The sequence below is a fragment of the Pseudoduganella sp. jia 9 genome (genome assembly GCF_055502615.1).
In genome coordinates, this window is sequence record NZ_JBUPWE010000020.1 from 56,686 (window position 1) to 113,177 (window position 56,492).

At 65.8% G+C, this 56,492-nt stretch carries 50 protein-coding genes (2 of these 50 only partly in view); 12 read left to right on the forward strand and 38 right to left on the reverse strand.

Features of this window, described 5'->3' with window-relative positions; genetic code table 11:
• The 3 genes from eno to ACY34H_RS24535 all read right to left on the reverse strand — a co-directional run.
• Positions 1 to 353: the 5' end (the start) of a phosphopyruvate hydratase gene (gene eno, locus ACY34H_RS24525; RefSeq protein WP_464980083.1), read on the reverse strand. Its footprint begins 931 nt before the window's first position; 353 of the gene's 1,284 nt are visible here — the first part of the coding sequence; its start codon is at positions 351 to 353; its stop codon lies off the left edge, out of view.
• A 237-nt stretch (positions 354 to 590) separates the two neighbouring features.
• The gene (gene kdsA, locus ACY34H_RS24530; protein WP_464980084.1) at positions 591 to 1,445 is read right to left on the reverse strand and encodes a 3-deoxy-8-phosphooctulonate synthase; all 855 of its coding nucleotides are present in this window, start codon (positions 1,443 to 1,445) and stop codon (positions 591 to 593) included.
• Positions 1,442 to 3,103, reverse strand: a complete 1,662-nt coding sequence (locus ACY34H_RS24535; protein ID WP_464980085.1) for a CTP synthase — start codon at positions 3,101 to 3,103, stop codon at positions 1,442 to 1,444. The genes kdsA and ACY34H_RS24535 overlap by 4 nt, the downstream gene beginning before the upstream one ends.
• Before the next feature lie 180 nt (positions 3,104 to 3,283).
• On the opposite strand from ACY34H_RS24535, the gene ACY34H_RS24540 reads away from it, so the two are divergent.
• Entirely contained in the window at positions 3,284 to 3,754 is a 471-nt protein-coding gene (locus ACY34H_RS24540) for a PRC-barrel domain-containing protein (protein ID WP_464980086.1), read from the forward strand.
• A gap of 119 nt (positions 3,755 to 3,873) precedes the next feature.
• On the opposite strand, the gene ACY34H_RS24545 is transcribed toward ACY34H_RS24540, so the two are convergent.
• The 4 genes from ACY34H_RS24545 to ACY34H_RS24560 all read right to left on the reverse strand — a co-directional run bounded on the left by ACY34H_RS24545 (position 3,874) and on the right by ACY34H_RS24560 (position 9,385).
• Positions 3,874 to 4,386: a GNAT family N-acetyltransferase gene (locus ACY34H_RS24545; RefSeq protein ID WP_464980087.1), complete on the reverse strand. Its 513-nt coding sequence runs from the start codon at positions 4,384 to 4,386 to the stop codon at positions 3,874 to 3,876.
• Between the two features lie 43 nt (positions 4,387 to 4,429).
• Positions 4,430 to 5,584, reverse strand: a complete 1,155-nt coding sequence (locus ACY34H_RS24550; RefSeq protein WP_464980088.1) for a hypothetical protein — start codon at positions 5,582 to 5,584, stop codon at positions 4,430 to 4,432.
• Positions 5,585 to 5,671: 87 nt separating this feature from the next.
• Positions 5,672 to 6,115, reverse strand: a complete 444-nt coding sequence (locus ACY34H_RS24555) for a hypothetical protein (RefSeq protein WP_464980089.1) — start codon at positions 6,113 to 6,115, stop codon at positions 5,672 to 5,674.
• Positions 6,116 to 6,178: 63 nt separating this feature from the next.
• Positions 6,179 to 9,385 (reverse strand): error-prone DNA polymerase, encoded by a 3,207-nt coding sequence (locus ACY34H_RS24560; RefSeq protein ID WP_464980090.1) that lies wholly within the window; start codon positions 9,383 to 9,385, stop codon positions 6,179 to 6,181.
• Positions 9,386 to 9,593: 208 nt separating this feature from the next.
• Here ACY34H_RS24560 and ACY34H_RS24565 point away from each other — a divergent pair, with 208 nt between their 5' ends.
• Positions 9,594 to 11,999, forward strand: coding sequence for a TonB-dependent receptor plug domain-containing protein (locus ACY34H_RS24565; protein WP_464980091.1), 2,406 nt, complete (start codon positions 9,594 to 9,596; stop codon positions 11,997 to 11,999).
• Between the two features lie 37 nt (positions 12,000 to 12,036).
• Here the strand turns inward: ACY34H_RS24565 and ACY34H_RS24570 are convergent, their stop codons facing one another.
• Complete coding sequence (locus ACY34H_RS24570; protein WP_464980092.1) at positions 12,037 to 12,825, reverse strand: class I SAM-dependent methyltransferase; 789 nt, start codon at positions 12,823 to 12,825, stop codon at positions 12,037 to 12,039.
• A gap of 105 nt (positions 12,826 to 12,930) precedes the next feature.
• Here ACY34H_RS24570 and ACY34H_RS24575 point away from each other — a divergent pair, with 105 nt between their 5' ends.
• Positions 12,931 to 13,755, forward strand: coding sequence for a helix-turn-helix transcriptional regulator (locus tag ACY34H_RS24575; protein ID WP_464980093.1), 825 nt, complete (start codon positions 12,931 to 12,933; stop codon positions 13,753 to 13,755).
• Between the two features lie 25 nt (positions 13,756 to 13,780).
• Here ACY34H_RS24575 and secF read toward each other — a convergent pair whose 3' ends face one another.
• The 10 genes from secF to ACY34H_RS24625 form a co-directional block, all read right to left on the reverse strand.
• Positions 13,781 to 14,803 (reverse strand): protein translocase subunit SecF, encoded by a 1,023-nt coding sequence (secF, locus tag ACY34H_RS24580; RefSeq protein WP_464980094.1) that lies wholly within the window; start codon positions 14,801 to 14,803, stop codon positions 13,781 to 13,783.
• A 26-nt stretch (positions 14,804 to 14,829) separates the two neighbouring features.
• Positions 14,830 to 16,689 (reverse strand): protein translocase subunit SecD, encoded by a 1,860-nt coding sequence (secD, locus tag ACY34H_RS24585; protein WP_464980095.1) that lies wholly within the window; start codon positions 16,687 to 16,689, stop codon positions 14,830 to 14,832.
• Positions 16,690 to 16,881: 192 nt separating this feature from the next.
• Positions 16,882 to 18,030, reverse strand: coding sequence for a M56 family metallopeptidase (locus ACY34H_RS24590; RefSeq protein ID WP_464980096.1), 1,149 nt, complete (start codon positions 18,028 to 18,030; stop codon positions 16,882 to 16,884).
• A complete protein-coding gene (locus ACY34H_RS24595; RefSeq protein WP_464980097.1) occupies positions 18,027 to 18,416 on the reverse strand; it encodes a BlaI/MecI/CopY family transcriptional regulator in 390 nt (129 codons plus the stop codon). The genes ACY34H_RS24590 and ACY34H_RS24595 overlap by 4 nt, the downstream gene beginning before the upstream one ends.
• A gap of 78 nt (positions 18,417 to 18,494) precedes the next feature.
• Positions 18,495 to 19,643: a pantetheine-phosphate adenylyltransferase gene (gene coaD, locus ACY34H_RS24600; RefSeq protein WP_464980098.1), complete on the reverse strand. Its 1,149-nt coding sequence runs from the start codon at positions 19,641 to 19,643 to the stop codon at positions 18,495 to 18,497.
• A 27-nt stretch (positions 19,644 to 19,670) separates the two neighbouring features.
• Entirely contained in the window at positions 19,671 to 21,032 is a 1,362-nt protein-coding gene (locus tag ACY34H_RS24605) for an ATP-binding protein (RefSeq protein WP_464980099.1), read from the reverse strand.
• Positions 21,033 to 21,052: 20 nt separating this feature from the next.
• Positions 21,053 to 21,712 carry a response regulator gene (locus tag ACY34H_RS24610; RefSeq protein ID WP_131144411.1) on the reverse strand — a complete coding sequence of 220 codons (660 nt, stop codon included), beginning with the start codon at positions 21,710 to 21,712 and terminating at the stop codon, positions 21,053 to 21,055.
• A gap of 58 nt (positions 21,713 to 21,770) precedes the next feature.
• On the reverse strand, positions 21,771 to 23,270 hold the full coding sequence (locus tag ACY34H_RS24615) for a Do family serine endopeptidase (RefSeq protein WP_464980100.1): 1,500 nt from the start codon (positions 23,268 to 23,270) through the stop codon (positions 21,771 to 21,773).
• A gap of 213 nt (positions 23,271 to 23,483) precedes the next feature.
• Positions 23,484 to 23,948 (reverse strand): Hsp20 family protein, encoded by a 465-nt coding sequence (locus tag ACY34H_RS24620; protein WP_464980101.1) that lies wholly within the window; start codon positions 23,946 to 23,948, stop codon positions 23,484 to 23,486.
• Between the two features lie 138 nt (positions 23,949 to 24,086).
• Positions 24,087 to 24,542, reverse strand: coding sequence for an Hsp20 family protein (locus tag ACY34H_RS24625; protein WP_464980102.1), 456 nt, complete (start codon positions 24,540 to 24,542; stop codon positions 24,087 to 24,089).
• Positions 24,543 to 24,780: 238 nt separating this feature from the next.
• Here ACY34H_RS24625 and ACY34H_RS24630 point away from each other — a divergent pair, with 238 nt between their 5' ends.
• Positions 24,781 to 26,688: a M61 family metallopeptidase gene (locus tag ACY34H_RS24630; protein WP_464980103.1), complete on the forward strand. Its 1,908-nt coding sequence runs from the start codon at positions 24,781 to 24,783 to the stop codon at positions 26,686 to 26,688.
• A 102-nt stretch (positions 26,689 to 26,790) separates the two neighbouring features.
• Positions 26,791 to 27,417, forward strand: coding sequence for a glutathione S-transferase family protein (locus ACY34H_RS24635; protein ID WP_464980104.1), 627 nt, complete (start codon positions 26,791 to 26,793; stop codon positions 27,415 to 27,417).
• 24 nt (positions 27,418 to 27,441) lie between these two features.
• Here the strand turns inward: ACY34H_RS24635 and ACY34H_RS24640 are convergent, their stop codons facing one another.
• Positions 27,442 to 28,203, reverse strand: coding sequence for an alpha/beta hydrolase family protein (locus ACY34H_RS24640; RefSeq protein ID WP_464980105.1), 762 nt, complete (start codon positions 28,201 to 28,203; stop codon positions 27,442 to 27,444).
• Between the two features lie 239 nt (positions 28,204 to 28,442).
• Here ACY34H_RS24640 and ACY34H_RS24645 point away from each other — a divergent pair, with 239 nt between their 5' ends.
• Positions 28,443 to 29,024, forward strand: coding sequence for a glycine zipper 2TM domain-containing protein (locus ACY34H_RS24645; RefSeq protein ID WP_464980106.1), 582 nt, complete (start codon positions 28,443 to 28,445; stop codon positions 29,022 to 29,024).
• A gap of 70 nt (positions 29,025 to 29,094) precedes the next feature.
• On the opposite strand, the gene ACY34H_RS24650 is transcribed toward ACY34H_RS24645, so the two are convergent.
• The 3 genes from ACY34H_RS24650 to ACY34H_RS24660 all read right to left on the reverse strand — a co-directional run bounded on the left by ACY34H_RS24650 (position 29,095) and on the right by ACY34H_RS24660 (position 32,425).
• Positions 29,095 to 30,570, reverse strand: a complete 1,476-nt coding sequence (locus ACY34H_RS24650; protein WP_464980107.1) for a Y-family DNA polymerase — start codon at positions 30,568 to 30,570, stop codon at positions 29,095 to 29,097.
• Entirely contained in the window at positions 30,500 to 31,207 is a 708-nt protein-coding gene (gene imuA / locus ACY34H_RS24655; protein WP_464980108.1) for a translesion DNA synthesis-associated protein ImuA, read from the reverse strand. The genes ACY34H_RS24650 and imuA overlap by 71 nt, the downstream gene beginning before the upstream one ends.
• Before the next feature lie 156 nt (positions 31,208 to 31,363).
• Positions 31,364 to 32,425 carry an extracellular catalytic domain type 1 short-chain-length polyhydroxyalkanoate depolymerase gene (locus ACY34H_RS24660; RefSeq protein WP_464980109.1) on the reverse strand — a complete coding sequence of 354 codons (1,062 nt, stop codon included), beginning with the start codon at positions 32,423 to 32,425 and terminating at the stop codon, positions 31,364 to 31,366.
• Positions 32,426 to 32,595: 170 nt separating this feature from the next.
• Here ACY34H_RS24660 and ACY34H_RS24665 point away from each other — a divergent pair, with 170 nt between their 5' ends.
• Entirely contained in the window at positions 32,596 to 33,294 is a 699-nt protein-coding gene (locus ACY34H_RS24665; protein ID WP_464980110.1) for a PRC-barrel domain-containing protein, read from the forward strand.
• 183 nt (positions 33,295 to 33,477) lie between these two features.
• Here the strand turns inward: ACY34H_RS24665 and hrpA are convergent, their stop codons facing one another.
• Positions 33,478 to 37,629, reverse strand: coding sequence for an ATP-dependent RNA helicase HrpA (gene hrpA, locus ACY34H_RS24670; protein ID WP_464980111.1), 4,152 nt, complete (start codon positions 37,627 to 37,629; stop codon positions 33,478 to 33,480).
• Positions 37,630 to 37,694: 65 nt separating this feature from the next.
• On the opposite strand from hrpA, the gene argA reads away from it, so the two are divergent.
• Positions 37,695 to 39,005 carry an amino-acid N-acetyltransferase gene (argA, locus tag ACY34H_RS24675; RefSeq protein ID WP_464980112.1) on the forward strand — a complete coding sequence of 437 codons (1,311 nt, stop codon included), beginning with the start codon at positions 37,695 to 37,697 and terminating at the stop codon, positions 39,003 to 39,005.
• Between the two features lie 59 nt (positions 39,006 to 39,064).
• A complete protein-coding gene (locus ACY34H_RS24680; RefSeq protein ID WP_137314219.1) occupies positions 39,065 to 39,337 on the forward strand; it encodes an oxidative damage protection protein in 273 nt (90 codons plus the stop codon).
• Between the two features lie 105 nt (positions 39,338 to 39,442).
• Here the strand turns inward: ACY34H_RS24680 and rpiA are convergent, their stop codons facing one another.
• Complete coding sequence (gene rpiA, locus ACY34H_RS24685) at positions 39,443 to 40,120, reverse strand: ribose-5-phosphate isomerase RpiA (RefSeq protein ID WP_464980113.1); 678 nt, start codon at positions 40,118 to 40,120, stop codon at positions 39,443 to 39,445.
• Between the two features lie 104 nt (positions 40,121 to 40,224).
• Here rpiA and ACY34H_RS24690 point away from each other — a divergent pair, with 104 nt between their 5' ends.
• The 3 genes from ACY34H_RS24690 to ACY34H_RS24700 are packed head-to-tail and all read left to right on the forward strand — an operon-like array spanning position 40,225 to position 42,258.
• Entirely contained in the window at positions 40,225 to 40,635 is a 411-nt protein-coding gene (locus ACY34H_RS24690; RefSeq protein ID WP_464980114.1) for a response regulator, read from the forward strand.
• Position 40,636: 1 nt separating this feature from the next.
• Positions 40,637 to 41,299: a chemotaxis protein CheC gene (locus ACY34H_RS24695; protein ID WP_464980115.1), complete on the forward strand. Its 663-nt coding sequence runs from the start codon at positions 40,637 to 40,639 to the stop codon at positions 41,297 to 41,299.
• Between the two features lie 2 nt (positions 41,300 to 41,301).
• Positions 41,302 to 42,258: a diguanylate cyclase domain-containing protein gene (locus ACY34H_RS24700; RefSeq protein ID WP_464980116.1), complete on the forward strand. Its 957-nt coding sequence runs from the start codon at positions 41,302 to 41,304 to the stop codon at positions 42,256 to 42,258.
• 51 nt (positions 42,259 to 42,309) lie between these two features.
• Here ACY34H_RS24700 and ACY34H_RS24705 read toward each other — a convergent pair whose 3' ends face one another.
• From ACY34H_RS24705 to edd, 14 genes are all read right to left on the reverse strand, one after another.
• A complete protein-coding gene (locus ACY34H_RS24705; RefSeq protein WP_464980117.1) occupies positions 42,310 to 43,383 on the reverse strand; it encodes a protein-glutamate methylesterase/protein-glutamine glutaminase in 1,074 nt (357 codons plus the stop codon).
• A 77-nt stretch (positions 43,384 to 43,460) separates the two neighbouring features.
• On the reverse strand, positions 43,461 to 44,279 hold the full coding sequence (locus ACY34H_RS24710; RefSeq protein ID WP_464980118.1) for a CheR family methyltransferase: 819 nt from the start codon (positions 44,277 to 44,279) through the stop codon (positions 43,461 to 43,463).
• Positions 44,276 to 44,788, reverse strand: a complete 513-nt coding sequence (locus tag ACY34H_RS24715; RefSeq protein ID WP_464980119.1) for a chemotaxis protein CheW — start codon at positions 44,786 to 44,788, stop codon at positions 44,276 to 44,278. Before ACY34H_RS24715 ends, ACY34H_RS24710 begins: the two co-directional genes overlap by 4 nt.
• 11 nt (positions 44,789 to 44,799) lie before the next feature.
• Positions 44,800 to 46,707, reverse strand: coding sequence for a methyl-accepting chemotaxis protein (locus ACY34H_RS24720; RefSeq protein ID WP_464980120.1), 1,908 nt, complete (start codon positions 46,705 to 46,707; stop codon positions 44,800 to 44,802).
• Between the two features lie 120 nt (positions 46,708 to 46,827).
• On the reverse strand, positions 46,828 to 48,456 hold the full coding sequence (locus ACY34H_RS24725; protein ID WP_464980121.1) for a methyl-accepting chemotaxis protein: 1,629 nt from the start codon (positions 48,454 to 48,456) through the stop codon (positions 46,828 to 46,830).
• Between the two features lie 34 nt (positions 48,457 to 48,490).
• Positions 48,491 to 50,647 carry a chemotaxis protein CheA gene (locus ACY34H_RS24730; RefSeq protein WP_464980122.1) on the reverse strand — a complete coding sequence of 719 codons (2,157 nt, stop codon included), beginning with the start codon at positions 50,645 to 50,647 and terminating at the stop codon, positions 48,491 to 48,493.
• The gene (locus ACY34H_RS24735; RefSeq protein ID WP_464980123.1) at positions 50,644 to 50,973 is read right to left on the reverse strand and encodes an STAS domain-containing protein; all 330 of its coding nucleotides are present in this window, start codon (positions 50,971 to 50,973) and stop codon (positions 50,644 to 50,646) included. The genes ACY34H_RS24730 and ACY34H_RS24735 overlap by 4 nt, the downstream gene beginning before the upstream one ends.
• Before the next feature lie 52 nt (positions 50,974 to 51,025).
• Positions 51,026 to 51,394 (reverse strand): response regulator, encoded by a 369-nt coding sequence (locus ACY34H_RS24740; RefSeq protein ID WP_137314230.1) that lies wholly within the window; start codon positions 51,392 to 51,394, stop codon positions 51,026 to 51,028.
• A 9-nt stretch (positions 51,395 to 51,403) separates the two neighbouring features.
• Positions 51,404 to 52,528, reverse strand: coding sequence for a methyl-accepting chemotaxis protein (locus ACY34H_RS24745; protein WP_464980156.1), 1,125 nt, complete (start codon positions 52,526 to 52,528; stop codon positions 51,404 to 51,406).
• A 356-nt stretch (positions 52,529 to 52,884) separates the two neighbouring features.
• Complete coding sequence (locus ACY34H_RS24750; RefSeq protein ID WP_464980124.1) at positions 52,885 to 53,142, reverse strand: PEP-CTERM sorting domain-containing protein; 258 nt, start codon at positions 53,140 to 53,142, stop codon at positions 52,885 to 52,887.
• 30 nt (positions 53,143 to 53,172) lie between these two features.
• On the reverse strand, positions 53,173 to 53,412 hold the full coding sequence (locus ACY34H_RS24755; protein ID WP_464980125.1) for a hypothetical protein: 240 nt from the start codon (positions 53,410 to 53,412) through the stop codon (positions 53,173 to 53,175).
• 221 nt (positions 53,413 to 53,633) lie between these two features.
• A complete protein-coding gene (locus ACY34H_RS24760) occupies positions 53,634 to 54,089 on the reverse strand; it encodes a hypothetical protein (RefSeq protein ID WP_464980126.1) in 456 nt (151 codons plus the stop codon).
• A gap of 132 nt (positions 54,090 to 54,221) precedes the next feature.
• Positions 54,222 to 54,842 (reverse strand): bifunctional 4-hydroxy-2-oxoglutarate aldolase/2-dehydro-3-deoxy-phosphogluconate aldolase, encoded by a 621-nt coding sequence (eda, locus tag ACY34H_RS24765; RefSeq protein ID WP_464980127.1) that lies wholly within the window; start codon positions 54,840 to 54,842, stop codon positions 54,222 to 54,224.
• Between the two features lie 3 nt (positions 54,843 to 54,845).
• Positions 54,846 to 56,492, reverse strand: the 3' portion of a protein-coding gene (gene edd / locus ACY34H_RS24770) for a phosphogluconate dehydratase (RefSeq protein WP_464980128.1). The gene runs 276 nt beyond the window's last position; the window shows 1,647 of its 1,923 coding nt (coding positions 277-1,923); its start codon lies beyond the right edge, outside the window; it ends in the stop codon at positions 54,846 to 54,848.

The following is a 56,492-nucleotide window of genomic DNA, read 5'->3' on the forward strand; positions in this document are numbered from 1 at the left end:
ACGGCCATCGACACGGCCAGCATCGCATTGGCGCCCAGGCGCGATTTGTTCTCGGTGCCGTCCAGGTCGATCAGCGTGCGGTCCAGGAAGGCCTGTTCATTGGCGTCCAGGCCCATGATCGCTTCGGAGATCTCGGTGTTGATGTTCTCGCATGCCTGCAGCACGCCCTTGCCGAAGTAGCGCTTCGGATCGCCGTCACGCAGTTCGATGGCTTCGCGCGAACCGGTCGACGCGCCCGACGGCACGGCGGCACGGCCCATCACGCCCGATTCCAGCAGCACGTCGCACTCGACGGTTGGATTGCCGCGCGAGTCGATGATCTCGCGGCCGATGATATCTACGATTGCACTCATGTGTAGTCTCCAAAGTTGGGGGTAACAGGCAGGCGCGACGCTGGACTTCGCTGCAGGCATCGCTGCAGACATGGCTGCATGACGCTGTTTCACGCTGTTGCATTGTCCGGCGCGCAAAATTGCAGCAAGGGTAACAGAGGATGGCCATGTAGGGAAGCGCGGCGGCTTACTACAAAACGCAAAACGGGCCGCGCAGCCTGTAGCTGCGCGGCCCGTTTCAAAGGCAACGGACAACGATTATTCGAAGCTGTTCTCGAGGAAGCCGGACTTCTTGGTGATGCGATCGAGTTCGATCAGCGTGGACAGCAGTTCCTTCATGCGGCCCAGCGGCACGGCGTTCGGGCCGTCCGACAGCGCGGTGGCCGGCGTCGGGTGGGTTTCCATGAACAGGCCGGCCACGCCCACGGCCACCGCCGCGCGCGACAGCACGGGCACCATGTCGCGCATGCCGCCCGACGAGGTGCCATTACCGCCCGGCAGCTGCACCGAGTGCGTCGCATCGAACACCACCGGCGCGCCGGTTTCGCGCATGATCGCCAGCGAGCGCATGTCGGACACCAGGTTGTTGTAGCCGAACGAAGCGCCGCGCTCGCAGGCCATGAAGTTGTCTTCGTTCAGGCCCTTCGCCCTGGCGGCGGCACGGGCCTTGTCGATCACGTTCTTCATGTCGTGCGGCGCCAGGAACTGGCCCTTCTTGATGTTCACCGGCAGGCCCGACTGCGCGCACGCGTTGATGAAATCGGTCTGGCGGCACAGGAAGGCCGGCGTCTGCAGCACGTCCACCACCGACGACACGATCTCGATTTCCTCGATCGAGTGCACGTCGGTCAGCACCGGCACGCCCAGTTCGCGCTTCACGTCGCCCAGGATCTCCAGGCCCTTCTCCATGCCGGGACCGCGGTACGAGGTGCCCGAGGAACGGTTGGCCTTGTCGAACGACGATTTATAGATGTACGGAATGCCCAGTTCGGCCGTCATTTCCTTCATGGCGCCGGCCACGTCGAACGCCATCTGGCGCGATTCGATCACGCAGGTGCCGGCGATCAGGAAGAACGGCTGGTCGAGGCCGATGTCGAAATTGCAGAGTTTCATGCCGCATCTCCTTTCGGTTCGCCTGCCGCCTTGTGGGCCAGTGCTGCCTTGATGTACGACGTGAACAGCGGATGGCCGTCGCGCGGCGTCGACTTGAATTCAGGGTGGTACTGCACGCCCATGTACCACGGGTGCGCATTGTCGCCCGTGCGCGGCAGTTCCATGATCTCGCACAGGTCTTCGGTCGGCGTGCGTGCCGCCACCACCAGGCCCGCTTCTTCGACGCGCGACAGGTAATGGTTGTTCGCTTCATAGCGGTGGCGGTGGCGCTCGGTGACCACGCCGCCGTAGATGTCGTGCGCCAGCGTGCCCGGCTTGACGGCGCAGGCTTGCGCACCCAGGCGCATCGTGCCGCCCAGGTCGGAATTCACGTCGCGCTTTTCCACCTTGCCATCCTGGTTCTGCCATTCGTCGATCAGCGCGACCACCGGCTGGTCGGTCTGCGGTTCGAACTCGGTGGAGTTGGCGTTCGCCAGACCCGCCTTGTGGCGCGCGTATTCGATCAGTGCCACCTGCATGCCCAGGCAGATGCCCAGGTACGGCACCTTGTTTTCGCGGGCAAACTGCGCCGCGCGGATCTTGCCTTCCACGCCGCGCTTGCCGAAGCCGCCCGGCACCAGGATCGCATCGTATTTCGCCAGCGCTCCGGTACCGTTCGCTTCGATCTCTTCCGAATCGATGTACTCGATATTGACTTTGCTCTCGGTGTGGATGCCGGCGTGGCGCAGCGCCTCGGTCAGCGACTTGTACGACTCGGTCAGTTCGACATACTTGCCGACCATGCCGATCGACACTTCCGCCTTCGGGTGTTCCAGCGCGTGGATCAGCTTCGTCCACACGGACAGGTCGGCCGGAGCCGGGTCGATATCCAGCGCTTCGCAGATGATCGCGTCGAGGCCCTGGTCGTGCAGCATCTGCGGCACTTTATAGATGGTGTCGACGTCCCACACGGAGATCACGGCCCGTTCCTCGATGTTCGAGAACAGCGAGATCTTCGCGCGCTCGTCTTCCGGGATCTTGCGGTCGGCGCGGCACAGCAGCGCGTTCGGCGAAATGCCGATCTCGCGCAGTTTCTGTACCGAGTGCTGGGTAGGCTTGGTCTTCAGTTCGCCGGCGGAGGCGATGAACGGCACCAGCGTCAGGTGCACGAAGGCGCAGTTCTTGCGGCCGGCGCGCAGGCTCAGCTGGCGCGCCGCTTCCAGGAACGGCAGCGATTCGATATCGCCGACGGTGCCGCCGATTTCGCACAGCGCAATGTCGTAGCCTTCCGCGCCGCGGCGGATGTAATCCTGGATTTCGTTCGTGATATGCGGGATCACCTGGACCGTCTTGCCCAGGTATTCGCCGCGGCGTTCCTTGCGGATCACGGATTCGTAGATCTGGCCGGTGGTGAAGTTGTTCACCTTGCGCATGCGGGTGCTGATGAAACGCTCGTAGTGGCCGAGGTCCAGGTCGGTTTCGGCGCCATCGTCGGTAACGAAGACTTCGCCGTGCTGCATGGGGCTCATCGTGCCCGGGTCCACGTTGATGTACGGGTCCAGCTTGAGCATGGTGACTTTGAGGCCGCGCGATTCGAGAATAGCGGCGAGGGAGGCGGCGGCAATCCCCTTACCAAGGGACGACACGACGCCACCAGTGACGAAGACAAATTTGGTCATTGCGAGATCGGGCGCCGGAAAGGCGCCATGCGGGAAATTGAAATTATAGCTTAATTCGGCGGCTTCATCATCGGCAGGCGCCCTTGTTCCCCCTCTGCCGAGACGCGGCAATTGTGCGGGAACGAACAGACTATGGGGCTGCCCCGGCGGAAAATATCTTTATTTCAACAGGAGGCGACCATGAGTTTCGAACGCGATGGATACGGCAACTACGTGGACCAGGGACACCAGGGCCCAGGGCCGCGCCTGATGGGCGCCGACACGCTGATCGGCGATCACGTGCACAACATGCAGGACGAGCACCTCGGCACCGTGAAGGAAATCATGCTCGACATGCAGAGCGGCCAGGTAGCCTATGTGGTGATGGCATCCGGCGGCGTGCTGACGATCGGCGAAAAGCTGTTTGCGGTTCCGTGGGAAGCGCTGGCGCTGGATACGGCGAATCACCAGCTGCGCCTGAACATCGACAAGGATCGCATCGAGAACGCGCCCGGCTTCGACAAGGACCGCTGGCCCGACATGGCCAACAGTGCGTGGGCCGATGAAATCCACAGCTATTATGGCACCAGCGGCGGTACCGCCAGCCGCTCGAACAGCTCCATCAGTTCCACCGGTTCGCCGCTCGGGCACGATTCGGGCCGCGTACTGTGATGGCATGACGGGCCGGCAGCTCTGGTCCGTCACGCCCTTGCCGGTTGCGTCCTGCGCGGGCCGCCGGCTTCGGCCATAACCCGGCCGCAACGCGAGCTCCTTCGGGAGCTCGCGTCTCTTCATGCGCCCGATTTACCTGCTGCCACAAGCGCCGTCTTCCTGCACATCGTTTCTTCCCAGCGCATCGGCACGTCGACGATGCCGTCATGCTCGATCGGCTCGCCTGCCGGCTCGAAGCCCAGCCGCAGGTACAGGCCGGTGGCACGCCCCGCCGAGTTGACCGTGAAGCGCCCCGGGTTTCCCCTTGCCATGGCATCGTCGCGGGCCAGTTCCCACAGGCGCCGGCCGAGTCCCTTGCGATGCTGCGCTTCCTTGATGAACAGGTGGAACAGGTGGGTATTGTCGCGCACGGCGACGACACCGACCAGCTCGCCGCCCTGCAGCGCGACGTGGTAGCGGAAATTGTCCTGCCCGAGATAGCGCCGCTGGGCATCGATGCCGATATTGGCGATGAATTTTTCCGCTCCCAGGCCTTGCGGATGCACGGTCAGGTAGGGCAGCAGGCCGAGGATGAGCGAACCGATGGCGGGCGCATCGTCGACGGTGGCGAGGCGTATTGTCAGGTTGTCCATCGGCCAATTTTGCCAGCAAAGGCCGATGGAGGAAATGAGTGGCTCAGTTCACCCACACCAGGCGGCGCAGGAAGCGCATTGCCTCCCGGCCGTTGCCTTCCATGGCTTCACCGTATCGGGCGATGAAGTCGAACAGGCCCGATGCCGGCCGGGTCGCGTCGATCTTGCGGCAGTACAGACCGGTGTCACGGCGATCGAAGAACTCCAGTGGGTATTTGGGAGGATGCTGGAAGAACCATTGCAGGCTGAATCCTTTTCCAGCCGGGCACAGGCCGCTCATCGAACCGAGCGGCCCACTCATCTTCTCCGTCGGCGGCAGCAGGGTTTTTCCCTGGAACAGCGGCATCAGATGGCCCATCAGCTCGCCCCAGATACGGAAATCCGCATCGTCGAGCGGCACGGGAAACACCGTGCTGGCCTGGCGGGGATTGCCCAGCCACTCCATATCGTCATCGGTTTCCGCCAGGGCCGACAGGCGCATCTTCTCCGACGTTTTCAGGCCGGCGACGATCATTCCCTGAGCCCGCCGCATGTTCTCGGGATGCGCCAGCCGGATGGCATGGTTCGGCTTATTGGTGTTGCGATCGAGTTGATACGACAAAAGGATTTCGACCAGGGCCTCGGCGTAGTAGTGATAACTGAGTCCCCACAGGATATCGGTCTGGTCGAGGCGGATCGTGGCATTCAGCTTGTATTCGTTGGCGTAGTAATCCTCGTCTTCGGATGGCATGCCTACCGTCAGCTCGCCATCGCTCTTTGCGGGGAGCGCAAAGAAATAACGCTCGGAGATGCCGATCGTACCGTCGCCATTCAGGTCGCGCGCCCACGTGCCGGGAGCGATCAGCAAGCCATCGCTTGCCGAACTTATGCGGATCTTTTCCAGCATGCCGCGGCTCTTGCGCAGTTGCGCTCGCATATAGGCCAGTTGCTGCCGGATCGCCAGGGCCACCACCGCATCCGATGGCCTTTCCCGCTGCATCCGGCGCAGGCCCTGCTCGATGAACGTGCGGGTCTGCTGCACCAGCGCCACATCATTGCAGATGACATAGGCCTGTTGCTCCTGCACGGTGGCGGGAGCGCGGCTCGCCGCCGTGGCGCAGGTGTTTTCAAAGGCCGCCGTATTGGTGAGATCGGGATGGGCGGCCATGGCCGGGCCAAGACACATCGAGCACAGCAGCGTCGCTAAAATCTTGCGCATAGGAATCTCCGTAACGTTAGGTCTACGGAGGGTAGCGACAGCGTCCCCGGTGATTATTGCGTATGCGCAAGAAAAACGACTTGAGTGTCAGTCAGCCACGGTCCAGTCGACCACGCCCTGCCCCGCATCCCTTACTTCGCGCAGGCCATCGACGAGCCGTGCCAGCGAGGCATCGGTGACGAGCGCGCGCCCCGTCACGGGCTGGTAGCCGCCGTCGGCGGACGGGTACGCGAACGTGCAGTAGAAATTGAAATGCGGCGTGACGTAGTCATCGAAGCCGAGGATGACGCGCGTCTCGTCGAGCCCGCCGAACGGCAGCCCGCCGGCGGCAGGTGCGGTATGCGCGCCGATTTTGGCCAGCACGTCGTGCAGGTTATCCAGTTCCCCGTCGCGCATGGTCACCGCCGCCGGCAGCGATTCGCCGTTGCTGTCCACCATCGTGAATTGCACCGGCCACGCATCGGCCGACGACAGCTGGACCTCGATCCGCAATGATGTGATGATGCGCTCGTCCTGTACTGGCTGGTTCATGGGCATTTCCTCCTTGTGATGATGGTGATGGGTGTAGTTCCGCCATGCTACCTCAAGCCCTGCTCAACAGAAGTCCCGGCTGGACGTCGGCAGGCTGCCCAGCATCGGCGACAGGTCGACCAGCCGCTTGGCAACGAGGTGGCGCACGATGCCTTCCTGCTGCCAGACACCGTACACGCCCAGCAGCGAGGCGCCCAGCACCTCGCGCCGGAAGCGGTCGACGAGGTCGGGCCAGACGATCACGTTGACGTTGCCCGTTTCATCCTCGATCGTGATGAACAGCACGCCCTTGGCGGTACCGGGACGCTGGCGCACGGTGACGATGCCGGCGCCGCGCGCCAGCTGGCCGTCGGCGAAGGTGTTCAGCACGTCGGCCGGCAGAAAGCGCTTCTGCAGCAGTTGCGGACGCAGCAGCGCCAGCGGATGCCGGCCCAGGGTCAGCCCGTGCGAGCGGTAGTCGCCGACAATGTCATCGCCCTCGCTGGGCGCGCGCAAGGCCGGGCTTTCCTCGACGGGCTGGGTCGGCCGAAGCAGGTCCTTGTCCGGCACCGCGCCCACCGCTTCCCACAATGCCTGGCGGCGGTTGCCGGCCAGGCTGGCAAGCGCATTGGCGCCGGCCAGTACCTGCAGGTCGTGGCGATCCAGCTGCGCGCGGCGCGCCAGGTCGGCCACGCCGGCGAACGGCCGCAGCGCGCGCGTCTGCTCGATCCGTTCCGCCGCGTCGCGCCGCATGCCGCGCAGCAGCGACATGCCCAACCGCACGGCCGGCTGGCCGGCGTGCGTTCTCGCCCCCTGCACGGCCGGCTGCCCGCCCTGCTCTTTTTCCTCCAGTGCCGAATCCCAGCCGCTGACGACGATGTCGACCGGCCGCACTTCCACGCCATGCCGCTTTGCATCCTGCACCAGCTGCGACGGCCCATAGAACCCCATCGGCTGGCTGTTCAGCAGCGCACACAGGAAGGCGGCCGGTTCGTGGCACTTGATCCACGAGCTCACATAGGTCAGCAGCGCAAAACTGGCCGCGTGCGATTCGGGAAAGCCGTATTCGCCGAAGCCCTGGATCTGCTCGCAGATGCGGTGCGCAAACTCGATGTCATAACCCTTCGCCGTCATGCCTTCGATGATGCGGCCGCGGTATTTGTCCATGCCGCCCTTGCGCTTCCACGCCGCCATCGCGCGGCGCAACTGGTCCGCCTCGCCCTGCGAGAAGCCGGCGGCGATCATCGCCACCTGCATCACCTGCTCCTGGAAGATCGGCACGCCCAGCGTGCGTTCCAGCGCCGGCTTCAGGCCTTCCGGATAATCGATCAGCGTGGGGTCCAGGCGGCGCTGCAGGTAGGGATGCACCATGCCGCCCTGGATCGGGCCGGGCCGCACCAGCGCCACCTCGATCACCAGGTCGTAGAAGCGGCGCGGGCGCAGCCGCGGCAGCATCGTCATCTGCGCACGCGACTCGATCTGGAACACGCCCACCGTATCGGCCTCGCACATCATGTCGTAGGTGGCGGCATCGTCGCGCGGTACGTCCTGCATGCGGAATTCCTCGCCGCGCCGCACGCCGATCAGGTTCAGCGCGCGCCGCAGCGCCGACAGCATGCCCAGCGCCAGCACGTCCACCTTCAGCAGGCCCAGTTCTTCCAGGTCGTCCTTGTCCCACTGGATCACACTGCGGTCCTTCATCGTGGCATTCTCGATCGGCACCAGGCGCGACAGCTTGTCCTGGGCGATGACGAAGCCGCCCACGTGCTGCGACAGGTGGCGCGGGAAGCCCAGCATCTTCTGCGCCAGGCTGGCCCACTGGTTGGCCAGCGGCGCCTCGGGGTCGAGCCCGCATTCGGCGAAGCGGTTCAGCAGTTCATGCTTGCTGTCGAACCAGTGATGCGACTTGGCCACCTTCTCGACGATGGCCAGGTCCACGCCGAGCGCCTTGCCGGCGTCGCGCAGCGCGCTTTTCGGCCGGTAGCAGATCACGGTGGCAGCCAGCGCGGCACGGTGGCGGCCGTACTTCGCGTAGATGTACTGGATCACTTCCTCGCGGCGCTGGTGCTCGAAGTCGACGTCGATGTCCGGCGGTTCGTCGCGTTCGCGCGAGATGAAGCGCCCCATCAGCAGCGTGCTCTCGGCCGGATTGACCTCGGTGATGCCGAGGCAGTAGCACACGGCGGAGTTGGCGGCCGAGCCGCGGCCCTGGCAGAGGATTTCCTGCGCGCGGGCGAAACGCACGATGTCGTACACGGTGAGGAAAAAATACTCGTACTTCAGTTCGGCGACCAGCTCCAGTTCTTCCTCGACCTGCTTCTGCACCTTGGCCGGAATGCCGTCGGGGTAGCGCACCAGCGCGCCGGCATAGGTTTCCTGCCGCAGGTAGGAAGCGGGCGTGTGCCCCGCCGGTATCAGCTCGTTCGGGTATTCGTAGCGCAGCTCGTCCAGCGAGAAAGTGCATTGCCCGGCGATGCGCACCGTTTCCTCCAGCGCTTCGCGCGGGTAGACGTTGGCCAGCCGCAGGCGTGAACGCAGGTGCTGTTCGGCATTCTGCGCCAGCGCATAGCCGCATTCCGCCACCGGCTTGCCGAGGCGGATCGCCGACAGCGTATCGTGCAGCGGCTTGCGCGAGCGTACGTGCATGCAGACCTGGCCGGCCGCCACGACCGGCAGCCGGTGCTGCGCCGCCACTTCCTCGATGCTTTGCCGGTGGCCTTCGTCGAATGCGCGCTGCAGCAGCGTGAGTCCGAGCCAGGCACGCGTGCCGAACGTGGCGGCCATCCAGGCCGCCTGCGCATGCAGCCGGTCCACCTCCGCCGGTTCCCACACCGGATACGACGGCAGCAGGACCAGCAGGCAATCGGGCAAGCCGCGCAGGTGCGCGCGCTCGGGCGGCGGCGCCGCGAAGTCATCGGGCTGCAGCAGGTACTCGCCCTTGGCGGCGCGCGTGCGGCCCAGCGTGATCGTCTCGGACAGGTTGCCGTAGCCGTTGCGGTTCTGCGCGATGGCCAGCAGGGTCAAGGCTTCCGTGCCGTCGCGGTTCGTCAGGCGGAACCAGCTGCCGATGCGCAGGCTGTCATGCCAGCCTGCCTGTTTTGCTTCGCCATGGGCACGCACCACGCCGGCCAGCGAGCATTCGTCCGTGATCGCCAGCGCCGTGTAATCAAGCTGGATCGCCCGGGCCACCAGCTCCTCGGCATGCGAGGCGCCCTGCAGGAACGAGAAATTCGTCATGCAGAACAGCTCCGCGTAGGGCGGCAGTCCGATCGGTGGCGTGGCGGCGGGCATGGTGATGTTAATACTGTATAAACATACAGTATTATACTCTCCGGCCTGCGTCTCCCCGCCGCACGGCAGTCATTGCCCATACCAGAAATTCGCCGAAACGCGACACTAAAGCAGTGTGATTTGCAAAATTGTCACACTTGGGAAAGTGCTCATAGTTGATTTGTTAACGGGCCGATAGAATCGCCGCTTTACCTGTTCGGAGAAGCCCTTGTCCACGCTACGCCTAGCCGTCCTGTCCGCCCTGTACGGATCTTCCGCCCTTGTCTTCTCCCCCATCGCACTGGCGCAGGACACCCAGGGGCAAACGGCGGCACCCCAGCAGCCTATGCAGTCCGTGAGCATCGTCGGTTCGCGCCGCGCCACCAGTTCCGCCACCGATACCGTGGTACCGATCGACGTGATTCCCCTCACCGCCGCCGCCGAGAAAGGCGGCCAGTTCGACCTGTCGCAGACGCTGACCAACATATCGCCATCGTTCAACTCCACCCGCCAGTCGGGTGCGGACGGCGCCGACCTGGTCGATTCGGCCGCGCTGCGCGGCCTGGGGTCGGACCAGACGCTGGTGCTGGTAAACGGCAAGCGCCGCCACACCTCGTCGCTGGTGAACCTGTTCGGCGCGCGCAACCGCGGCAACACGGGCACCGACCTGAATGCGATCCCGATGCTGGCGATCCGCGACGTGCAGGTGCTGCGCGACGGCGCCGCCGCCCAGTACGGCTCCGATGCGATCGCCGGCGTGATGGACATCGGCCTGAAGAAAAGCCTCGGCTGCGAAGCCGTCACCGGCTACGGCCAGTACTCGGCCGGCGACGGCGAGAACTGGCTGGCCTCGGCCTACTGCGGCATCGCGCTGGGCGGCGGCGTGGTCGGCATCACCGGCGAATACCTGGACCGCGGCCGCTCCGACCGCTCCGAGCCGAACAACCCGCGCATCATCGGCGACTCCAAGACCGAGAACCAGACGCTGTACGTGAACGGCGAGATCCCCACCGGCGTGGCCAATGGCACGGGCAGGTTCTACTTCACCGGCGGCGTGCAGAAGCGCGACGCCTCGTCCGCCGCCTTCGGTCGCGGCGGCGTCGGCAGCGACGATATCCCCAGCCGCAATTCGGCGGCGATGTACCCGGACGGCTTCGTGCCCTTCATCAACGGCGACATGGATGACCGCACCGCGATCCTCGGCCACCGCGCCCGGCTGGGCGAATGGAATGCCGACATCTCGCAGACCTACGGCTACAACCGCCTGATGTACGACATCAGCAACACGCTCAATGCGTCGATCGCCAATGCCGACCTGCTGGGTGGCGGCCAGGGCATGAGCCCCGACCACTTCGACGCCGGCGGCTTTTCGTTCGAACAATGGACCACCAACGCCGACTTCGCGCGCTACTTCGACGGCGTGATGGGCAAGGGTTTGAACGTGGCATTCGGCGGCGAGTACCGCGTCGAGAAATACAAGATCTTCGCCGGCGAACAGGGTTCCTACGTGGACGCCGACGGCGTGGGCACGGGCGGCAATGCCGGCAGCCAGGGCTTCCCCGGCTTCCAGCCTGGCGACGTGACGAACGCGCGCCGCCACAGCACCGCGCTGTACCTCGACATGGAAGCCGATCTCACCGACGCGGCCAAGGTGCAAGGCGCGGTGCGCTGGGAAAAATACAGCGACTTCGGCTCCACCGTGACCGGCAAGCTGGCCGGCAGCTACCGCGTCGCGCCGGCCGCCCTGCTGCGCGCTTCGGCCAGCACGGGCTTCCGCGCCCCGTCGCTGCAGCAGGCGTTCTTCTCCTCGACCTTCACCGACTTCATCGGCGGCGTGCCGACCGACGTGGTGCTGGCACCGAACGGCGGCGCCGTCGCCCGGCTGGCCGGCATCCCGAACCTGAAGGAAGAAAAGTCGACCAGCTTCACGCTGGGCACGACGTGGACGCCGACCGATACGATCTCCGTCACGGCCGACCTGTACCACATCAAGATCCGCGACCGCATCGTGCTGTCCGGCCGCTTCGACGCCGACAACTATCCGGAACTGGCCGCGCGCCTGTCGACGCTGGGCGTGGGCCAGGCGCAGTTCTTCGTCAATTCGGTGGACACGAAAACGCAGGGCCTGGACCTGACCGCATCGCACCGCGGCACGCTGTTCGGCAACCGCCTGACCACCTTCCTGGCGGCCAATTTCTCGAAGACGACGGTGGAGGACATCCACGCGCCGGCTTCGCTGGCCGGCTATGAAGACGTGCTGCTGTCCGAACGCGAACGGCTGTTCATCGAACAGGGCGGCCCGCGCCGCAAGGCCACGCTGGGCTTCAGCTACGTGACCGGCCCGCTCGACACGGACTTCAAGATCATCCACTTCGGCCCGCAGACGCTGGGCACCTTCAGCGGCACCGCCGCCGGCGTGCCGAACCTGCATTACAAGGCCAAGACGTCGGCAGATCTTTCGCTGAGCTACAGCGTGAACCAGAACATCAAGTTCACCGCCGGCGCCAACAACATCTTCAGCGCCAAGCCGACGCCGCAAAATGCCGACGAAACCGACAACGGCTTCAAGTACGACAGCGTGCAGTTCGGCCTGAACGGCACATCGTACTTCGCCCGGCTGCACGTAAAGTTCTGACCACCAAAACTGGGGACGTACCCCTGTTTTTCTTTTGTCATCCGGCGCTGTGGTCAAGGGCTCGTGAATTGGCAGTCATCAGGATCGTATCGACTGTGAAACTGCCATCGTCTTCGATGGCGAAGTAGTCGCGCACTTCGGATGGCGCCCGCTGCTGCAGGGAGCGGATGGCCGCCACATGCGCCGGCGGGGTCTTCATCCGTTCCACCCAGGAGGCAAAGTCCAGGCGCAGGCGGAACCTGGCCGCCTCGCCAACGGAAAATCCCGCGGCGGCCAGCGCGGCGCGCCATTCGTCCGGCGATGCATTGCGAACGTGCGACGGGTCGCGCAGCAGTTCGAGGCTTTGCAGCCAGGTATCCAGCAACGGCGCGCCGGGCGTGGCGACGTCCATGAAGATGGCCAGTCCGCCGGGCTTCAATACCCGGTGCATCTGCGCGAGGCCGGCGGGAACGTCGCGCCAGTGATGGGCGCTGTACCGGGTCACCGCCACGTCGAAGGAAGCCGAAGGGCATGGCAGCGACTCCGCCGCACTGCATTTGGTCACCACGTTATCGAACCCGCGGCGCCCGGCTTCCTCGTCCACCACGCGCAGCATCGCTTCGGAGAGATCGCAGGCAACCACCTTGCCCACCAGCGGCGCCAGGCGAAAGGCGGCATGCCCGCCGCCACAGCCCATGTCCAGCGCGATCGCCTCCGGACGCTTGCCGACGAGGCCGACCATCCGTTCCAGGTCCTCGCCTTGCGCATGGACCGCGCTGGCGAGATAGGCGTGCGCCTGTGGACCGAACTGGCTGTTCACGTTTTCATTGTGGCTATGGATGCTCATGGATGCACTCATGGGTGAATGGTTGGGAAGGCCATTGTGCGCACGCCACTTAACTGGTACAAGATGGCTATTTATCCTGGTATAAATGCTGCCACCCGGAGCGCCATGAACCTGCCCGCCACGCATCCTGCAACGACTGCTGCCACGAATCCCGCCATTACCCATCAGCCCGATGCCCGCCGCCTGCTCGGCGCGTTCATTCGTGCCCACCGCGAGCGCCTGCCGCCACCGGCCAGGGGATCAGGCCGGCGCCGCACGCCCGGCTTGCGGCGCGAGGAACTGGCCGAAGCCGCCGGCGTCAGCATTACCTGGATCACATGGCTGGAACAGGGCCGCGATGTCGCCGCGTCCACCGCCGCGCTGGCCCGCCTGGCCGATGCATTGCGGCTTACCTCGGCCGAGCGCGCGTCGATGTTCGACCTGGCGCAAAAGCGCGACCCGGCCCCGGCCAGGCCGCACGCCGACCTGCCTGCCGACCTTCTCACCCTGCCCTCGCTGTTCACCGGCCCCGCCTACCTGCTCGACCGGACATGGACCGCGAGAGCCTGGAATCCTGCCGCGGCCCGGCTGTTCGGCGGCTGGCTGGATGACGAAGCCCAGGACCATAACCTGATGCGTTTCGTCTTCCTGTCGCCGGGTGCCAGGGCATTGATCGCCGACTGGCCGGAACGGTCGCGGCGCCTGGCGGCCGAGTTCCGCGCCGATTTCAGCCGCAGCCCGCACGATGCGGCCATGCTGGAACTGATCGATGAACTGTCGATGAAAAGCGAACGCTTTGCGCACTGCTGGAAGGAGCAGGCCGTGCTGCATCGGGAGGGCGGAGAGCGCACGTTCAACCACCCTTCCGATGGCATGCTGCGATTCCTGCAGACGACGCTGCTGGTCGCGTCGCAGCAGGAGTGCAAGCTGGTCTGCCTGGCGCCGCGATAGAGGGCTGGCATCTGCGGGCAAGGCATCAGACGACAGCGCCGTCCGTCTCTTCCTTGCCCCTGACCGGCTTGACCAGGTCGTCGCGCCTGACACCCAGCTTCATGGCGACGGCGGCGGCGACGAATACCGACGAGTAGATTCCGAACAGGATGCCGATCGTCAGCGCGACCGCGAAGTAATGCAGCGTGGGGCCGCCGAAGAACAGCATCGACAGCACCATCATCTCCGTGCAGCCGTGGGTGATGATCGTGCGCGACATCGTGCTGGTGATCGCGTTGTCGATCACCTCCTGCACGCTCATCCGGCGCTGCCTGCGGAAGTTCTCGCGGATCCGGTCGAAGATGACGACCGACTCGTTGACCGAATACCCCAACACCGCCAGGATCGCCGCCAGTACCGTCAGCGAGAACTCCCACTGGAAGAAGGCGAAGAAGCCCATGATGATGACGACGTCGTGCAGGTTGGCGATGATCGCCGCCACCGCGTACTTCCATTCGAAGCGCACGGCCAGGTAGATCATTACGCCCACGACCACCATGATCAGCGCGTTGGCGCCGTTCTGCGCCAGTTCCTCGCCGACCTGCGGGCCGACGAATTCCACGCGCTGCAGCGTGACGATTTCCTTTCCGGCCGCGTCCACGCAGGCGGTGCGCGAACGGTGCTCGCCCTGCGGCGTCACTTCATCGAAGTGGCGCACGGTGCCCTGCCCGGCACGGCACAGTCCCTCGAAGGCCCGTGCCGATGTCATGTCCGGGCTGGAGCCCGGCGTGATCGGCAGGCGGATCATGACGTTGCTGGCGGTGCCGAAGGTGGATACCTCCGGATGATCGAAGCCGGCCGCGGTCAGCGACTGGCGCATCTTCTCCAGGTTGGCCGCGTGCGGATATTGAACCTCCAGCACGGTGCCGCCCTTGAACTCGATCGAAAGATGCAGGCCCCTGGTGGCCAGGAAGAACACGGCCGCCACGAACGTCAGCGCCGACACGACGTTGAAGATCGTCGCGTAACGCATGAACGGGATGTCCCGGCGAATGCGGAAAAATTCCATGAAATCCTCTGATTGAACGATGGTTGTTACTTCGCCTGGCCCGGTACCCACACGGTACCGATCGACAGCGACTGCAGTTTCTTCTTGCGGCCATACCACAGGTTGACCACGCCGCGCGACACGAAGACGGCGGAGAACATCGAGGTCAGGATGCCCAGGCCGTGGACGATCGCGAAGCCGCGGATCGCACCGGAGCCGAACACCAGCAGCGCCAGCGCCACGATCAGCGTGGTCACATTGGAATCGAGAATGGTGGCCCAGGCGCGCTCGAAGCCCGCCGCGATCGCGGCCTGCGGCGAAGCGCCGGCCCGCAGCTCTTCGCGCACCCGCTCGTTGATCAGCACGTTCGCGTCGATCGCCATGCCCAGCGCCAGCGCGATGGCAGCGATCCCCGGCAGCGTCAACGTAACCTGCATCATCGACAGGATCGCCACCAGCAGCAGCACGTTGATGGCCAGCGCCAGCACGGAGAAGAAACCGAACAGCAGGTAGTAGGCGAGCATGAATACGGCGATCGCGGCAAAGCCATACAGCGTGGCATTGAAACCTTTCGCGACGTTCTCGGCTCCCAGTTGCGGGCCGACCAGGCGTTCCTCGATAACCTGCATCGGCGCATACAGCGCGCCCGCGCGCAGCAGCAGCGCCAGTTCGGTGGCGTTCTCGATGCTGCCCATGCCGGTGATCTGGAAAATGCTGCCCAGCTCCTGCTCGATGGTCGCCACCGTCAGCACTTCCGGCTTCCTGTTCTCGAACAGCACGATCGCCATCAGCTTGCCCACGTTGTCGCGCGTGGCCTGGCGCATCTTGCGGCCGCCATCGCCGTTCAGGTCGAGCGATACGGCAGGCTGCTGGTTGGCATCGAACGTGGCGGTGGCCGAAGAGATGTAGTCACCGGTGACGATAACTTCCTTGGACAGCACGACGGGGGCATTCCTGCCCAGCGTGAACAGCTCGGCATTGAAGGGAATCGGCGCATCGCGCTCGGTGCCGCGGGGAACCGTGGGGTCGACCAGGCGTACTTCCAGCGTGGCCGTGCGGCCGATCAGCGACTTGGCACGGGCCACGTCCTGCATGCCCGGCAACTGGACGATGATGCGGTCCGCGCCCTGCTGCTGGATGACCGGCTCCCTGACGCCCAGCTGGTTGACGCGCTTGGCCAGCGTGGCGATGTTCTGCTTGACGCCATTATCCATCGCCGCCTTCAGGGCGGCCGGCGTCATGGTTGCGGTCAGCGTCAGGCCGGTGGCGTTGGCGCCGTCGGCGAACTGCAGCTCCTTCATGCCAGACAGCACGGCGCGGGCTGCCTGCCGCGCGCCGTCCTCGCGGAACGTCACGATGACGGAACTGCCCACGCGCCCGATACCGGCATGGCGCACGTCGTTATCGCGCAGTTGCATGCGGAACGCCGCCTCGAAGCCCTGGAGGCGCTTGTCCAGCGCGGCCTTCGTGTCGACCTGCATCAGGAAGTGGACGCCGCCCCGCAGGTCGAGTCCCAGGTACATCGGGTTCGCGCCGACTGCCTGCATCCACCCCGGGGTGTTGGCCAGCAGGTTATTGGTGACGATATAGGCCGGGTCGTCCGGATCGGCGTTCAGGCCCCGCTCCAGCACGAGTTTCGCCTTGAACTGCGTGTCGATGTCGGCGAAGCGGGCGTGCACCGAAGGATTCGTGCCGGCATCGAGCGCGATGCCTGTCGTGGGCAGGCCCGCCTCGCCCAGCAGTTGTTCGGCACGGGTGGCGATATCCTTGCCAACCTTTACCGTGGACTTGCCGCTGGTGATTTGCAGCGCGGGCGATTCGCCGAGGTAATTGGGTGCCGTGTACAGCACCCCCAGCAACACGGCGACGACAATGATGAGATATTTCCAGACAGGATAACGGTTCATGATCTTCAGGTTGTTGGACGAGGGGTCCCGGTGAGACGTCGGTATGCCCGTCATCAGTCGGTGACGGGGCTTCCGGCATGGCGCGCCAGCGCCACGGTCATGCGAATATCTCCTCCTTAATTAGTACTAATTACTTAGTACATAGGGCGAAAAAAAATGCGGCGCAGGCGACGGCCTTGCCGCACGGTGACATTACTCGGGTGCCGGACGCGGTGGCGGCGGCAACGCTGGAACGGCCCGCCACAGCACCGGTGGTTCGGGCGGAACAGGTACGACATGCGTGACGGTGAGCGGCAGCACTACCTGGTGTACCGGCGGCGGGGGCGACGGTACCGGTACGGCCTGGCTTCTTGCCGGCGCGGGTTGATGCTGGCTGACCGGCAGGCCGACGCCCGTGTCCAGCCGGGGGGCGCAGAATGCCAGCCATACCGCGGCGCACAGCGTGGCGACCAGGGCGCCCGCGGTGCGCATGCCCAGCGGCCTGCCGCCTGGCGACGCGAGGAGATGGGTGACGCGCGCCAGCAGTACCCCGCCGTCCGCCGCCAGCAGGAGCGCCGGCGCTGCACGCCCGGCCCGCGGCTGGCGCAAGCGTTGCAGCGCGGTCAGCCCTTCGGCCAGCGCGATCGGATCCCCACCGGCCGCCACGGCGAGATCGTCGCAGGCAGTCTCGCGTTCCTGGCGGATGCGGCAGCTGAGCCACCACATGGCCGGGTGGAAGAACAGCAGCGATTCGACCGCGCACTGGAGGCCGTTCCACAGCCAGTCCTTGCGGCGGATATGCGCCAGTTCGTGGGCCAGCAGCGCGGCCACCTGATCCGGCGGCAGGTGCGTCAGCACGGCCAGCGGCAGCCAGATGACCGGGCGCAGCAGCCGCGCCGTGAAGGGCGAGGTGCCGCAGCCGGGGCCGACCCGTACCTGCACGGGTGCCGTGATGCCCATGCGAAGGCGGAGCGCGTCGAAGCGTGCAGTCCATGCCGCCGGCAGTGGCGGGAAGCGCCGGCGCTCCAGCTTCAGCAGGGCGCGCCAGTCGCGCACACGCAGCGAGGCCATCGCGCTCACGCCGATCAGCCACAGGACGGGCGCGGCCGCCACCGGCAGCTGGCCAGGCGAGGCGCCTGCATCTGCCTGCAGGGGCGCATGCGGGGTCGCCATGAACCGGATGGCCATGACCAGCGGTGCCAGTGCCATCGCCAGCAGCCACGCCATGCCCGCCGCATGGCGTTCCGCGGCGGTACGATGCCGCAACGCATGCAGCGTGGCACCGGCACACAGCGCCAGCAGCGCCACCTGCCACAGCGCATGCAGCAAGGCATGGGAGGCGGCCGGCAGCAGCGCGCTCATGCGCCGTGCCCGCGCCGGGCTTTCGCTTCGGCGATCAGCTTTTCGATTGCCGAGAGTTCCTCGTCGCTGGTGTGCTCGTCGTCGAGGGCACGCTGCACCAGCGTCAGCGGCGAGCCGGCGAAGGCATTGCGCACGAAGTTCTTCAGCATGGCCGACTGTACTGCCGGCTCGCTGTAGACCGGAACGAAACGGTGGCTGCGCTCGCTCTCGTCGCGGTGCACCAGTTTTTTCTCGTACATGATGGTGAGCATCTTCAACACGGTCGTGTACGCCGTGTCCTTCGTGCGCAGCAATTCCTCGTGCACCTCGCGCACGGTAGCGGGCATCTTGCGCGCCCACAGGATGCGCAGGATCGCCAGTTCGCCTTCGGTCGGGTTCGGATCCATCTTGTGCCTGCCTTAGTACTAATTGATTAGTACTATACGCGTAAAACTGCGCGGCCGGCAGCTTTTTTTCGCGAAACGTCACCCCAGCTGTGCCAGCTCCCGCGTCATGTTGACAATCGCCGGCTCGTTGTACTGCTCGGCGAACCACGGGTCGGCATACAGCGTCCCGGCATGGGCCTTGCCGCGCAGGTGTTCGAGCACGCGGGTGCGCTGCTCGCCATAGCGCTCGTCGGGCACGTGGCCGTATTCGGCGCGGATGCCGCGTGCGTAGTGGGCATACACCTCCTCGTCCTGTCCCAGGATCGCCAGGTCCACGCCCAGCAGGGTTTCCTTCAGCGGATGGGCCACGTGACTGCCCTGCAGGTGGTCGGTGGCGCGGATCAGCGTGGCCACTTCCCCGGCGCGGCCGGCATCCGGTTCCAGGCCGCTGCCGAGCCACAGCTGCGCGCTGGCTTCCTCGTTCGACACGGAGGAAGGCTGGTGTCCATAATGCGCGTCGTGGAACCAGAATGCGGCGCGCACCAGGTCGGCGTCGCGCGGGGCGGCGTCCGTGTTGGCGGCCCATGCGCGGATCTCGGCCAGGCCGTGCACCAGGTGGTCGAGGTTGTGGTAGTGGCGCGTGGCGCCGCCGTAGGCATCGGCACCGGTCAGCCTGGCGAACCATGCTTGCGCTGTCTCGCCCTGGAACAGCGCCTGCCATTCCTTGTACAGCCAGCTCGTGATCCACGCGCGATACGCGGGGCCCGGCACGAATTTCTTCGTCGTCCAGTTCCAGCCCACCGGGCCCTCCAGCGCCTTCACGAAGCTGGAGCTGACCGAGCCCAGGTCGCGCGGCGGCATCACGAACAGCGTCTTGGCGCCGCCGATCACTTCCACATTGGTTTGCTGGATCAGGTTTTCGTAGTCGAAATCGGCGGTGGTGCGGATGCCGCGGATCAGGTAGTCGACACCGTGCTTGCGCGCCACGCGCGCCGTGTAGTCGCTCTTCACGATCAGCACCTGCACGTTGTCCCACTGCCGTTCGGCGCAGCTCTCCAGCACGATCGCGCGCCGCTCCTCGGCCGAGAAGCGCGGCTGCTTGGTGGAGTTCTGCGACAGGAAGACAATCACCTCGTCGGCGATCGAACGGGCTTCGCCGATCACCCACATGTGGCCGTTGGTGATCGGGTCCAGCGTGCCCGAGAAACCGATTCTTTTCATGCGCCCGCCCTGTTGGCTGTCTGTCATGACGGGCATTCTAGCCCAGGGCGTTGCTCAGGCGGCGGTCTTTGCCAGGGGCACCCTGGTGGCGGCGGTCTTCGCGCCGGGGAACGTCACGCGCACCAGCAGGCCGCCCAGCCGGGCGGAAGCGTCGAGCGCCAGCGTGGCGCCGTGCCGTTCGGCGATCGCCTTGATGATGGCGAGGCCCAGGCCACTGCCGGTCGCGGTACTGCCAGGGACGCGATAGAAGCGGCTGAACACGCGCTCGCGCTCTTCCGGCGAGATGCCGGGGCCGCTGTCTTCGACGATGAGTTCGGCGCCGCCGCCGCCATCCGCATGCCGCACCGACACGTCGACGGTACCGCCGGAGGGCGTGTACTTGATCGCGTTGTCGACCAGGTTACGCAGCAGCACACGCAGCGCGTCGGCCTGGCCCAGCACGGTGGCTTCGGCAACTTCATGGATGCCCAGGTCGATCTCGCGCGCCTGCGCGGCACCCACCATGTCGCCCAGCGTACGTCGGGCCAGTTCGGCCAGGTCGACCGGATCCAGCTTCGGTTCGGCCGCTTCCTGCCGCGCCAGCACCAGCAATTGCTCGACCAGCCGGGTGGCACGTTCGATGCCGGCCGTCAGCCGCGCGATGGCCAGCTTGCGGCTATCGGCATCCTCGGCGCGGTCCAGGCTCAGTACCTGCAGTTTCAGGGCCGCCAGCGGCGAACGCAGTTCGTGGGCGGCATCGGCCACGAAGTGCTGCTGGGCGTCGAAGGCCGTGCGCACGCGGCCGAACAGCAGGTTCAGTTCGTGCACCAGCGGTTTCACTTCATCGGGCAGGTCGGCCTCGGACACCGGCGACAGGTCTTCGGCCTGGCGCGACGCCACCTGCCGCCGCACCCGCGCCACCGGCGCCAGCGAACCGCTGACGACCCACCACACCACCAGCATCAGCATCGGCGCCATCAGCGCGATCGGCCCGACCGTGCGCAGCGCCAGCGCGCCGGCCATGCGCTTGCGCACCGACATGTCCTGCGCGATCTGCACCGTCTGGTTACTGGTCTGCACCGAGTAGACCCGGTACACGGTGCCCTTCGCCTTTACGTTGGAAAAGCCGAGCACCGCGCGCTGCGGCAGCTCGGCGCGAGAGATCGAACGGAAAACCTGGATGCCGTCCGGCGTCCAGACCTGCACCACCATGTCGTCGTTGCCGGGATCGGCACTGGGGCTGTTGTGCGCGTTGGCCAGCGGCGCGCCGGAGCGCAGCGCCAGCGCCATCTGCTGCATGTGGTAGTCGAAAATCTGGTCCGCGTCGTGCAATGCGCTGCGGTAGGCGATCATGGCCTGCGCCAGCGCGGCCATGGTGATCGCCGCCAGCAGGAACCACAGCAGGCGGCCACGCAGCGAATGCGTGTTGACCTTCATGCGGGAGACTCCCGGCACCTTCATGCCTTCGGCACCATGTAGCCAAGGCCGCGTACGTTCTGGATCAGTTCCGCACCGAGTTTCTTGCGCAGGCCATGGATATACACCTCGACGGCATTGCTGTTCACTTCATCCTTCCAGCTGTACAGCTTTTCTTCCAGCTGGGCGCGCGACAGCACGATGCCGGGGCGCGCGATCAGCGCTTCCAGCACGGCCCATTCACGCGCCGACAGGTTGACCTGCACGCCATTGGCGATGACTTCGCGAGTTTGCGGATTGATCGACACGCCCTTGTGCTCGAACACCGGTTCGGCGCGCCCCGCCGAGCGGCGCAGCAGCGCGCGGATGCGCGCCAGCATTTCATCGAGGTCGTAGGGCTTGAGCACGTAGTCGTCGGCACCGGCATCGAGGCCGGCGATGCGCTGCTCGACGGCGTCGCGCGCCGTGGCCACCAGTACCGGCGTCAATTCCTTGCGCGCGCGCATCGAACGCAGCACTTCCAGGCCATCCTTGCGCGGCAGGCCCAGGTCGAGCAGCACCAGGTCGTAGGTCTGGGTCTGCAGCGCGGTGTCGGCCATCGCGCCATCCTTGACCCAGTCGACGGCATAGTGCTCCGCCCGCAGCAGGTCGAGCACCACTTCACCGATCATCACATCGTCTTCCACCAGCAGCAGCCGCATTTTTATTGTCCTTTCATGTTCTCGGGCCGCCACGGCGGTCCATCTTCAGCGGCGCAGTTTATCCCAATCGCACCGGAATAAAAATGCGCTCCTCGCCGCGCTGGATCAGCAGCGCCACGGATTTCGACGATTTCGACACCACGTCGCGCACCTGCTCGACCGAATTGACGGGCCGGCCGTTCACCGACAGCAGCACGTCGCCCGGTTGCAGGCCGGCATTGGCGGCCGCGCCGCCGGCGCGTTCGATGACGAGGCCGGAAGCCAGCCCGACCGCCTGTTTTTCCAGCGGGTCGAGCGGGCGCAGGGCCAGGCCCAGGCGCGACTTCGCGGCCGGCCCGTCGTCGTCAGCGCTCGCGTTCGCCAGCGTGCGCTCGGTGGCATTGCCCAGCGTGCCGGTCAGCGCCACGGTCTTGCCCTGGCGCCACACGTCCAGCGTTACCTTGTCGCCCGGCTTGGCCAGCGCGACGAAGGAGGACATGTCGGCCGAGGCGACGATCTTCTGGCCGTTGATGGCGCGCACCACGTCGCCCGGCTTCAGGCCGGAGCGCTCGGCGGCACTGCCCTTCTCGACGTTGACGATCAGCGCGCCTTCCGGCGACGGCAGGTCGAACGAATCGGCAAAGCTCTGGTCCACTTCCTGCGCCAGCACGCCCAGCTTCGCGTGCACCACCTTGCCGGTGGAGACGATCTGGTCGCGGATGCGCTGCGCCACGTCGATCGGGATCGCGAACGACAGGCCCTGGTAGCCGCCGGTCTGGCTGTAGATCTGCGAATTGATGCCGACCACTTCGCCCTTCGTGTTGAACAGCGGGCCGCCCGAATTGCCGGGGTTGACCGCCACGTCGGTCTGGATGAACGGCACGCTGCCGTCGTCCAGCGCGCGGCCCTTGGCGCTGACGACGCCGGCCGTCACGGTATTTTCCAAGCCGAACGGCGAACCGATGGCCAGCACCCATTCGCCCACTTTCACGTCCATCGACCGGCCCAGCGGCACTACCGGCAGGTTTTTCGCATCGATCTTCAGCACGGCCACGTCGGTGCGCGGATCGGAACCAAGCACCTTGGCGCGGAACTCGCGTCGGTCCGTCAGCTTCACGGTGACTTCACTGGCGTCGCGCACCACGTGGGCGTTGGTCATGATCAGGCCATCGGCGCTGACGATGAAGCCGGAGCCCACGCCATGGCTGGGCGGCTGGCCGCCGCGCGGCGCGCCTTGCGGACCCTGGAAGCGGCGGAAGAATTCAAAGAACGGATCGTCGGCGAACGGCTCGCCGCGATTGTCGCCGCGGTTGTCGTAGCTGGTCTTCACGCTGCCGGTGGTGCTGATGTTGACGACGGCCGGGCCATTGCGCGAGGCGACCACGGAAAAGTCCGGCAGCGCGATCATCGGCGCCGGCGTCGGCGCCGGGGCGCCCGCGGCGGCATTGGCCGGCGCGGGGCTGGCCAACACCTGGGCGCCGGCGGCCGGCGCGTCCTGGCTTCCCTGGACTGCGATTGCCGCGGCTGCGCCTGCGCCCAGTACGCCGACCGCGCACAGGGCCAGGACCAGGCGTTTCATGTTCAAGACCTTGTCCTTGCTCATTTCTGTACTCCCAACTGTATCAAGTTCGATGGTAGCAATATGAAGTCAACAGCTTATACCCTCCTTAACAGAAGGCGTTCCGTGCGCGTGCCATGCCGTTGCACAGGGGCCGCACATGCAAAAAGGCCGGGTTGCCCCGGCCTTTTTTCACTACTTGAACGCAGGCCGGGGCCCGTCGCTGTTACGTCATTACGCGGCTTCGCGCTTCTGTTCCAGCGCGGTGACGTTCGCATTGGCAACATTGGTCACGCCATCGATCGCGATCTTGCGCGGCCGGAAGGCTTCCGGCACTTCGCGCACCAGGTCGATCGTCAGCATGCCGTTGTCGAACGCGGCGCCGGTGACCTTGACGTGGTCGGCCAGCTGGAAGCGCTGCTCGAAGTCGCGGGCGGCGATACCGCGATGCAGGTAGGTGCGCTCCACCGCATCCTTCTGCTTGCGGCCGGTGATCACCAGCGAATCGCGCTCGGTGTTGATGTCCAGCTCGGCGCGGTCGAAGCCGGCCAGCGCCATCACGATGCGGTATTTATCCTCGGCCACCAGCTCCACGTTGTACGGCGGATAGGTGGGCGCTTCAGCGGCGTTCAGCTGGTTGGCCAGGCGGTCGATGCCGATGGCGGTACGGTACAGGGGGGTCAGGTCGAAAGTACGCATGATCTATCCTTTTCAATAAGCGATATGGGTGCGGTCCCCATGCGGGCAACCGCTGGTACAAGGTTTGATTTCCAACGAAATTTTCAGGGCGGGCACATGGCCCGCCAGGCCCGCCGGGACGGCGGGCCGCCCGGCTCATCAGGCCGCGGCGCGTGCCTGCTCGATCGCGGGCGCGCTGTCGGCGCTGCCGCCGATCTCGATCTTGCGGGGCTTCAGCGCCTCGGGCACTTCACGCACCAGGTCGATCGTCAGCATGCCGTTCTGGAACGAAGCACCGGTGACCTTCACGTGATTGGCCAGCTGGAAGCGCTGCTCGAAATCGCGTGCCGCGATGCCGCGGTGCAGGTAAGTGCGCTCGACGCCATCCTTCTGCTTGCGGCCGACGATGTGCAGGGTCTCGCGCTCGCTGGTGATGTCGATTTCCGAACGGTCGAAGCCGGCCAGCGCCATCACGATGCGGTACTGGTCCTCGGACACGAGTTCGATGTTATACGGAGGATAGCTGGGCTGGGATTCAGCGCTGTTCAGCATCTGGGCCAGGCGGTCGAAGCCGATGGCGGTACGGTACAGCGGAGTCAGGTCAAAAGTACGCATGATGGATATCCTTTCAAGGTTAAGCGATATCGAGCCGAATCTCTGTGTTTCGGCTCCCGTCGGCCCCCTGCTGGGCGACCGATGTACCCAATATACGGCGACCCAAATAAGTTTCAAGGGGTACTTTTTGAAAATTTTCGTTTTACGTTTTGAAACATTTCCACGTTTCCTGCGTGCTACACTCACCCGCTTGCATATACCGCGCATCTACCATGCTCTCAACCCTGACCATAAGCCGATGACCCTGCCATTGCCCCTGCGCGCAGCGATCCTGCCAGCGCTGTTTGCCTCCACCGTATTCGCCAGTTCCGCCAGCGCCGACCCGCTGCCCCCTTCGGTGGACCAGCCCTACCCGGGCACGATCCAGATGAAGATCGATGCTTCCGACACTGCCCGCAACATCTTCCGCATCCAGCAGTCGATTCCCGTGAAGCCGGGCAAGCTGACCCTGCTGTATCCGCAATGGGTCACGGCCCAGCACGGCCCGACAGGCGCGCTGCACCAGCTGGCCGGCCTGAAGGTCTCGGCGAACGGCAAGCCGGTGGCGTGGAAGCGCGACCCGCTGAACGTGTTTGCCTTCCAGGTGGAGGTGCCGCAGGGCGCCGGCACCATCGACGTGGAATACCAGCACCTGTCGCCGAACGAAACCGGCCAGGGCCGCATCGCGATGACGCGGGACATCCTCGGTATCCAGTGGCAGTCGATGACGATGTACCCGGCCGGCTACCACGTGCGGCGGATTCCGATCCAGACCACGCTGACCCTGCCCGCCGGCTGGCAATACGGCACCGCGCTGGAAACGGCATCGCGCCAGGGCGATGAGGTGAAGTTCAAGGCCACCGACCTGGAAACCTTCATCGATTCGCCGCTGTTCGCCGGGCGCTACTACAAGCAGATCGACCTGGACCCGGGCGCGAAACTGCCGGTGCGCCTGAACATCGTGGCCGACACTCCGGAAGCGCTGGAAGCGAAGCCCGAGCAGATCGCGCCGCACCGCGAGATGGTGAAGCAGGCCTATAAACTGTTCGATTCGCAGCACTACGCGCACTACGATTTCCTGTTCGCGCTGTCGGACGAGTTCGGCGGCGTGGGCCGCGAGCACCACCAGTCCAGCGAGAACGGCGTGAAGGCCAATTACTTCACCGAATGGAACAAGACGGAAGCCGTGCGCACCTTGCTGCCGCATGAATTCACGCACTCGTGGAACGGCAAGTTCCGCCGCCCGAAAGGCCAGGACGTACCGAACTTCAACACGCCGCTGGACAACAACCTGCTGTGGGTCTACGAAGGCCAGACCCAGTACTGGGGCCAGGTGCTCACCGCCCGTTCCGGCCTGGCCCAGCAGGCCAGCGTGCGCGACATGATCGCCAACATGGCGGCCACGTATTCGAACGTGCAGGGCCGCTCCTGGCGCCCGGTGGTCGATACCACGAACGATCCGATCATCAGCCAGCGCCGCCCGCAGGTCTGGCCGAACTGGCAGCGCAGCGAGGACTACTACTCGGAAGGCGCGCTGATCTGGCTGGATGTCGACACGAAGATCCGCGAACTGTCGGGCGAGAAGCGCTCGCTGGATGACTTTGCCCGCGTGTTCTTCGGCGTCGACAACGGCGTGATCCAGGCCAAGCACTACACGTTCGACGACGTGGTGAAAGCCCTGAACGGCGTGCAACCGTTCGACTGGGCGCCGTTCCTGAAAAAACGCGTCGAGGAAACGGGCCCGGCACCGCTGGACGGCCTGGCGCGCGCCGGCTGGAAGCTGGTCTACGCCGACAAGCAGACCGACTTCCTGAAGGGTGTGGAAGACATGAGCAAGACCGCGAACTTCCAGTACTCGCTGGGCTTCTCGGTGGCCAGCGACGGCAAGATCGTCGCCATCGTGTGGGAAGGCCCGGGCTTCAAGGCCGGCCTGTCCGGCAATACCACGCTGGTGGCAGTCAACGGCCGCGCCTACAAGCCGGAACTGCTGCGCGCCGCCGTCACCGCGGCCACGAAGGACAGCAAGCCGATCGACCTGCTGGTCAAGCGCGGCAACGACTACCGCACCGTATCGCTCGACTACCACGGCGGCCTGAAGTACCCGCGCCTGGAGCGCATCGAGGGCACGCCGGACCGCTTGCAGGCGATCCTGCAGCCGCGCAAATAAGTTGGGTAAGTAAGCCGGACCCACCGGCGGGCGCACCTCCTTCGCGGGATGTGCGCCCGCTTTTTTTCGTTCACGCTAGAGTGTGCCGACCTGGAGACCGCGATGATCACACTGCATACCTGGACCACCCCGAACGGCCGCAAGCCCATCATCCTGCTGGAAGAACTTGGCGTGCCTTATGAAACCGTGCCTGTCGACATCGGCAACGGCGAGCAGTTCCAGTCCGAATTCCTGAAACTGTCGCCGAACAACAAGATCCCCGCGATCGTGGATGATGAAGCCGACGGTGGCCCGCTGTCGCTGTTCGAAAGCGGCGCGATCCTCACCTACCTGGCGGACAAGCACGGCAAGTTCCTGGCCCCGTCCGGCGCGGCGCGCTGGCGGGCGATGCAGTGGCTGCACTGGCAGATCGGCGGCCTGGGCCCGATGCTGGGCCAGCTGGGCTTTTTCGCGAAGCAGGACGATGCATTCGCGCTGGAGCGCTTCATCAAGGAAGGCGGGCGCCTGCTGACCGTGCTCGACACGCAGTTGGGCAAGTCCGGCTACGTGGCGGGCGACGACTACACGATCGCCGACATTGCCTGCTACACGTGGGTCATGGCGGCCAGCGAACGCCTGCAGGAGCCGCTGGCCGACGCGCTGGGCAAGCCGAACCTGCAGCGCTGGCTGGCGCTCGTCGGTGCGCGGCCCGCCGTGCAGACGGGCATGAAATGGAAGCCGCGCGGCTGATGCTGCCGGCCTCCGTTCGAGGATTCAATCCTTCAGATAGCGTTCGCTCCACGCCGCAATCAGGTTCGCCACGTAAGTGGCATCGTCGCGTTTCGTGAGCAGGTGGTCGGCCGTATCGAGCGAAATATAGCTCTTCGGATGCTTTGCCGCGATGAAGATGTTCATCGCATTCTCGATGCCGACCGTGGTGTCGCCCGGCGCATGCATCACCAGCAGGGCCTTGCGCAGCGCGCCGATCTTTTCCTTCAGCTTCTGTTCGGCCACGTCGTCGAGGAACTGCTTGCGGATGCGGAACGGCCGCCCGGCCAGCTGTACTTCGGCCTCCCCTTCCGCGGTGATGGTATCGATCTGGTCGCGGAACAGGTGCGTGACGTGCGACGGGTCGCTGGGCGCGGCGATCGTCACCACGGCCTGCGCTTCCGGCACCAGGCCGGCCACCGCCAGCGTGGCGGCGCCGCCCAGGCTGTGGCCGATCAGCAGCCGCGGCGCCGCGAAGTTCGCCCGCAGGTAGCCGGCGGCGGCCAGCAGGTCTTCCACGTTCGACGAAAAATTGGTGTTGGCGAATTCGCCTTCGCTGGCACCCAGCCCCGTGAAGTCGAAGCGCAGCACGGCGATGCCATGGTCCGTGAGCGCCTGGGCGATGCGGCTGGCGGCGAACACATCCTTGCCGCATGTGAAGCAGTGGGCGAACAGTGCGTAGGCCCGCGCCGGGCCGTCCGGCGCATCGAGGCGCGCGGCCAGGCTGGTGCCGTGTGCACCCATGAAGTCGAGTCGTTGTGCCCGCATGAAGGTCTCCGTTGGCGGTTGATGATGTGCCACTCTGCATCGAAAAGGTGGAGGAAGACAGTGTACTTTTGGTAGAGCCGGAATGGCAGCGGATGTGGCGCATGCGGCTGGTGCGCAGACCTGTTCCAGCGCTATCTTACAAGTGGTAACGAGTGATACAGCTCACGATGTAGCCTGTACCCGCCTCAGCCTTTAATCTACCTCTGCCGGCCAATCAATGGCCATGAGGAGAAAAGATCATGGAAAAAATCGCTACCGCAAGCCGTATCCACCCGCTGTTTGCCGCCGCAGCCGTGTCGGTGATTGCCTTGAGCGCCACCGGTATCGCCGCCCTGACCGGCGTACTGCCATCGAGCAAAGCCGAACCGGCTGCGCAAATCCTCCCAGCGGGCCTGACGGCGCAGCAGCTGGCGGCGGCACAGTCGACCGGGCAACAGCTCGCGCCGCAAGCGCTGCAACAGCCGGCACTGAAACCGGAGCCGGCCCCGGCTGTGCGCCAGCAGGCCGCGCCGGAACGCGTCGTCGTGCGGGAAATCGTGTACCGCGAACCCGCACCGCGCAAGGTCGTGCACAAGGCGCCGGTTCGCAGCGAGGCGCAGCAGCAGCAGCAGCAGCCGCAGCCGGTGTACGCCGCTGCCCCGGTTGCGCAGGAAAGCAAGCCGAACTATGTGGCCATCGGTACCGGCGCCGTGGTTGGCGGCCTGATCGGCAACCAGATTGGCGACGGCAATGGCAAGAAACTGGCGACCCTGGCCGGTATCATCGGCGGCGGCTATGTCGGCAACGAGATCGCCGACCGCAGCAAGCAGGCGGGCAAGTAAGCAGGCAAGTAAGCAGGATGAAGGGGCAAGCCGGCCCTGCCTGGCCAGGCTGGAACACGCTGGCCGGGAATTACCCGAACAACCCATGCAGATACCAGCGCGGCTCCGCCTCTTCCTCCCCGCCCGGCAGCCGCTCCCGATACACCCAGTAATGGGCATTGTCCTCGCCCTGGGCAATGAAATAATCGCGCGTCTGCGTATCGCTCCACCAGCCCGCCTCGATGCGCTCGGCGGCCGACACCATGCGTAGCGGGGAACAGTAAAAAGGCCGGTGGTCGCGCACCAGCAGCGCGATCGGCTTCGGCAGCAGCCATGCGGGACGCGGCAGGCCGCCGGGCGGCAGGCAGGCCGCCACATCCTGCGGACGCACCTTTTGCTGCACCGGCACCCACGCGTTCGCATGCTCGGGCCGGTAATCGGCTTTCGGCGCCGCCTGCAGCACGTTGTCCGCCCCCAGCCGCGCCACCAGCAGTTCGAACAGGCGCTGCCGGTCTTCACTGCTGCCGCCCGGTTCCGGAAACAGCGAATCGGACAGCGGCGCCATCGGCTTTACCTGGGGCGCTTCCAGCACCAGCCCGATCACGGGCGCCTCCAGCACCAGCTTGGCAAGGCGCTCCTTCAGCAGGCGCACCAGGTGATCGTCGCGCCAGACCGCCTCGGCCAGCACGATCTCGACCGGCGTGGGCGGCCGCGCCACCTTGCCACGCTCGTGTTCCAGCAGCAGCGTGATGCGTTCGACGGCCAGCTGGCGGGCGTTCAGCCAGCCTGTCATCTGCTGCAGCAGGCGGCAGGCGCCGGCCAGCAGCAGATCGGTATTTTCGATGCGGCCGAACAGTTCCAGCTTCGCATGGAAAGTGGTGGGCGCCTCGATCCAGCGGAACATCTCGGCGGCGTGCCCCAGTGCGGCATCGAGCACGTCGAGCAGTTCGCGGCCGCAGCGCCGCTGCAGGCCGGGCCGCGGCAGGCGCGCCACGTCGCCCACCGACAGGCAGCCGATGCCCTCCAGCCATGCCATGTAGCGCCGGGCGGGCGGCAGCAGGCTGGCCGGCAGCTGTTGCAGCCGCGCTGTCATCTTGTCGAGCTTTACCGTGCGCCCCGCCCCGCCCCGCGCCAGCAGCCAGGCGCCGCGTGCGGTCGGCGCCACGCCCAGCTGCGCGGTAAAACCCAGCTTGCGCAGGCTGGCGCGCACCAGCGCGCACAGCCGGCGGATGCCGCCGAACAGGCGCAGGCTGGCGCCCACGTCCATCAGCAGCGTGGCTTCCTCGCCTTCGGCCACCTGCGGCGTGAATTGCAGCATCGCCATCGCCACCGCATGCAGCGCTTCCGTTTCGCGGTCCGGCGCGCGGTCGTGCAATTGCGCTTCCGGCGCCATCATCAGCGCCCCGCCGCGGCGCATGCCCGGCAGTACGCCGGCACGGCGCGCCTGGTCGGATACGGCCAGCACCGCGTCGTGGTCCAGCACCGCGGTGCAGGTGTCAGCCGACCAGTTCGGGCAGAACACTTCGAGCGGGAGCCGGGGCAGGTGCAGGCCGATCCAGAGGCGCATGTCGTTGCAGCAAAGAAGGAGTCAAGGGCAGGAACAATGGCGCATCGCGTTGCGGCCCCCGGCGTTTTACAAAATCGATCTGCAGGCCGCCGGCGGCGGGCCGCAGTGCCAGCCGCAACGGCGCCGGCGACGCATCCTGCGCGGCTGCCAGCGGCCGCATCAGGCAGAACAGCGTTTCGCCGCTTTGCGCCGCCAGGTGCAGCCGGCGCAGCGCTTCGCTGCGCACGTGCTGCTGCCACAGCAGCAAGGCGCCGCAGCAGCCGCTGCGCAGGATCTGTTCGGCGGCCCACAGCGCATCGGCGCTCTTGCCCGTGTTGCGGATCCACACCAGCTGCGTGGGCGGAATGCCCAGCGCATCGAGCGCCAGCGCCTGCGGCGCGTAAGGCGGCTGCACCAGCACGATCGGCCGCTTCAGCGCCGCCAGCACCGGCTGCAGCAGGCGCATCTCGCCGATGCCCGCCTGTTGCAGCAGCAACTCCACCAGCGTGCCCGTCGGCCAGCCGCCGCCCGGCAGCTGGGTCGACAGGACCGGGTGTCCGGTGTCGACGCAGCGGTCGTGCGATTGGGCCAGTTGCGATGCAAGCCAGAGTGAGGGATGCACGGCTTCCGGCGCCAGCAGTGGTGCGGGGTGGGCCATGGTTGATGATGTAAAGAAATACTGTATATCCGTACAGTACTATCGATGGGACGTTTTGGCAATGACAATCTGGCAATCGTGCGGTGACTGGACCGGCCTGCAGCGTGGGCAAAGCGCGGCTCCAGCGCTGCGCGCCGGGTCGCACGTCCTGCTGCCTCAGCGCCGGTGCTTGCCGAAAAACTCCAGCATCATCCGGCTCGCATCCGGTCCCTTCGCATGAAAGGCGATCTGCGGATCGCCGCCGCTCCACGCATGGTCCAGCGTATCGACCCGCACCACCCGCAGCACCACCTTGCTGCCGACCAGGTAATCGTGGATCTCATGCCCGCTGCGGCTGCCGCGCCGCGTCACCTTCACGGGGGCATCGGCCGGTACGCCGTTCAGCAGCAGGCTCTGCCGCACAAGCTGCTGCTGGTTCACCGCGTGCACCACGGTATCGGCATCGCCCTGGAACAGGATCGCCGGCATCAGCGGAAAATCGGCGCGGCGCGCCAGCACCTCGCGGATCGCCGGTTCGATGCGCAGTCCGCCGCCGTGGCGCATCACGCCGAGCGCGCCGACGGTACCGTGGCCGGCGCCGAACACGGGCCCCGAATGCAGGCCGACCGCCGCGAATACATCCGGGAAATTCAGTGCCATGATGTTGGCCAGGCCGGCACCGGCCGAGATGCCGCACACATACACGCGGCGCCGGTCGATCGGATACTGGGACATCACCTTGCCAAGGATCCCGGCCACCGGCTGCACGTCGCCGCCGCCTTGCTGCGTGGAACGGTCGAACCAGCGCCAGCAGCGGTGCGCATTCACCGTCACCGATTGCTGCGGATAGAGCACCGCATAGCCCTTCTTTTCCGCCATCTGGTTCATCCGCGTGCCCTGCGCGAACTGCGTCGCGGTCTGGTGGCAGCCATGCAGCATCAGCACCAGCGGCCAGCCCTTGGGCGGTACTTCTCCCTGCGGCAGGTACAGCCAGTACTGCATTTGCTGGGCACCCGCCAGGTGATGGCCGGCCAGCCAGCGCCCGGGCGCCACCGGTGTCGCCGGCGGCGTGCGCACGCGTGGCGCCGCGACCGCCGCCTTTTTCGCCGGCCGCTTGCGCACACTGCTCTTCGGCAACGTCAGCAGGGTGCCGACCATCTTCGCCGCCGCCTTTTGCTGGGCATTGCCCGCTTTCATCAACGAGCGCACCAGGCGCGCACCGGCATTCCGCTTGACCATGCTTCCTCCGTATTCGTCCACCCCGTACCCAACGGAACCGGGCCACACTATTGAATTCCAGTAAGGACGCGAAAAATCCGCTTGCGCTATTCTGGCATGCGCACCGCCGGGCTATGCGCGCGGCGGCCTTTCCACGTACCGCATTACCCAATGCATCACAGGAGACCAATATGAGCTATCTCGACCGAGACCCGTTTGGCATTTACCGTGACCGCGACAATGACGGCCCTGGCCCGCACCTGATGGGTGCCGACACGCTGATGGGCGAAGACGTCTACAACCGCCAGGAAGAAGACCTGGGGGACATCAAGGAAATCATGATCGACATGCAGTCCGGCCGGATCGCCTACGCCGTGCTGTCGTTCGGCGGCATCCTGGGCATGGGCGACAAGCTGTTCGCCGTGCCATGGCAGGCGCTGCAACTCGATACCGTCAACAAGCGCTTCATCCTCGACGTGGCGAAAGAACGCCTGGAAAGCGCGCCCGGCTTCGACAAGGACCGCTGGCCCGACATGGCCAGCGCCGAATTCGGCAGCCAGATCAGCAGCTTCTGGGGCGGTTCCACGCAGGCGATGCCAGGCCAGATGACCTCGTCCGGCAGCGTGATGAGCAGCGGCAGCAGCACGATGCAGAGCGGCTCCAGCTTCGGCCAGAGCCAGTCCGGCAACCTGTCCGGCGGCGCGGGCAGCAGCATGGGCGGCAGCAGCGGCCTGTCCAGCCAGAGCGGCAGCCTGGGCAGCGGCACCGGCCTGGGCAGCAACAGCCTGGACCTGGACCGCGGCGATTCCGACCTGACCGACAAGAACATCAATCAGGCCGGCGGTCTGTCGAACCAGAGCTCCAGCTACGATCCGAACAAGAAGTATTAACTACCAAGTGATTCCCTGATCCTGCAATAGTCGCAGGCCACAGCGAATCCAACCAGCCTCAAGGGGCCTCGAGAAACCGTAGCGAGCAGGCGCCAGGGGTGGCCAAGAAGCGCAATCGTACGTAAGTACGATGAGCATCGCAGGCCGGCCCTGGCGTCGCGCAGTAGGTTTATCGAGGCCCTACTACCTCTGCATTGACTCCCACACTTTAAAGAGCCGCTTGACCGATACCGGCATCGGCGTACGCAACTCCTGCGCGAACAGCGACACGCGCAACTCCTCCAGCATCCAGCGATACTCCACCAGCTTCGGATCGGTATTCTTGCCGGCCGATTTTTCGCGCATCACGCGCAGGTAAGGCTGTGCCGCCCCGTGCCAGTCGGCCATCGATTTCGCATCGCGTGCCGGATCGGCGCGCAGTTTTTCAAGCCGCACGTTCATCGCCTTCAGGTAGCGCGGGAAATGCGCCAGCTGGGTGAAGTCGGTATCGAGCAGGAAGCGCTTGTGCACCAGGCCTTTCAGCTGCTCCTGCATGTCGGCGGCGGCCTGCTGGTTGATGCCCTGCAGCCGCTTCGGCAAGCCATGGAACTCAGTCAGCACCTGCGAGACCAGTCGGGCGATCTCGTTCACCAGCAGCACGAGGCGCGACTTGCCTTCGTCCTTGCGCCGGTTGAACGTGGCCGCATCGGTCGGCAGCGGGTCCTGCAGGCAGGCGATGTCGATCGCCTTGGCGATGATCTGGTCGCGCAGTTCTTCCTGCGTGCCCATGCTCATGAACTGCATGCCCATCTGCTGCAGGTTCGGGATGCTTTTCTCGACGAACTTGATCTGGTCCTTCATCTGCAGCGCGAACAGCCGGCGCAGGCCGATGCGGTGCGTGCGCGCGGCCACGTTCGGATCGTCGAACACTTCCAGGTCGCAGTGCGTGACCTTGTCCACCAGCGCCGGGAAGCCGATCAGGGTCAGCTTGCCCTGCACGATCTCCAGCAGTTCCGGCAGTTCGCCGAACGACCATGACGTGATGTTCGTGTGCGCTCCGGCCGGTGCCGGCGCGGCGGCTGCCGGCGCAGGCAGGGCCGCCCCCGGCATGCCACCGGCCTTGACCTCGCCCGAGATGCCACCGTGCCGGCCTTTTTCCGCACCTTTCTCGGCGTTCTTTTCCGCCCTGCCACCGCCCAGCTGCGCCAGCGAAGCGGCCGATGCGGGAGGCGCATTTTCCGCCATCTTCTGGAAGCTTTGCCGCGCCTGCGCGCCATACTCCGCCTGCAGTGTGGCGAGATTGCGGCCCATGTCCAGCTGGCGGCCGTGCTCGTCGATCACCTTGAAATTCATGAAGTGGTGGGCCGGCAGCTGCTCCGGCTTGAAGTCCGAGCTCAGCACCGTGATCGTGATCTGCTCGCGGATGTCGGCGATGATCGCGTCGATCAGGTCGCCGCGGCCGAACTTGTCCGCCACGCGCTCGCAGAACTTCTGTGCATACTCGGGCAGTGGCACCATGTGGCGGCGCTGCTTCTGCGGCAGCGATTTCAGCAGCAGGTGCACCTTTTCCCTCAGCATGCCCGGCACCAGCCATTCGCAGCGCTCGCGCGACAGCTGGTTCAGCGCATACAGCGGCACGTGCAGGGTCACGCCGTCGCGCACCGTGCCCGGTTCGAAGTGGTACGTCAGCGCCATCTCGACACCGGCGGCCAGCATCTTCTTCGGGAACAGTTCCGTCGTCACGCCGGCCGCCTCGTGCCGCATCAGGTCTTCCTTGACGAGGTACAGCAGCTTCGGCTCGGCCTGCGCGGCCTTCTTGTACCAGGCCTCGAAGCCGGCGCCATTGACCACGTCGTGCGGAATCAGCTTGTCGTAGAACGCCTCGATCAGCTGGTCGTCCACCAGCACGTCCTGCCGGCGCGACTTGTGTTCGAGGTTCTCGATTTCCTTCACCAGCCGGTGGTTGTGCGCGAAGAACGGCGCGCGCGTGTCGTAGTCGCCGGCCACCAGCGCATCGCGGATGAAGATCTCGCGTGCTTCCGCCGGATTGTGCAGCGCGTAGTTGATGCGGCGCTGGCTGTACACCGTCAGGCCGTACAGGGTCGCCTTCTCGGCCGCCGTCACCTGCGCCGGGCGCTTTTCCCAGCGCGGTTCGCCCCACGATTTCTTCAGCAGGTGCGCGCCGATCTTTTCCACCCATTCGGGTTCGATGCGCGCGATGGTGCGCGCATACAGCCGCGTGGTCTCCACCAGTTCGGCCGCCATCACCCACTTGCCGGCCTTCTTGCCCAGCGAGGAACCGGGCCAGATGTTGAACTTGATGCCGCGCGCGCCCAGGTAACCGGGGTCGTCTTCCATCTTGAAGCCGACGTTGCCCAGCAGGCCAGTCAGCAGCGCCATGTGGAACTGCTCGTACGTGGCCGGCGTCTCGTTCATGCGCCAGCCCTGCTCCTTCACCAGCGTGAGCAGCTGGGAATGCACGTCGCGCCATTCGCGCAGCCGCACTTGCGACAGGAAGTTGGCGCGGCAGTTGTCCTGCAGCTGGCGATTGGTTTTCTTGTGCTCGATGGCGTCCTCGAACCAGCGCCAGATCTTGATGTACGAGAGGAACTCGGACTTCTCGTCGGCGAACTTCTGGTGCGCCTGGTCGGCCGCCTGCTGGTGCTCGATCGGCCGGTCGCGCGGGTCCTGCACCGACAAGGCGGCCGCCACGATCAGCACTTCGGTCAGACAGGTGAAATCCTGCGCGGCCAGGATCATGCGGCCCACGCGCGGGTCGAGCGGCAGCTTGGCCAGCTTGCGGCCCAGGCCCGTCAAGCGGTTGTCGTCGTCGACGGCGCCCAGTTCCTGCAGCAGCTGGTAACCATCGGCGATGGCGCGCGCCAGCGGCGGCTCGATGAACGGGAACGTCTCCACATCCGTCAGGTGCAGGGACTTCATGCGCAGGATCACGGAGGCCAGCGACGAGCGCAGGATTTCCGGATCGGTGAATTTCGGCCGCTTGTTGAAATCCTCTTCGTCATACAGCCGGATGCAGACGCCGTCGGCCACGCGGCCGCAACGGCCGGCGCGCTGGTTCGCCGCCGACTGCGCCACCGGCTCGATCTGCAGCTGTTCGACCTTGTTGCGGTAGCTGTAGCGCTTGACGCGCGCCAGGCCCGCATCGACCACGTAGCGGATTCCCGGCACCGTCAGCGACGTCTCGGCAACGTTGGTGGCGAGGACGATGCGCCGCTGGTTGGTGGTGCGGAACACGCGGTCCTGCTCCTCCACCGACAGGCGGGCGAACAGCGGCAGGATCTCCACGTGCGGCGGATGGTGCTTGCGCAGCGCCTCGGCGGCATCGCGGATTTCCCGCTCGCCGGGCAGGAACACCAGCACGTCGCCCGAGCCGATGCGGCATACCTCGTCGACGCCGTCGAGGATGGCATCCATCAGGTCGCGCTTTTCCTTTGCGGCGGCGGCCGTGCGTTGCTGCGGCTTCGCGGCATTCACGCCTTCCGGCAGCCTGACCGGCTCGCGCTCCACCGGCCGGTAGCGGATCTCCACCGCATACAGGCGGCCCGACACCTCGATCACCGGTACCGGCGGCTTGCCCTCCTGGCTGAAATGGCGGGCGAAACGCTCGGCATCGATGGTGGCCGACGTGATGATCACCTTCAGGTCCGGCCGGCGCGGCAGCAGCTGCTTCAGGTAGCCCAGCAGGAAGTCGATGTTCAGGCTGCGTTCGTGCGCCTCGTCGATGATGATCGTGTCGTAACCCTTGAGCAGCGGGTCGGTCTGGGTCTCGGCCAGCAGGATACCGTCCGTCATCAGCTTCACGGACGCGCCCTTGTGCAGCGTGTCGTTGAAGCGCACCTTGTAGCCCACGTGCTCGCCCAGCGGCGAATTCAGTTCCTGGGCGATGCGCTTGGCGGTCGACGACGCGGCGATCCGGCGCGGCTGCGTGTGGCCGATCAGGCCCTTCTGGCCGCGGCCCAGCTCCAGGCAGATCTTCGGCAGCTGCGTGGTCTTGCCGGAACCGGTTTCACCCGAGACGATGACGACCTGGTGCTTCGACAGCGCCTCGGCGATCTCGCGCCGCCGGCCCGAGACCGGCAGGTCTTCCGGGAACGTGATCGGCGGCAGCGGATTGCGGAACAGGCGCTCGGCTTCGCGCGCGGCAAGCTGCTCGGGCGTGGGCTTTTCCCGCGCGCCCCCCTGCTTGGGCGGACGTTGTTCACGTGCGGCCACCTGCTCCGGCGCGGGGTTTTCCCGCGGTGCGCCGCCGCGGCGGTCGCCATCCCGGCGCGGCGGGCGCGCTTCGGTCGGATTCGGGGGAGAAGAAGGGGGAGACTGCTTGATGGCTTCAGACATTGTTTTTACAAGGTTTTGCTGCGAGTTTTACTACGAATGCCGCGCAGCGAATTATAATGCGGCGCATGGAAAATCCCGTCGAATTCGTCCAGTGGCTGCGCTCCGTCGCGCCTTATATCCATGCCTTCCGCGGCAAGACTTTCGTGGTGGCCTTCCCCGGTGAACTGGTGTCCGCCGGCGCCCTGCCGGTGCTGGCGCACGACCTGTCGCTGCTGCACGCACTGGGCATCAAGGTCGTCGTCGTGTACGGCTCGCGGCCCCAGGTTGCCGAACAGCTCGCGCTGCGCAATGTCGAGGGCCGTTTCCACAACGGCATCCGCGTCACGGATACCGCCGCGATGGAATGCGCCAAGGAAGCCGCCGGCGAACTGCGCCTCGACATCGAAGCCGCGTTCAGCCAGGGCTTGCCGAACACGCCGATGTCGAACGCGGCGATCCGTGTCATTTCCGGCAACTTCGTCACGGCGCGCCCGCTGGGCGTCATCGACGGCGTCGACCTGGAACTGACCGGCGTGACCCGCAAGGTCGATGCCGAGACGATCCACTCGATCCTGGCCGCCGGCGGCGTGATCCTGCTGTCGCCGCTGGGCTTCTCGCCCACCGGCGAAGCGTTCAACCTGACGATGGAAGACGTCGCCGTCTCCGCCGCGGTGGCGCTGCATGCCGACAAGCTGATCTTCATCACCGAGACCGAAATGCTGCGCGACCTGGCCGGCACGGAAATCCGCGAACTGTCGTCGCACATGGCCGAAGCCGTGCTGCAGGCGAATTTCCTGTCGCCGGAAAGCGCGTTCTACCTGCGCCATTGCGTCAAGGCCTGCAACAGCGGTGTGGAACGCTCGCACATCGTGCCGTTCGCGATGGACGGCTCGGCCATGCTGGAACTGTTCACGCACGATGGCGTGGGCACCATGATCAGCCACGAGAACCTGGAAAGCCTGCGCCCCGCCACAATTGAGGACGTCGGCGGGATTATCAAGCTGATCGAACCGCTGGAAGCGGACGGCACGCTGGTAAAACGGGGCCGCGAGCTGATCGAACGCGAAATCAATTATTTTTCCGTCATCGAACACGATGGCGTGATCTTCGGCTGCGCCGCGCTGTATCCGTTCCCGGAAGAGAAGATGGCCGAAATGGCATGCCTGACCGTCAACCCGGAAGTGCAGGCGCAAGGCGACGGCGAGCGCATCCTGAAACACATGGAAAACCGCGCGCGCGCCTCCGGCATCACCAAACTGTTCGTGCTCACCACGCGCACCGCCCACTGGTTCATCAAGCGCGGCTTCGTGCCCGCCAACGTGGATGCGCTGCCAAAGGACCGCCAGCGCATGTACAACTACCAGCGCAAGTCGCAGGTGCTGGTGAAGACGCTGTAAGCGGAATTCGCCGGAGAAGCTTTACAATGCACGTTTCTGCACACTGAGGAGCACCCGAGATGGCCCGTACCGTCCATTGCATCAAACTGAACAAGGAAGCCGAAGGCCTGGACTTCCCGCCGTATCCTGGCGAACTGGGCAAGAAAATCTATGAATCCGTGTCGAAAGAGGCCTGGGCGGCCTGGCTGAAGCACCAGACCATGCTGGTCAACGAGAACCGCCTGAACCTGGCCGACGTGCGCGCCCGCAAGTACCTGGCGGCGCAGATGGAAAAGCATTTCTTCGGCGAAGGCGCCGACGAAGCCCAGGGCTACGTGCCGCCGACGGCCTGAGTAGCAGGGATTTTAGGGGTCAGTCCCCTCATCACGTCAACAGCAAGCGCAGACGCCGTCACTTACCGGGGACAGACCCCTGAGCCCCCGGCAACTGCTGCTGGCTTACCAGCTCAGCGTCTTCACGCCCTCGGCCATGCCCAGCAGGCACACGTTGGCGCCGCGTGCGGCGAACAGGCCCACGGCGATCACGCCGGTCATCTGGTTGATGGTGTTCTCCAGCGCCACCGGGTCGGTGATCGACAGTCCGGCCACGTCGATCAGATGGCCGCCGTTGTCGGTGACGAACGGCTCGTCGGTACCCGGCTTGACGCGTACCTTCGGCTGGCCGCCCAGCGCCGCCAGCTGGCGGAACACGGCATTGCGCGCCATCGGGATCACCTCGACCGGCAACGCGAACTTGCCCAGCGTGTCGACCAGCTTCGAACCATCGGCGATGCAGACGAACGATTTCGACACGGACGCCACGATCTTCTCGCGCGTCAGCGCCGCGCCGCCACCCTTGATCATCGCGCCCGACGCATCGATCTCGTCGGCGCCGTCGATGTAGACGGCGATCGAGTCCACGTCGTTCAGGTCGAACACGGGAATGCCATGGCCTTTCAGGCGCGCGGCGGTGGCTTCCGACGAAGCCACGGTGCCCTTGATGCGGTCCTTGATGGCGGCCAGTTCGTCGATGAAGAAGTTGGCGGTCGAGCCGGTGCCGACGCCGATGATTTCGCCGTCGACCACGTAGCCGATGGCGGCGCGCGCCACGGCCTGTTTCAGTTCGTCTTGAGTCATGATTGGGGATAGGGAGTAACGGATTCGAGGGCCGTCATTTTAACAGCGCACCGGGCGGCCTTTGTGGGAAAATAGCCAATCCCCACAAGTCAGCCCAACAGAACATGACGCCCACCCCGACTGACTCGCCTTCTGTTCCGCCGGCATCGCCGAACGCCGCCACCGTGCTGATCGTCGACGACAGCCGCGTTTCACGCCTGGTGGCGCGGCAATACATCCTCACGCTGCACCCCGACTGGATCGTGGTGGAAGCGGCCACCGGCGAGGAAGCGCTCGCCAGGGCGCCCGAAGTGCAGCCGCAACTGGTGCTGATGGACGTGAACATGCCCGGCATGGGCGGCATCGCCTGCGCCGAGAAGCTGCGCGAGCTGTTGCCCGATGCGCATATTTCGCTGCTGACGGCCAACGTGCAGGATGCCACCCGCAACCGCGCCAGCGAGATCGGTGTCGGCTTCATGGAAAAGCCGATCACGCCGGAACGCATCGCCCGCCTGACCGCCCTGCTGGGGCGCTGACATGGTCGCGCTGACCGAACTGGAACACGACGCCCTGGTCGAGATCTTCAACATCGGCGTGGGCCAGGCCGCCGCCGCGATGAGCGGCATCGTCAACGAGGAAGTCACGATGTCGGTGCCCTCGATCAGCTTCCTCAGCCGCAGCGAAGCGGCGCAACTGCTGGAAGAGGCGCACCGCAACGACACCCGGGCCGGCGGCGGCAGCGGCGAACGCATCTGCGGCGTCAGCCAGCATTACGACGGCGCGTTCTCGACCGAGGCGCTGCTGATGTTCCCGGAGAATAAAAGCCTGGAAATCGTGCGCCTGATGGTGGGCGAGGCGGTGCCGCTGGCCGAGCTGTCCGGCATGGAACAGGAAGCGATGAGCGAGATCGGCAACATCATCCTCAATTCCTGCGTCGGCACGCTGGCCAACATCTTCCAGCAGGAATTGCACGGCTCGCTGCCGGTCTACCACGTGGGCTCCAGCGACGAAATCCTCGACGCCACCGGCACCCGCGCCGATACCGTGGTGATGATGCTGCACATCGACTTCATCCTTGAAAAGCATCAGATCCACGGCTATGTCGCCTTTATCCTCGACGTGACCGCGCTGACCGACCTGAAGGAACAGATCGACCGCTACCTGCAACGCGCGATGGGACTGCCGGTGGGGCCGCAATAAGGATGTCGCACCCGTCTCGCCTGCCGTTGCTGGAAAGTGTGCTGGAAGCCGTCAGTGCCGGCGTCATCGTCGTCGACGCGGCGCACCGCATCGTGCTGTGGAATAAATGGATGAGCCTGCATACCGGCTGTGCCGCGCACAAGGCGCTCGGCACGGACCTGTTCGAGCTGATGCCGGAGCTGCGCGGCGGCCGCGTCGAGGCCGCCGTCCGGCAGGCGCTGGCGAACCACTTCTCGTCGCTGCTCTCGCCCACCCTGAACCGTGCGCCGTTTCCGCTGTACTCGAACCCCGCCGCCATCGGGCGCGGCGAGCGGATGCAGCAGGCCATCGCCGTCACGCCGCTGGCATTCCCGGCCGGGCAGGCCGGTTCCCATTGCCTGATCCAGCTGAACGACGTGAGCATGGCCGCCAGCCGCGAGAAGCTGTTGCGCGAGCAGACCGAACTGCTGCGCATGCAGACCTTTTCGGACGGCTTGACCGGCGTTGCCAACCGCCGCGCATTCGACGCCGCGATCGACCGGGAAGTGCGGCGCGCCAAGCGCAACGGCGGCATGCTGTCGCTGCTGATGATCGACATCGACCACTTCAAGCCCTACAACGACCACTATGGCCACCAGCAGGGCGACGAGTGCCTGATCCGGGTGTCGGCCGCCCTGCAGGCACTGCTGCAACGCTCGGTGGACATGCTGGCCCGTTACGGCGGCGAGGAATTCGCCGTGATCCTGCCCGACAACGATTCGGGCCAGGCGCAGCGCATGGCCGAAACGCTGCGCGCAAGCGTGCTGCAGCTGGCGATCCCGCACGAGCACGGCGGACCGGAAAAGCAGGTTACCGTCAGCATCGGCGGGGCCACGCTGCTGCCGGGCCAGCCGGCCTTGCCGGCCACGCTGATCGGTGCCGCCGACGCGGCGCTGTACGCCGCCAAGCGAGCGGGCCGCAACCGCATCATGGCAGCCTAGCCGGAACAAGCGGCCGCCGGCCCGGCGCCCTGACGTGATCGTGCGGCCCGCTCAGCGCTGCTGCAGGATCTCGCGGTCGATCGCCTTCAACGACACGGTCTTTTCCACGCCGCCACGCTTGACCGCTTCCTTCGGCATGCCGTAGACCACGCAGCTTTCCTCATCCTGCGCGACGGTGCGCGCGCCGGCCTTGCGCATCTCCAGCAGGCCGGCGGCACCGTCGTCGCCCATGCCGGTCATGATGATGCCCAGCGCATTGGCGCCGGCATGCCTGGCCACGGAGCGGAACAGCACGTCCACCGACGGCCGGTGCCGGTTTACCAGCGGGCCGTCGATGACATCGACGCAATAGCGGGCGCCGTCGCGGCGCAGCAGCATGTGCTTGCCGCCAGGCGCGATCAGCGCGCGGCCCGGCAGCACGCGGTCGTTGTGCTGCGCCTCGCGCACTTCGATCTGGCACAGCTTGTTGAGCCGGTCGGCGAAGGCCGCCGTGAATTTCTCCGGCATGTGCTGCACGATCACGATGCCCGGCGTCACGCGCGGCAGCGCCGTCAGTACTTCCTCGAGTGCCTGGGTGCCGCCGGTGGACGTGCCGATGGCCACCACCCGCTCGGTGGTCTGCAGCGGCGTACGCATATCGGCGGCAGGCGGCAGGATGGCGTCGGCCGTCAGCTTGGCCGGTGCCTGGGCAGGCGTGGCGGCGCGGGCGGAAAGCCGCCGCACGTTGACCTGGGCGGCGGCGCGGATCGCGTTGACCAGTTCGCTGCCACTGTCGTTCAAGAAATCCTTCAGGCCCAGCTTCGGCTTGGCGATCACGGTCACGGCGCCTGCCGCCATGGCCGCCATCGTGGTCTGCGCGCCCTTTTCCGTCAGCGTCGAACAGATGATCACCGGCGTCGGGCGTTCGGCCATGATCTTCTTCAGGAACGTGATGCCGTCCATGCGCGGCATTTCCACGTCCAGCACGATCACGTCCGGCCATTGCTGCTTCATCCGCTCGATCGCCAGCAGCGGGTCCGACACCGCGTGCAGCAGCCGGATGCCGGGCGCCGCCGCCAGCATTTCGCCGACGATCTTGCGCACCACCGCCGAATCGTCGACGACCATCACATTGACAGGATTCATAGAGTTCCAGGAATGCAGGAAAGCCCGCGAGACGAGAGCTTAGCGCACGCGAGCCTCGCGGCGCAATCCGCCGGCTACTAGGCAGCAGCCTTGCGGTACACCGACGGCACCACCGGCTGCACCGCGTTGCTGATCTCGTGCAGGCTTTCGGAATGGCCGATGAAGAACTGGCCGCCCGGCTTCAGGCGCGACGTCACGCGTGCCACCACCTGCCGCTTGGTATCGGCATTAAAGTAGATCATCACATTGCGCAGGAAGATCACGTCGAACATGCCGAGTTCGTTGGGCAGGTGAGTATTCAGGTTCACCTGCCTGAACTGCACGCGCTGGCGCAGTGCCCGGTCCACCAGAAGCGTGCCGTCCTGCTCGCGAATGCCCTTCAGGCAATAGCGCTTCAGGTAGTCGGCCGGCACGTGCGCGGCGCGCTCCATCGGATAGTGGCCGATGCGGGCACGCTGCAATACGCGCGTGCTGATGTCGGACGCCACCACTTCCCACGGTGCATTGCCCAGCACGTCCGCCAGCACCATGGCAATGCTGTAGGGTTCCTCGCCGGACGAACAGGCCGCGCTCCACACGCGGAACGCTGTATTGCCCGCCGCACCGTGCGCCGCCGCCGCTTCGCGCAGCAGCTCGAAATGGCGCGCTTCGCGGAAGAAGTAGGTCTCGTTGGTGGTCAGCAGGTCGACCGCGACCTGGGTCTCGTCCGGATGCTGCCCGCCGGCCAGCAGCTCGAGATACGCGTCATAGCTGTCCAGCCCGAAGTGGTGCAGGCGCTTGGCGAGCCGTCCGCTGACCAGCGCCTTCTTGGCATCCGACATCGTGATGCCGGCGATGTCGAGAATGAAGCGCTGGAAGCGCGCGAACTCGCGCTCGTTGATCGCGATGGCGCTCATGCCGCCTGTGCTTCGCTGTCGGCCAGCATGGCCAGGCCGTCCAGCGCCAGCACCTGGGACACGTTCAGCAGGATCACGAACTTGCCGTTCACCTTGGCCATGCCGCCGATGAAGTCGCCGCGGATGCGCGTGCCGAACGACGGCGCCGGCTCGATTTCGGCCAGCGCGATATCCAGCACCGCGCTGACGGCGTCGACCACCACGCCCGTCACCTGCCGTTCGCCGTCCGCTTCCAGTTCGACGATGACGATGCAGGTGCGCTTGCCCGGCACCGCCAGCGGCCGGCCGAAACGGGCCGCCAGGTCCATCACCGGCACCACGGCGCCGCGCAGGTTGATCACGCCGCGGATCGACTCGGGCATCATCGGCACTTCGGTGATGCCGGAGAACTCGATGATTTCCTTGACCGCCATGATGCCGATGCCGAACGCTTCGCCGCCCAGCATGAAGGTCAGGTATTGGGCGGATTCGCTGGCCGTTGCGCCGCTGTCTTGCTTGGTGTGCTTCATGGTTCGCTCCATCAGAAATTGGTGAAGTTCTTTTCGTCCGGCTCGCCCTGCGTGGCGAAACCGTCTACCTGGCGCAGGCCGCCGCGGCGTGCCGGGCGGGCGCTGCCGCTGCCGCTGCGCACCTTGGCAAGCACCCGGGCGCTGTCGTTACTGGCCAGGTGGAAGAAGCTCATGGCGCCCTGCAACTGCTCGGCCTGGCCGCTCATTTCCTCGGCCGTCGCCGCCAGCTCCTCGGAGCTCGACGCGTTCTGCTGCGTGCCCTGGCTCATCTGGCCGACAGCCGCGTTGATCTGGCCCACGCCGGCCGACTGCTCCTCGGACGCGGCGGTGATTTCCTGCACCAGGTCCGACGTCTTGCGGATATTCGGCACCATCTGGTCCAGCAGGTTGCCGGCGCGTTCGGCCAGTTCCACGCTGGACGTGGCCACTTCGCCGATTTCCTGCGCCGCCACCTGGCTGCGTTCGGCCAGCTTGCGCACTTCGGCCGCCACCACCGCGAAGCCCTTGCCGTGCTCGCCGGCGCGGGCGGCTTCGATGGCCGCGTTCAGCGCCAGCAGGTTGGTCTGATAGGCGATATCGTCGATGATGCCGATCTGCTTGGCGATCTGTTTCATCGCGACCACCGTGGCCTTGACGGCTTCGCCGCCTTCGGCCGCTTCGCGCGCCGCCTGGGTGGCCATGCCGTCGGTGACGCGGGCATTCTCGGTGTTCTGCGAGATCGATGCCGTCATCTGTTCCAGCGATGCCGAGGTTTCCTCGACGCTGGCGGCCTGCTCGGAGGCGGCCTGCGACAGCGACTGCGCCGTGGCCGACACTTCCTCGGAAGCCGAGGCCAGCGACTGCGCGCTGGCGTTCACTTCGCCGACGACCTGGGCCAGCTTGTCCATCGTGCCGTTCGAGTATTCCTTCAGCTTGCCAAACGCGCCATGGTATTCCTTGTCGATGCGGGTGGTCAGGTCGCCTTCGGCCAACGCCGACATCACGCGCACCACGTCGTCGATGCTGGCACCGGTCGTCATCACCAGCTGGTTCAGGCCATCGCCCATCTCCTTCTGGAAGCCCTGCATGCCCGCCGTGTCGACGCGCGCCTCGAAATTGCCGCGGTTGGCCGCCTCGATCACGGCACGCTGGCCGGCGATCACCTGGCGCAGCTTGCCCACCATCTGGGCCACGGCAAACAGCATGCTGCCGGTATCGCCCTTGCGGGTAGCCACTTCGCCGGACAGGTCGCCGTCGGCAATACGCTTCAGCAGTTCGGCCGCGTAGGCCGGTTCGCCGCCCAGCGTGCGCGTCAGGCTGAACGTGATCCAGCATGCCATCCCGATACTCAGCAGGACGGCGATCGTGCCCAGCAGCACCAGCTGGTTACGGGCGCTGACATATGCCTCGGTGGCTTCTTCGCCGGACTGCGCCATCGACCTATCCTGGTGCGCGATCAGCTTGCGGATCGTCACGATATACGTGGTCTGGATACCTTCGAGCTTGTTCACCAGCAGGTCGCGCGCCTCGGTGCGCTGGCCTGCCGCCGCCAGGCGCAGGAACTCTTCCTGGACCACGCGGTACTGCTCGCGCGTCTCCACGACCGCCTCCAGCACTTCCCTGCCTTCCGGCGAAGCCACGACCTTCTTCAGCTTCTCGATCGTCTCGCGCAGCTTGTTGCGTTCGGCTTCGATCGTTGCCAGCTCGCGGCGCGCCACGGCCGCGTCGTCGAAAATCACGACATTGCGCATCGCGATCGCGATCGTCGTGATGTTGCCGATCAAGTCGTGGGCCAACGTGACCTTCGGGTACTTGTCGGTGATCAGTTCGTTGACGTTGGCGCTGACGCCGGCCAGGCTGCGGATACCCAGCAGGATGCTGGCGATCAGCAGGATGCCGACGATGCCGAAGCCCAGGGCCAGGCGGACACTTACTTTCATGTTACGGAACAAGATTGTCTCCTTGCGGCCACCGGCCGCGGGTTGTTAATGGGTTGTCAGCGGGTTGTCAGCTGGTTTTCAAGCGGTTTCCAATCGATGGAAACCGTCCTGGAACGGTGTTCAGAAACGGGTGAAGCTGGCTTCGTCCGGACCTTGCGCGGCAAATGCCGGCGCCTGCATGCCGATGCTTTCCGGACGGCGCTTGGCTGACGCCACATTGCGCGACGCTGGCCGGCGCCCGCCGGCCGATGCCCCTTCCAGGCGGAAGAAGCCCATCGCAGCCTGCAACTGCTCGGCCTGGCCGCTCATTTCCTCGGCCGTGGCGGCCAGCTCCTCGGAGCTGGACGCATTCTGCTGCGTACCCTGGCTCATCTGGCCGACAGCCGCGTTGATCTGGCCTACGCCGGCCGACTGCTCTTCGGAAGCGGCGGTGATTTCCTGCACCAGGTCGGACGTCTTGCGGATGTTCGGCACCATCTGGTCCAGCAGGTTGCCGGCCCGTACGGCCAGTTCCACGCTGGACGTGGCTACTTCGCCGATTTCCTGCGCCGCCACCTGGCTGCGTTCGGCCAGCTTGCGCACTTCGGCCGCCACCACGGCAAAACCCTTGCCGTGTTCGCCGGCGCGGGCCGCTTCGATGGCCGCGTTCAGCGCCAGCAGGTTGGTCTGGTAGGCGATGTCGTCGATGATGCCGATCTGTTTCGCGATCCGCTGCATCGCCGTCACCGTGGCCTTGACGGCTTCGCCGCCTTCGGCCGCTTCACGCGCCGCCTGGGTGGCCATGCCGTCCGTGACGCGGGCGTTTTCCGTGTTCTGCGAGATCGATGCCGTCATCTGCTCCAGCGATGCCGAGGTTTCCTCGACGCTGGCGGCCTGCTCGGAAGCGGCCTGCGACAGCGACTGCGCCGTGGCCGACACTTCCTCGGAAGCCGAGGCCAGCGACTGCGCGCCGGCGTTCACTTCCGACACTACGTGCGTCAGCTTGCCGACCATGTTCTTCATGGCCGCCAGCAATTGGCCAGCTTCGTCGCGCGCCGTATCGCCGATGGCCACCGTCAGGTCGCCTGCCGCCAGCCGGTCGGCCACGCCCACGGCCTGGCGTAGCGGACGGGTTACCGACAGCGTGATCGACACCGCTACCAGGATCGCCAGGACCAGTGCGCCGGCAGTGATGCCAATCACGAGCTGCCGGGTTTCCTCATAGGTCTGGCTTGCTTCGACGGCCAGCGATTGCATCTTGTCGCTCTGGTGCTTGGACAGTGCGCCAAGCGCGTCGCTGAACTCGCGTACAGCCGGCACGACCTCGTTGCTGACAAACGCTGCGGCCTGCTGGCGGTCGCTGCCCACCAGTGTGTAGAAGCGGTTATACAGGGGTTCCAACGCGGCATTGCGATCGACGATTTCCTTCAACAACTTTTTGCCGCTCTCGCTGGCCACTACTTTCGTCAGCTCGGCAAGCCGCTCCGCCACACTGGCGCGCACCTTGTCGGTCTGCTTGCGGAAGCGGTCCACTTCCGCCGCGTTCTCGGCCAGCACCATGCCGCGCATCTGGCGCGGCAGGTCGACCGCGTCGCGAATCAGGTCTTTCGCCAGCACCACTTTCGGATAGGCGTCGGCGGTAATCTCCTCTGTCGCATGGTTCATGGCTGCCATCCGGCCGATCGCCAGCAGGGCGATGGCCAGCAGCAGCGCCAGGACAGCGCCGAAGCCCAGTCCCAGGCGAATACCGATTTTCAAGTTCTTGAGCATCTTGCTCTCCAGGTTAATGTTCAAATTCAACAGTTCAGGCGGCAGTACGAAGGTCGTTTTCGCGTTCGCTCTCGACACCGTTCAGCAGCGCTGCCATGTCGAGGATCAGCGCCACGTCGCCATTGCCGAGGATCGACGAGCCGGACAGGAAGCGCGCGCCGGAGAACACCTTGCCGAGCGGCTTGATCACGGTCTGGAACTCGCCCAGCAGCGTGTCGACGACCAGGCCGGCCCGGCTGCTGCCATAGCGCACCACGACGATGCTCTGGCGCCGTGCCGGCGCGCCGGCCAGTGCGAAGCGTTCGCGCAGCCGCACGAACGGCATCGGCGACCCGCGCAGGTCGATGTAATCGGACGACTGCGCGCGTTCCGCATCGTCGCGGAACTCCACGCATTCCTCGACCATGTCCATCGGAATGACAAACACGGATTTGCCGACGCCGACCTGGAAGCCGTTGATGATCGCCAGCGTCAGCGGCAGGCGCACGGTCACCGTGGTGCCCACGCCTTCGGTGCTGGCGATTTCAACGCTGCCGCGCAGCGCCACGATGTTGCGCTTGACGACATCCATGCCCACGCCGCGGCCCGACAGGTTGGTCACCTGTTCCGCCGTGGAGAAGCCCGGCTCGAAGATCAGGCCGAAGATTTCCTTGTCCGACAGCGTGCGGCCCGGTTCCACCAGGCCCCGTTCGATGGCCTTGGCCAGGATGCGGTCGCGCTTCAGGCCGCCGCCATCGTCGGAAACCTCGATCACGATGCTGCCCGAATCGTGATAGGCGTTCAGCGCCACCGTGCCCTGCGCCGGTTTGCCGCGCGCCAGGCGCACGTCGGCCGGTTCGATGCCGTGGTCCATCGCATTGCGCACCAAGTGCGTCAGCGGGTCGCCGATCTTCTCGACCACCGTCTTGTCCAGCTCCGCGTCTTCGCCGGACACGTCCAGGCGGATATCCTTGCCGATCTCGCGCGACACGTCGCGCACCACGCGGACGAAGCGGTTGAACGTGGCGCCGATCTTCACCATGCGCAGCTGCAACGCGCTGTCGCGCACTTCCTCGACCAGGCCGGACAGCGTCGACGTACATTCGAGCAGTTCGGGAATCTGCGTGCGGCGGGCGATCAGGTTGGCGCCCGCGCCGGCGATGATCAGTTCGCCGACCAGGTTGATCAGGCGGTCAAGCTTGTCCGCATCGACACGCACCGAGCGGCTTTCCGCCGGCGCGGCCTTGGCTTCCGGCGCCTGCCGCTGCTTGGCCAGCGCGGCCTCGACGACGGCCTGCCGCACGGTCCCCTGCTCCACCAGGATCTCGCCCAGCGGTACGCTCGCGCCATCCGCGCTGCCGGCGGCGGCCTGCACGGCCAGTGCCTGCTCCAGCTCGTGCGCCGTCACGCTGCCGCAGCGAACCAGCATCTCGCCCAGGCGCTCGCGCTGTTCCGGCACTTCATCGAGCCAGGCCAGGTATTCGGCGATGCGGTTTTCCGGCGGCAGGATGCGGATCTGGCAATCGTCGCGCACGAAGTCGAACACGCCATCGATCGCGGCCTTGTCCGCACTGCTCTGGAAGCCGATCTCGAAGCCCAGGTAGCACGCTTCGGGATCGAACTCGGTGGCCGGCGGCAATGCATCGGCCAGCGTGGCGATGCCCGTGATCGTGCCCATCTGGCCCAGGTAGCGGATGAACGACAGCGGATCCATGCCGTTGCGCAGCACGTCGTGGCCGAAACGCAGCGAGATGTGCCATTGCCCGGCAGTGCCAGCCGCGGCGGCGGGCGCGTTCGCGGTCCTGGCAACCGTGGGCGCGCTACCACCGTCGAGATAGCCCTGCAGCGCGGCCAGCAGCGGCGCGCCGGCCGGTACCAGTGCCGTGTCGCTCTCCAGCGTGCCCGCCTCGACCGCGTCGACCAGGTGGCCGATGTGGTCGCAGCAGCCCAGCAGCAGCGTCACCAGTGCATCATCGAGCGGCACGGCGCCGTCGCGCACCTTGTCCAGCACGCTTTCGGCCACGTGGGTGAAGTCCACCACCGTGTCCAGGCCGAACATGCCGGCCGAACCCTTGATCGTGTGCGCGGCGCGGAAGATCGCATTGACGGCTTCGGGGCCGTCCTGCGTCACAGCCAGCAGCGCGTTTTCCATCTGCTCGAGCAGCTCGCGGCTCTCGGCGATGAAGGTCTGCATTACCTGGTCGATATTCATGCGCTTTCCCCCGCGGCTTGTTCCCCGCTGTCCTGCTCCATGCCGGCGAACCCGATACCGAGCAGCGCGAACACGTCGCGTACGGCGGCGCTGGCATCCTGCACGCGCAGCGCCTTGCCGAGCGCCGCGGCTTCCTGCCGCGCCACCAGCAGCAATTGCAGGCCGGCGCTGTCGCATTCGGTCACGGCGGACAGGTCGAACGCCGGCGCGGCATGCTGCCGCACGGCGTCCAGCAGCACGTCCTTCAGCTCCGCTGCGCGATAGATCGTCAGCTCGCCTTCGACCGCCAGGGCCGCAACGGGCCCTTGGCTCTCGCCAATACTCATGTGGTTCTCCGTAGGGAATCTGCCGCGGCCGGAAGGCCGCGCGCAAGTGGCTTTAAGGCATGACCAGCTTCTGGACAGCCGCCAGCAGTGCTTCCGGCTTGAACGGCTTGACCATCCAGGCACGCGCGCCGGCCGCCTGGCCCTGCGCCTTCTTTTCCTGCTGCGATTCGGTGGTGAGCATCATCACCGGCGTGAACTTGTAGGCGGGACGGGTCTTCAGCTCGCGCACGAAGGTGATGCCGTCCATGTTCGGCATGTTGACGTCGCTGATGATCAGGTTGACCTTCTGCCCGGTCAGTTTGGCCAGCGCATCGGCGCCGTCGTTGCCTTCGATGACGTCGTAGCCGGCCTGGCGCAGTGCGATGCCGACGACCTGGCGGATCGATGCCGAGTCATCCACCACCATGATGGTTTTTGCCATGTGAAGCTCCTAGAAAAATGTGATTTCTTCTTCCTGCTGCGGCGCCGGCTTGGCGCCGCCCAGGTGAAGGGTGCGTTCTTCGGCCATCGCATACGTGCTTTCCAGCTCGGCCAGCAACGGGCGCGCGTCGAGTTGCAGTGCCGCCCCCGCGGCGCCCTGCTCGTCCAGGTACGACGGCAGGCGCGCGATGTTCTGCTGCACGTGCGACAGGATCTGGCTGACGCGGTCCTGGAACTGCAGCTGCACCAGCGCCTCGGCCACTTCGGACTTGATGCCGGCGCTTTCCACCTGCAGCACGTCGGACGACTGCACCAGCGCATCGGTCACGCCGCGGAACGACGCCAGCACGTTGCCGATCATCTGTTCGGAGGCCTGCACCGCCTGCCCTTCGGCACGCATCGAGTCGCTGGCCGCGCCGCAGGTGGCCTCGATCGCCGCGCTGATCTGGCCGACCTGCCGGGCGATGTGCTTGCCGGCATCGGCCGAGCGGTTCGACAGCATGCGTACTTCGTTGGCGACGACGGCAAAGCCGCGGCCCGCTTCGCCGGCACGCGCCGCTTCGATCGCGGCATTGAGCGCCAGCAGGTTGGTCTGCCATGCGATGCTGGCCACGTCGGCCGCCATCGTCTGCAGCTGTGCGGTAATCTGCTGCAGGCCCTCGATTTTCTTCAGCATCTGCTCCTTGCTGGCAGCGGCGCTGGCCAGCATGTCCAGCAGCGAGCGCAATTCCTTCTCGCTGGCGGCGAATACCTCGACGATGCTGCCGCCCTCGTGATGGCGCGCGGCGCCGGACGTGGCCAACGCCTGCTCCAGCTTGTACACGATGCCGGAGAAGCGCTCGACCAGCGAGACCACGGCCGTTTCCATCTGTGCGCGCGACGCATCGATGTGCGAGGCCCATACGCCCGATACCTGCTCGGCGAACTCGCGCCGGCTGGCAACGTAATCGCCGGCCACGGCGGGAGCTTGCCGTGCCGTGGCCGGATGGTGGACGAAAGCCCAGGCGCCGGCCGCCAGCAGCGCGGCGGCGATGGCGAAGCCATGCCACTGCCAGCCGGCCAATGGCACGATGGCGCAAGTGGCCGCAAGGGCCAGGGCCAGGGGAAAACAGGAATGCAAGGGGCGTTGGCGCATCAAGCGTCGCTCCGTCTCGTCGGCGAAAAGTGGAAAGGAAAATAACGATTACCGCGTCGGGTAATACTGTGTCGTGCAATGCGATATCTGTTACACGGACATATGATTGCAGAGTTTATTGCCGCAGCGCAAGACGGCACGCAATAATTCTTGTCGGCGGTCGCGAAAATCACACACTACTTGAATTGACGCTAACGTATTGTCTTGATTGAAGTTTTTAATAAGTCAACGGTGTTCTGGCGAACAACTGCGATGGGTTTGATTCAATGCAAATATCAGTCAATTTAATGGCATGCATTTAAAGCACCGAAAAAAAACCGGCTGTTACGCCGGTTTTTTGAATCGGTAACGGAAAATCAGCGGCGCCGGCGCCGCGCTGCCATGGCCAGCACCGCCTGGCCGGCACCCAGCATGCCGTAGGTGGCCGGTTCCGGTACCGGCGATACTTCGGCCGTCAGCGCGGTCTGCGTCACGGTGGCGTTGCCGATACCGTCGAACCACGGCCGGTCGACAAGGCGACCCGGGCTAAGCGGGTTCACTTCGGCGGACGTCTCGAAGCCGGTTACGCGGAAGCGGTCGACCGACTGGCCAAACTCGATGTGCTGGCATGCCAAGGCGTGTGCCGCGACGGCCGGCCAGAGCGATTACTTGCGATGAGCCGGCGTAAAACCTGCCAGCGCGGCACCTATCCCATACTCGGCGTGCCCGGCCCGCTCCTGCGGCCCGGACCGGCTGCCGTACGAAAGGCCCAGCAGGAACAGGGCCGGCGCCATCAGCAACCATGCCGGGCCGCCGAAGGCGAAGCCGGCAATCACGGCGGCCACGATCGGGATGAGCAGCATACGGCGCGCGAAACGCGGGGAAACGTGGAAAGCGGATTGCATGACAGTCCTTTCGGGAAGTGCCACAGGCATTCACATGACGCTGAATAAATGCTCTGCGGAAATTTTGGAATTCCCGAGTTTAAGAACTGAATGGCGAGCCCGTCCTGATACGGCACAAGGAATGTACCCGGCGCGGCGCATGGCATCCGCTCATCTCATCCGCTGCGCGGCGCAACCGGGCCCGTCACCGGTTGAGGTTGCCACGCCACAGCCGCCGTACTTCAACGCCCGGCCTTTTCCTGTTCGATCAGTTTCGCCAGTTGAGATGCGCCGCCGACCTGCTCGATCGTCATCACCCTGTCGAGCGGGATCGTCATCGTTTGCGGACCGTGCCAGTCGTTCTTCCGGCGGCTGACGACGCGGTTGCCCTGCCGTCCGTCGGGCGCGGTGAAGGGTTCCACGTAATACACATCGTCCAGCTGCAGGTGGCGCGGCCCCACTTCACGCAGCAGGCCAAAGAACATCTGGCCGTTCTGCAGTTGCACGCCGTAGCGCACGCCCAGCGGCCCCGGCGCGAATGCCGGGTAGGATTGCTGGCGCCAGAGGAACAGCGCCAGCACCACCAGCGCGGCGGCCGCGACGGCGGCAACCAGCAATGCGGTACTGGAACGCCAGCCGGGGGCGGGAATGCCGCCTGGCGTGAAGGCGGGATTGGGCAGGTCGCGGTGATCGGTCATGAGGTCTCCGTGAGTGAGCGCTGCCTGATTCTATGCCCGCCGCGCCGGGGTGCCAACACGCTCCACTGCTCCACACGTCCCACATATGACAACGGCGCCTTCCGGCGCCGTTGTCATGCAAGCCGCGCAGCGTCAGCCGCGCAATGCGCTGGCAGCCTTGGCCAGGGCGGTGATGTGGGTCCAGTCGCCCGCCTTCATCGCATCCTTCGGCGTCAGCCAGGAGCCGCCGACGCAGGCCACGTTCTTCAGCGCCAGGAAGGCCGGCGCGTTTTCCTGCGAGATGCCGCCGGTGGGGCAGAACGTGATGTCCGGCAGCGGGCCGCCGATGCCGTTCAGCATGCCCACGCCACCCGCCGGCACGGCCGGGAACAGCTTCAACTGCCTGAAGCCCTGTTCGCGCGCCTTCATCACTTCGGACGGCGTCATCACGCCCGGCAGCAGCGGCAGGCCGGACGATTTCGCCGCGCCGATCAGCGCATCGGTCAGCCCCGGCGACACGCCGAACACGGCGCCGGCGTCGCGCGCGGCAGCGAATTCCTCCGGCTGCGTCAGCGTGCCGACGCCGACGATCGCGCCTTCCACTTCGCTCATCGCGCGAATGGCAGCCAGGCCATGCTGCGTACGCAGCGTGACTTCCAGCACGCGGATGCCGCCCGCGACAAGGGCCTTGGCGAGGGGCACGGCGTGGTCGGGATCGTCGATCGCGATCACGGGGATCACGGCCGAGGTACGCATAATGTCGAGCAGGTTCATGTTTTACGCTTTCTTGGCAAGGAAATCTTCATCGGAACCGGGCACGGTGTTGCCCACGTCGTCACCGCCATGCAGCTCGACGGTGGTATCGATCGGCGACGGCAGCGGGAACGTGGCCGCCCCTGCTTCCGCTGCCGACACGCTGTTGCGGAACATGGCGAACAGTTCGCGGCCCATGCCGATGTGGCTCGGCGTGAGATCGGCCTGCGCCAGCGCGCGGCTGTGCCATACATCCGCCGGGACCCTGGCTTCGAACGTGCCGGTGACCGCGTCGACCGTGATGATGTCGCCGTCGCGCACCAGGCCCAGCGGGCCGCCGGCCAGCACTTCGGGCGACACGTGGATCGCCGCCGGCACCTTGCCCGACGCGCCGGACATGCGGCCATCGGTCACCAATGCCACCTTGCGGCCGGCATCCTGCAGGTTGGCCAGCGCCGGCGTCAGCGCGTGCAGTTCCGGCATGCCGTTGGCGCGCGGGCCCTGGAAGCGGATCACGGCCACGAAGTCGCGATCGAGCTTGCCGGCCTTGTAGTCGGCCATGAAATCTTCCTGTGAATTGAACACCAGGGCCGGCGCTTCGACCGAGCGGTGTTCCGGCTTCACGGCCGACACCTTCATGATCGCGCGGCCCAGGTTGCCCTCGACCTTTACCATGCCGCCATCCTTCGAGAATGGCTCGGCGGCGGTGCGCACCACCTTGTCGTCGCCCGATACGAGCGGCGAATCCCTGAAGACCACACCCTTGCCGCCTTCGGCCAGGAAGGGCTCCCTGCAGTGGTTACGCAGGCCCTTGCCGAGGATCGTGGTCACGTCGTCGTGCAGCAGGCCGGCATCGAGCAGCTCGCGGATGACGAAGCCTGTGCCGCCGGCCGCGTGGAAGTGGTTCACGTCGGCTTCGCCATTCGGGTAGATGCGCGCCAGCAGCGGCACCACGGCAGACAGGTCGTTGAAATCGTCCCAGTCGATCAGGATGCCGGCCGCACGGGCGATCGCCGGCAGGTGCAACGTGTGATTGGTGGAACCGCCGGTGGCCAGCAGCGCGACGATGGCGTTGACGATGGATTTTTCATCGACCACATGGCCCACCGGGATATATTCGTTGCCCAGTTCCGTGATCTGCGCCGCACGCTGCGCCGCCGCGGCGGTGAGCTGGTTGCGCAGTTCCGTGTAAGGCGTGATGAAGGCGGCGCCCGGCAGGTGCAGGCCCATCACTTCCATCAGCATCTGGTTGCTGTTCGCGGTGCCGTAGAAGGTACAGGTGCCGGGGCCGTGGTAGGACTGCGATTCGCCTTCCAGCAGTTCCTCGCGGGTCGCCTTGCCCTGCGCATAGCGCTGGCGGATCGCCGCTTTTTCCTTGTTCGACAGGCCCGACGTCATCGGGCCGGCCGGCACGAACACGGCCGGCAGGTGGCCGAAGTGCAGCGCGCCGATCACCAGGCCCGGCACGATCTTGTCGCACACGCCCAGGTACACCGCCGAGTCGAACATGTTGTGCGACATGGCGATCGCGGTGCTCATGGCGATGGCGTCACGCGAGAACAGCGACAATTCCATGCCGGGCTGGCCCTGCGTTACCCCGTCGCACATGGCCGGCACGCCGCCCGCGAATTGCGCCACCGCGCCCACTTCGCGCACCGCATCCTTGATGAT

What these genes read in the sequence shown, in the direction of transcription:
- ACY34H_RS24605 (WP_464980099.1), bottom strand. Translation starts at nt 21,032, where the DNA reads ATGAAGGTCAACACGCATTCGCTGCGTGGCCGCCTGCTGTGGTTCCTG.
- ACY34H_RS24615 (WP_464980100.1), bottom strand. Translation starts at nt 23,270, where the DNA reads ATGAAACGCCTGGTCCTGGCCCTGTGCGCGGTCGGCGTACTGGGCGCA.
- eda (WP_464980127.1), bottom strand. Translation starts at nt 54,842, where the DNA reads ATGAACCTGCTCGACATTATGCGTACCTCGGCCGTGATCCCCGTGATC.
- ACY34H_RS24725 (WP_464980121.1), bottom strand. Translation starts at nt 48,456, where the DNA reads ATGCTCAAGAACTTGAAAATCGGTATTCGCCTGGGACTGGGCTTCGGC.
- coaD (WP_464980098.1), bottom strand. Translation starts at nt 19,643, where the DNA reads ATGACAGACAGCCAACAGGGCGGGCGCATGAAAAGAATCGGTTTCTCG.
- ACY34H_RS24665 (WP_464980110.1), top strand. Translation starts at nt 32,596, where the DNA reads ATGAGCTATCTCGACCGAGACCCGTTTGGCATTTACCGTGACCGCGAC.
- ACY34H_RS24760 (WP_464980126.1), bottom strand. Translation starts at nt 54,089, where the DNA reads ATGACCGATCACCGCGACCTGCCCAATCCCGCCTTCACGCCAGGCGGC.
- secD (WP_464980095.1), bottom strand. Translation starts at nt 16,689, where the DNA reads ATGAACCGTTATCCTGTCTGGAAATATCTCATCATTGTCGTCGCCGTG.
- ACY34H_RS24535 (WP_464980085.1), bottom strand. Translation starts at nt 3,103, where the DNA reads ATGACCAAATTTGTCTTCGTCACTGGTGGCGTCGTGTCGTCCCTTGGT.
- ACY34H_RS24555 (WP_464980089.1), bottom strand. Translation starts at nt 6,115, where the DNA reads ATGAACCAGCCAGTACAGGACGAGCGCATCATCACATCATTGCGGATC.
- ACY34H_RS24720 (WP_464980120.1), bottom strand. Translation starts at nt 46,707, where the DNA reads ATGAAAGTAAGTGTCCGCCTGGCCCTGGGCTTCGGCATCGTCGGCATC.
- ACY34H_RS24550 (WP_464980088.1), bottom strand. Translation starts at nt 5,584, where the DNA reads ATGCGCAAGATTTTAGCGACGCTGCTGTGCTCGATGTGTCTTGGCCCG.
- ACY34H_RS24540 (WP_464980086.1), top strand. Translation starts at nt 3,284, where the DNA reads ATGAGTTTCGAACGCGATGGATACGGCAACTACGTGGACCAGGGACAC.
- ACY34H_RS24705 (WP_464980117.1), bottom strand. Translation starts at nt 43,383, where the DNA reads ATGAATCCTGTCAATGTGATGGTCGTCGACGATTCGGCGGTGGTGCGC.
- hrpA (WP_464980111.1), bottom strand. Translation starts at nt 37,629, where the DNA reads ATGTCTGAAGCCATCAAGCAGTCTCCCCCTTCTTCTCCCCCGAATCCG.
- ACY34H_RS24715 (WP_464980119.1), bottom strand. Translation starts at nt 44,788, where the DNA reads ATGAAGCACACCAAGCAAGACAGCGGCGCAACGGCCAGCGAATCCGCC.
- ACY34H_RS24650 (WP_464980107.1), bottom strand. Translation starts at nt 30,570, where the DNA reads ATGCGCCTCTGGATCGGCCTGCACCTGCCCCGGCTCCCGCTCGAAGTG.
- ACY34H_RS24700 (WP_464980116.1), top strand. Translation starts at nt 41,302, where the DNA reads ATGTCGCACCCGTCTCGCCTGCCGTTGCTGGAAAGTGTGCTGGAAGCC.
- rpiA (WP_464980113.1), bottom strand. Translation starts at nt 40,120, where the DNA reads ATGACTCAAGACGAACTGAAACAGGCCGTGGCGCGCGCCGCCATCGGC.
- ACY34H_RS24640 (WP_464980105.1), bottom strand. Translation starts at nt 28,203, where the DNA reads ATGCGGGCACAACGACTCGACTTCATGGGTGCACACGGCACCAGCCTG.
- ACY34H_RS24570 (WP_464980092.1), bottom strand. Translation starts at nt 12,825, where the DNA reads ATGAGCATCCATAGCCACAATGAAAACGTGAACAGCCAGTTCGGTCCA.
- ACY34H_RS24595 (WP_464980097.1), bottom strand. Translation starts at nt 18,416, where the DNA reads ATGGATCCGAACCCGACCGAAGGCGAACTGGCGATCCTGCGCATCCTG.
- ACY34H_RS24660 (WP_464980109.1), bottom strand. Translation starts at nt 32,425, where the DNA reads ATGGTCAAGCGGAATGCCGGTGCGCGCCTGGTGCGCTCGTTGATGAAA.
- ACY34H_RS24610 (WP_131144411.1), bottom strand. Translation starts at nt 21,712, where the DNA reads ATGCGGCTGCTGCTGGTGGAAGACGATGTGATGATCGGTGAAGTGGTG.
- ACY34H_RS24630 (WP_464980103.1), top strand. Translation starts at nt 24,781, where the DNA reads ATGACCCTGCCATTGCCCCTGCGCGCAGCGATCCTGCCAGCGCTGTTT.
- ACY34H_RS24755 (WP_464980125.1), bottom strand. Translation starts at nt 53,412, where the DNA reads ATGCAATCCGCTTTCCACGTTTCCCCGCGTTTCGCGCGCCGTATGCTG.
- ACY34H_RS24645 (WP_464980106.1), top strand. Translation starts at nt 28,443, where the DNA reads ATGGAAAAAATCGCTACCGCAAGCCGTATCCACCCGCTGTTTGCCGCC.
- ACY34H_RS24730 (WP_464980122.1), bottom strand. Translation starts at nt 50,647, where the DNA reads ATGAATATCGACCAGGTAATGCAGACCTTCATCGCCGAGAGCCGCGAG.
- kdsA (WP_464980084.1), bottom strand. Translation starts at nt 1,445, where the DNA reads ATGAAACTCTGCAATTTCGACATCGGCCTCGACCAGCCGTTCTTCCTG.
- ACY34H_RS24575 (WP_464980093.1), top strand. Translation starts at nt 12,931, where the DNA reads ATGAACCTGCCCGCCACGCATCCTGCAACGACTGCTGCCACGAATCCC.
- ACY34H_RS24740 (WP_137314230.1), bottom strand. Translation starts at nt 51,394, where the DNA reads ATGGCAAAAACCATCATGGTGGTGGATGACTCGGCATCGATCCGCCAG.
- ACY34H_RS24590 (WP_464980096.1), bottom strand. Translation starts at nt 18,030, where the DNA reads ATGAGCGCGCTGCTGCCGGCCGCCTCCCATGCCTTGCTGCATGCGCTG.
- ACY34H_RS24560 (WP_464980090.1), bottom strand. Translation starts at nt 9,385, where the DNA reads ATGCCCGCCGCCACGCCACCGATCGGACTGCCGCCCTACGCGGAGCTG.
- ACY34H_RS24635 (WP_464980104.1), top strand. Translation starts at nt 26,791, where the DNA reads ATGATCACACTGCATACCTGGACCACCCCGAACGGCCGCAAGCCCATC.
- ACY34H_RS24695 (WP_464980115.1), top strand. Translation starts at nt 40,637, where the DNA reads ATGGTCGCGCTGACCGAACTGGAACACGACGCCCTGGTCGAGATCTTC.
- imuA (WP_464980108.1), bottom strand. Translation starts at nt 31,207, where the DNA reads ATGGCCCACCCCGCACCACTGCTGGCGCCGGAAGCCGTGCATCCCTCA.
- ACY34H_RS24710 (WP_464980118.1), bottom strand. Translation starts at nt 44,279, where the DNA reads ATGAGCGCCATCGCGATCAACGAGCGCGAGTTCGCGCGCTTCCAGCGC.
- argA (WP_464980112.1), top strand. Translation starts at nt 37,695, where the DNA reads ATGGAAAATCCCGTCGAATTCGTCCAGTGGCTGCGCTCCGTCGCGCCT.
- ACY34H_RS24690 (WP_464980114.1), top strand. Translation starts at nt 40,225, where the DNA reads ATGACGCCCACCCCGACTGACTCGCCTTCTGTTCCGCCGGCATCGCCG.
- secF (WP_464980094.1), bottom strand. Translation starts at nt 14,803, where the DNA reads ATGGAATTTTTCCGCATTCGCCGGGACATCCCGTTCATGCGTTACGCG.
- ACY34H_RS24735 (WP_464980123.1), bottom strand. Translation starts at nt 50,973, where the DNA reads ATGAGTATTGGCGAGAGCCAAGGGCCCGTTGCGGCCCTGGCGGTCGAA.
- ACY34H_RS24620 (WP_464980101.1), bottom strand. Translation starts at nt 23,948, where the DNA reads ATGCGTACTTTCGACCTGACCCCCCTGTACCGTACCGCCATCGGCATC.
- ACY34H_RS24680 (WP_137314219.1), top strand. Translation starts at nt 39,065, where the DNA reads ATGGCCCGTACCGTCCATTGCATCAAACTGAACAAGGAAGCCGAAGGC.
- ACY34H_RS24745 (WP_464980156.1), bottom strand. Translation starts at nt 52,528, where the DNA reads ATGCGCCAACGCCCCTTGCATTCCTGTTTTCCCCTGGCCCTGGCCCTT.
- ACY34H_RS24545 (WP_464980087.1), bottom strand. Translation starts at nt 4,386, where the DNA reads ATGGACAACCTGACAATACGCCTCGCCACCGTCGACGATGCGCCCGCC.
- ACY34H_RS24625 (WP_464980102.1), bottom strand. Translation starts at nt 24,542, where the DNA reads ATGCGTACTTTTGACCTGACTCCGCTGTACCGTACCGCCATCGGCTTC.